Annotated in this window: 51 protein-coding genes and 1 pseudogene (1 of these 52 running past the window's edge); 5 read left to right on the forward strand and 47 right to left on the reverse strand. The window is 41.3% G+C overall.

From position 1 onward, the window contains the following. Both B879_RS00005 and B879_RS00010 read right to left on the reverse strand, forming a co-directional pair. Positions 1-930 (reverse strand): annotated as a pseudogene (locus tag B879_RS00005) (translocation and assembly module lipoprotein TamL); the annotation flags it as partial. Then, positions 930-5,891 carry a translocation/assembly module TamB domain-containing protein gene (locus B879_RS00010; RefSeq protein WP_202949550.1) on the reverse strand — a complete coding sequence of 1,654 codons (4,962 nt, stop codon included), beginning with the start codon at positions 5,889-5,891 and terminating at the stop codon, positions 930-932. The gene B879_RS00010 and the pseudogene B879_RS00005, both read right to left, overlap by 1 nt. A gap of 615 nt (positions 5,892-6,506) precedes the next feature. Here B879_RS00010 and B879_RS00020 point away from each other — a divergent pair. Beyond that, the gene (locus B879_RS00020; RefSeq protein WP_009183059.1) at positions 6,507-6,956 is read left to right on the forward strand and encodes a GNAT family N-acetyltransferase; all 450 of its coding nucleotides are present in this window, start codon (positions 6,507-6,509) and stop codon (positions 6,954-6,956) included. 9 nt (positions 6,957-6,965) lie between these two features. Here the strand turns inward: B879_RS00020 and B879_RS00025 are convergent, their stop codons facing one another. From B879_RS00025 to B879_RS00075, 11 genes are all read right to left on the reverse strand, one after another. After that, positions 6,966-7,736 carry an XRE family transcriptional regulator gene (locus B879_RS00025; protein WP_009183060.1) on the reverse strand — a complete coding sequence of 257 codons (771 nt, stop codon included), beginning with the start codon at positions 7,734-7,736 and terminating at the stop codon, positions 6,966-6,968. Between the two features lie 9 nt (positions 7,737-7,745). Then, positions 7,746-8,003, reverse strand: coding sequence for a hypothetical protein (locus tag B879_RS00030; protein WP_009183061.1), 258 nt, complete (start codon positions 8,001-8,003; stop codon positions 7,746-7,748). Between the two features lie 148 nt (positions 8,004-8,151). Further along, on the reverse strand, positions 8,152-9,132 hold the full coding sequence (locus tag B879_RS00035) for a hypothetical protein (protein WP_009183062.1): 981 nt from the start codon (positions 9,130-9,132) through the stop codon (positions 8,152-8,154). Between the two features lie 60 nt (positions 9,133-9,192). Then, positions 9,193-10,554 carry a hypothetical protein gene (locus B879_RS00040; RefSeq protein WP_193786153.1) on the reverse strand — a complete coding sequence of 454 codons (1,362 nt, stop codon included), beginning with the start codon at positions 10,552-10,554 and terminating at the stop codon, positions 9,193-9,195. A 27-nt stretch (positions 10,555-10,581) separates the two neighbouring features. Then, complete coding sequence (locus B879_RS00045) at positions 10,582-13,368, reverse strand: TonB-dependent receptor domain-containing protein (protein WP_009183064.1); 2,787 nt, start codon at positions 13,366-13,368, stop codon at positions 10,582-10,584. A 143-nt stretch (positions 13,369-13,511) separates the two neighbouring features. Continuing rightward, positions 13,512-14,462 carry a leucine-rich repeat domain-containing protein gene (locus B879_RS00050; RefSeq protein WP_009183065.1) on the reverse strand — a complete coding sequence of 317 codons (951 nt, stop codon included), beginning with the start codon at positions 14,460-14,462 and terminating at the stop codon, positions 13,512-13,514. 289 nt (positions 14,463-14,751) lie between these two features. Next, positions 14,752-15,114: a DUF2200 domain-containing protein gene (locus B879_RS00055; protein WP_009183066.1), complete on the reverse strand. Its 363-nt coding sequence runs from the start codon at positions 15,112-15,114 to the stop codon at positions 14,752-14,754. 85 nt (positions 15,115-15,199) lie between these two features. Then, positions 15,200-15,499, reverse strand: a complete 300-nt coding sequence (locus B879_RS00060) for an AtuA-related protein (RefSeq protein WP_009183067.1) — start codon at positions 15,497-15,499, stop codon at positions 15,200-15,202. A 4-nt stretch (positions 15,500-15,503) separates the two neighbouring features. Further along, the gene (locus B879_RS00065; protein WP_009183068.1) at positions 15,504-16,835 is read right to left on the reverse strand and encodes an acyclic terpene utilization AtuA family protein; all 1,332 of its coding nucleotides are present in this window, start codon (positions 16,833-16,835) and stop codon (positions 15,504-15,506) included. A gap of 3 nt (positions 16,836-16,838) precedes the next feature. After that, positions 16,839-18,119, reverse strand: coding sequence for a CitMHS family transporter (locus tag B879_RS00070; protein ID WP_009183069.1), 1,281 nt, complete (start codon positions 18,117-18,119; stop codon positions 16,839-16,841). 519 nt (positions 18,120-18,638) lie between these two features. Then, on the reverse strand, positions 18,639-18,977 hold the full coding sequence (locus B879_RS00075; RefSeq protein ID WP_009183071.1) for an avidin-fold protein: 339 nt from the start codon (positions 18,975-18,977) through the stop codon (positions 18,639-18,641). Positions 18,978-19,268: 291 nt separating this feature from the next. On the opposite strand from B879_RS00075, the gene B879_RS00080 reads away from it, so the two are divergent. Beyond that, positions 19,269-19,760 carry a DUF4168 domain-containing protein gene (locus B879_RS00080; protein WP_009183072.1) on the forward strand — a complete coding sequence of 164 codons (492 nt, stop codon included), beginning with the start codon at positions 19,269-19,271 and terminating at the stop codon, positions 19,758-19,760. A gap of 60 nt (positions 19,761-19,820) precedes the next feature. Here B879_RS00080 and B879_RS00085 read toward each other — a convergent pair whose 3' ends face one another. From B879_RS00085 to B879_RS00120, 9 genes are all read right to left on the reverse strand, one after another. Further along, positions 19,821-20,204: a hypothetical protein gene (locus B879_RS00085; protein WP_009183073.1), complete on the reverse strand. Its 384-nt coding sequence runs from the start codon at positions 20,202-20,204 to the stop codon at positions 19,821-19,823. A 57-nt stretch (positions 20,205-20,261) separates the two neighbouring features. Next, positions 20,262-20,690 (reverse strand): GNAT family N-acetyltransferase, encoded by a 429-nt coding sequence (locus B879_RS00090; RefSeq protein WP_009183074.1) that lies wholly within the window; start codon positions 20,688-20,690, stop codon positions 20,262-20,264. 186 nt (positions 20,691-20,876) lie between these two features. Beyond that, the gene (locus tag B879_RS00095) at positions 20,877-21,488 is read right to left on the reverse strand and encodes a tetratricopeptide repeat protein (RefSeq protein ID WP_009183075.1); all 612 of its coding nucleotides are present in this window, start codon (positions 21,486-21,488) and stop codon (positions 20,877-20,879) included. A 45-nt stretch (positions 21,489-21,533) separates the two neighbouring features. Continuing rightward, the gene (locus B879_RS00100; RefSeq protein WP_083847911.1) at positions 21,534-21,824 is read right to left on the reverse strand and encodes a tetratricopeptide repeat protein; all 291 of its coding nucleotides are present in this window, start codon (positions 21,822-21,824) and stop codon (positions 21,534-21,536) included. Positions 21,825-22,222: 398 nt separating this feature from the next. Next, positions 22,223-22,450: a hypothetical protein gene (locus tag B879_RS00105; protein WP_202949551.1), complete on the reverse strand. Its 228-nt coding sequence runs from the start codon at positions 22,448-22,450 to the stop codon at positions 22,223-22,225. A gap of 306 nt (positions 22,451-22,756) precedes the next feature. Then, positions 22,757-23,824, reverse strand: a complete 1,068-nt coding sequence (locus B879_RS00110; RefSeq protein WP_238542047.1) for an ATP-binding protein — start codon at positions 23,822-23,824, stop codon at positions 22,757-22,759. Then, on the reverse strand, positions 23,796-24,113 hold the full coding sequence (locus B879_RS23060) for an AlbA family DNA-binding domain-containing protein (RefSeq protein WP_238542048.1): 318 nt from the start codon (positions 24,111-24,113) through the stop codon (positions 23,796-23,798). The genes B879_RS00110 and B879_RS23060 overlap by 29 nt, the downstream gene beginning before the upstream one ends. Positions 24,114-24,362: 249 nt before the next feature. Then, positions 24,363-27,611: a S41 family peptidase gene (locus B879_RS00115; protein WP_009183080.1), complete on the reverse strand. Its 3,249-nt coding sequence runs from the start codon at positions 27,609-27,611 to the stop codon at positions 24,363-24,365. A 179-nt stretch (positions 27,612-27,790) separates the two neighbouring features. Next, a complete protein-coding gene (locus tag B879_RS00120) occupies positions 27,791-29,134 on the reverse strand; it encodes a DUF418 domain-containing protein (RefSeq protein WP_009183081.1) in 1,344 nt (447 codons plus the stop codon). Positions 29,135-29,308: 174 nt separating this feature from the next. Here B879_RS00120 and B879_RS00125 point away from each other — a divergent pair, with 174 nt between their 5' ends. Next, positions 29,309-29,758, forward strand: a complete 450-nt coding sequence (locus tag B879_RS00125) for a nuclear transport factor 2 family protein (RefSeq protein WP_009183082.1) — start codon at positions 29,309-29,311, stop codon at positions 29,756-29,758. 22 nt (positions 29,759-29,780) lie between these two features. On the opposite strand, the gene B879_RS00130 is transcribed toward B879_RS00125, so the two are convergent. The 18 genes from B879_RS00130 to B879_RS22535 form a co-directional block, all read right to left on the reverse strand. Continuing rightward, positions 29,781-30,356: a flavodoxin family protein gene (locus tag B879_RS00130; protein ID WP_009183083.1), complete on the reverse strand. Its 576-nt coding sequence runs from the start codon at positions 30,354-30,356 to the stop codon at positions 29,781-29,783. A 433-nt stretch (positions 30,357-30,789) separates the two neighbouring features. Then, positions 30,790-32,184: a c-type cytochrome domain-containing protein gene (locus B879_RS00135; RefSeq protein ID WP_009183084.1), complete on the reverse strand. Its 1,395-nt coding sequence runs from the start codon at positions 32,182-32,184 to the stop codon at positions 30,790-30,792. Positions 32,185-32,188: 4 nt separating this feature from the next. Then, positions 32,189-33,697, reverse strand: coding sequence for a DUF1501 domain-containing protein (locus tag B879_RS00140; protein WP_009183085.1), 1,509 nt, complete (start codon positions 33,695-33,697; stop codon positions 32,189-32,191). A 1-nt stretch (position 33,698) separates the two neighbouring features. Continuing rightward, positions 33,699-36,425: a DUF1553 domain-containing protein gene (locus B879_RS00145; protein WP_009183086.1), complete on the reverse strand. Its 2,727-nt coding sequence runs from the start codon at positions 36,423-36,425 to the stop codon at positions 33,699-33,701. A gap of 145 nt (positions 36,426-36,570) precedes the next feature. Further along, on the reverse strand, positions 36,571-36,972 hold the full coding sequence (locus tag B879_RS00150) for a type II toxin-antitoxin system VapC family toxin (protein ID WP_009183087.1): 402 nt from the start codon (positions 36,970-36,972) through the stop codon (positions 36,571-36,573). Next, positions 36,969-37,217, reverse strand: a complete 249-nt coding sequence (locus B879_RS00155) for a hypothetical protein (protein WP_051012648.1) — start codon at positions 37,215-37,217, stop codon at positions 36,969-36,971. Before B879_RS00155 ends, B879_RS00150 begins: the two co-directional genes overlap by 4 nt. Before the next feature lie 53 nt (positions 37,218-37,270). After that, positions 37,271-38,506 carry a DUF418 domain-containing protein gene (locus B879_RS00160; protein ID WP_009183089.1) on the reverse strand — a complete coding sequence of 412 codons (1,236 nt, stop codon included), beginning with the start codon at positions 38,504-38,506 and terminating at the stop codon, positions 37,271-37,273. Between the two features lie 63 nt (positions 38,507-38,569). Further along, the gene (locus B879_RS00165; RefSeq protein ID WP_157231466.1) at positions 38,570-40,294 is read right to left on the reverse strand and encodes an amidohydrolase family protein; all 1,725 of its coding nucleotides are present in this window, start codon (positions 40,292-40,294) and stop codon (positions 38,570-38,572) included. 241 nt (positions 40,295-40,535) lie between these two features. Then, positions 40,536-41,267 carry a hypothetical protein gene (locus B879_RS21675; protein WP_009183091.1) on the reverse strand — a complete coding sequence of 244 codons (732 nt, stop codon included), beginning with the start codon at positions 41,265-41,267 and terminating at the stop codon, positions 40,536-40,538. 200 nt (positions 41,268-41,467) lie between these two features. Continuing rightward, on the reverse strand, positions 41,468-42,355 hold the full coding sequence (locus tag B879_RS00175) for a hypothetical protein (protein WP_009183092.1): 888 nt from the start codon (positions 42,353-42,355) through the stop codon (positions 41,468-41,470). Between the two features lie 230 nt (positions 42,356-42,585). Further along, positions 42,586-44,418, reverse strand: coding sequence for an amidohydrolase family protein (locus tag B879_RS00180; protein ID WP_009183093.1), 1,833 nt, complete (start codon positions 44,416-44,418; stop codon positions 42,586-42,588). Between the two features lie 188 nt (positions 44,419-44,606). After that, positions 44,607-45,842 (reverse strand): DUF418 domain-containing protein, encoded by a 1,236-nt coding sequence (locus tag B879_RS00185; protein WP_040400001.1) that lies wholly within the window; start codon positions 45,840-45,842, stop codon positions 44,607-44,609. Between the two features lie 160 nt (positions 45,843-46,002). Next, on the reverse strand, positions 46,003-46,809 hold the full coding sequence (locus B879_RS00190; RefSeq protein ID WP_009183095.1) for an SDR family NAD(P)-dependent oxidoreductase: 807 nt from the start codon (positions 46,807-46,809) through the stop codon (positions 46,003-46,005). A gap of 310 nt (positions 46,810-47,119) precedes the next feature. Beyond that, positions 47,120-48,406: a type II toxin-antitoxin system HipA family toxin gene (locus B879_RS00195; RefSeq protein ID WP_009183096.1), complete on the reverse strand. Its 1,287-nt coding sequence runs from the start codon at positions 48,404-48,406 to the stop codon at positions 47,120-47,122. Then, positions 48,400-48,744, reverse strand: coding sequence for a helix-turn-helix domain-containing protein (locus B879_RS00200; RefSeq protein ID WP_009183097.1), 345 nt, complete (start codon positions 48,742-48,744; stop codon positions 48,400-48,402). The genes B879_RS00195 and B879_RS00200 overlap by 7 nt, the downstream gene beginning before the upstream one ends. Before the next feature lie 183 nt (positions 48,745-48,927). Then, positions 48,928-50,124, reverse strand: coding sequence for an ATP-binding protein (locus B879_RS00205; RefSeq protein WP_238542049.1), 1,197 nt, complete (start codon positions 50,122-50,124; stop codon positions 48,928-48,930). Between the two features lie 86 nt (positions 50,125-50,210). Then, positions 50,211-50,330: an agmatine deiminase family protein gene (locus B879_RS23405; protein WP_262481899.1), complete on the reverse strand. Its 120-nt coding sequence runs from the start codon at positions 50,328-50,330 to the stop codon at positions 50,211-50,213. Positions 50,331-50,407: 77 nt separating this feature from the next. Continuing rightward, complete coding sequence (locus tag B879_RS22535) at positions 50,408-50,548, reverse strand: hypothetical protein (protein WP_009183099.1); 141 nt, start codon at positions 50,546-50,548, stop codon at positions 50,408-50,410. A gap of 179 nt (positions 50,549-50,727) precedes the next feature. On the opposite strand from B879_RS22535, the gene B879_RS00210 reads away from it, so the two are divergent. Both B879_RS00210 and B879_RS00215 read left to right on the forward strand, forming a co-directional pair. After that, complete coding sequence (locus B879_RS00210) at positions 50,728-51,012, forward strand: type II toxin-antitoxin system RelE/ParE family toxin (protein ID WP_009183100.1); 285 nt, start codon at positions 50,728-50,730, stop codon at positions 51,010-51,012. A 1-nt stretch (position 51,013) separates the two neighbouring features. Further along, positions 51,014-51,313 (forward strand): HigA family addiction module antitoxin, encoded by a 300-nt coding sequence (locus B879_RS00215; protein ID WP_009183101.1) that lies wholly within the window; start codon positions 51,014-51,016, stop codon positions 51,311-51,313. Between the two features lie 207 nt (positions 51,314-51,520). Here the strand turns inward: B879_RS00215 and B879_RS00220 are convergent, their stop codons facing one another. The 7 genes from B879_RS00220 to B879_RS00250 form a co-directional block, all read right to left on the reverse strand. Next, positions 51,521-51,898 carry a GxxExxY protein gene (locus B879_RS00220; RefSeq protein WP_009183102.1) on the reverse strand — a complete coding sequence of 126 codons (378 nt, stop codon included), beginning with the start codon at positions 51,896-51,898 and terminating at the stop codon, positions 51,521-51,523. A 175-nt stretch (positions 51,899-52,073) separates the two neighbouring features. Beyond that, positions 52,074-52,568: a YceI family protein gene (locus B879_RS00225; protein ID WP_238542050.1), complete on the reverse strand. Its 495-nt coding sequence runs from the start codon at positions 52,566-52,568 to the stop codon at positions 52,074-52,076. Positions 52,569-52,690: 122 nt separating this feature from the next. After that, on the reverse strand, positions 52,691-54,241 hold the full coding sequence (locus tag B879_RS00230) for a hypothetical protein (protein ID WP_009183104.1): 1,551 nt from the start codon (positions 54,239-54,241) through the stop codon (positions 52,691-52,693). Between the two features lie 172 nt (positions 54,242-54,413). Next, the gene (locus B879_RS00235; protein ID WP_009183105.1) at positions 54,414-55,103 is read right to left on the reverse strand and encodes a hypothetical protein; all 690 of its coding nucleotides are present in this window, start codon (positions 55,101-55,103) and stop codon (positions 54,414-54,416) included. Between the two features lie 191 nt (positions 55,104-55,294). Continuing rightward, positions 55,295-56,125 (reverse strand): helix-turn-helix transcriptional regulator, encoded by an 831-nt coding sequence (locus B879_RS00240; protein ID WP_009183106.1) that lies wholly within the window; start codon positions 56,123-56,125, stop codon positions 55,295-55,297. Positions 56,126-56,417: 292 nt separating this feature from the next. Next, positions 56,418-57,047 (reverse strand): response regulator, encoded by a 630-nt coding sequence (locus tag B879_RS00245; RefSeq protein ID WP_009183107.1) that lies wholly within the window; start codon positions 57,045-57,047, stop codon positions 56,418-56,420. A gap of 327 nt (positions 57,048-57,374) precedes the next feature. After that, positions 57,375-57,671: the 3' end of an ATP-binding protein gene (locus B879_RS00250; RefSeq protein ID WP_009183108.1), read on the reverse strand. 1,719 nt of this gene lie beyond the right edge of the window; the window shows 297 of its 2,016 coding nt (coding positions 1,720-2,016); the start codon falls outside the window, past its right edge — the gene reads right to left on this strand; it ends in the stop codon at positions 57,375-57,377.

Below are 57,671 nucleotides of genomic sequence, written 5' to 3' on the forward strand. Positions count from 1 at the left end.
TCGGTTGGAAGTAAGCCTTGAAACCTGTGGATTGAATTTACTGCCTTCCTGAAACAATATGTACTTCTGTAAAAGCTCTGGTTTGAAAACCTCTGGTCTTTGAATAAAATCAATGTTTTTAACCCTGACCGTGTCCCCATCACCATTATCCAAGTGCAGGTTGAAATTGGGGAAAACTTCAATGTTTTCCACCGTATGTGGGTGCATGGACTTGGTCGGTGTATTGCTCTTTAGCCTAAGATAAAGATCAAATTTCCTTGAGTCATATTGATTGGTATCGGCCTCAAATATTAAAAGGTCTGCATTGAAAAAATAATAGCCTTTGGACTTAAGTGCCTCATCAATTCTTTCCCTTTCCTTTTTCATTAAATCCAAATCCAAACGGCTGCCTTTTACCAAAAGCGTATTTTCCATTTGGTTTTGTATATCCTGCATGACAGGCAAGCTGTCTTCTAGAATCTGATATGTCTCCAAGATATATGGCTCAGAAAAATTCAGGGTGTACTCCAAGGCAGCAAACTTATCCCTATCAATTACCTCATGGGTAGCGCTTGCATAAAAGAAGCCTTTGTTTTCAAGCCTGTTCAGCAGTATTACCGATGTCCTGTCCGGCATCACCTGACTCAGGTAAACCGGTTTTTGCCCAAACCTTTTGTTTAAAAACCGATTGATGAAGCCCGGTTTTTCTTTACTTCCTTTGTAATGGGCCCATAAACCAAACCTCATTCCCAATACCTTGCTGTTTGGGGTTGGCCTCAATAACTTTTCCAGATCATTTTGTAATTCAGAAAGTGTCCTCCTATCCAGGTCGGCATCTAGATTAAGTTCAGCACCTGTATAAAGCTGTTCCCCTTCGGGAATAAATTTCTTAACACTGCAGGAAAAAGACAGTAATGAAGCAATCAGCGCTATGTAAATTTTCTTCAACATCAATTATCCTCTTCTTCAATAAATTCCTCTTCCCAATCCTCCTTTTGTGGTACCGCTTCCAGCCTTTTCAAAGGAATAAAGAGCTCCCTAAAGGCATTGAATTCCTTATTGAAAATCAAACTGATGCCGGTGACAATCAATTGTCCATCAATGACCGATTCAAATTGGTTTCTTCTATAAGCTTTTGCCCGCCATTGTCCCCTTTCGTCCAATAAATACTCCACACTTACATCTCCAAACAAGGCATCACCCTGATTGACATTGCGATCACCCCCATCTACATCCACCTGACCTCCAACGGAAATCACCAAACGGTCATCCATTAAAGATTGTCGGGCAGCCACACTCAGCTGGGTTCTGTCCTGTGGATCTCCTGACTGGTAATCGGTATAAGCATCCAAATCCAAATCCAGGGAAAAGCCTGTGTCTCCGAATAAGCGATCGGACAAGGCGTTCATCTGGGAAGAAAGTACCTGACTCACACTTGATCTGGCTAGGTTAACCGATCCACCGGCCGAACCATCACTGCCCGTCATTGGGAAAAACTGGTTCAAGACCAACAAAGAAAATACCTGCTTGGTCAGTTCATCTTCTTTCTCATTGACCTGTTGGAGCATGCTGTAGACTGAACCTCCAAAAGCACCTCGTTCTTGTTCCGGCATGTCCAATTCAAAAGAAATCTCAGGCCGGATTATCTCTCCACCTACTTTCAGATACACCCTGAATGGAAGCACTTGTCTGAATTGTCCCCTGGTTTCGGTATCTATTCCACTTAATTGGGCCTGCATGAGCTGGGCTGCAGAAGTCCTGACACTGTAAATGGCTTTAAGATTAAGATTGGCATCCAATGGATCCCCATTCCACGATACAAAACTTCCTTCTGCCAGCTCAAAACGTCTGTTGACCAATCCGAAGAGACTGAGCTCATAATGACCGCTATTCACTTCATATCTACCTGACAAGGAAACATCTCCGCTTGGTCCCATCAAAAGATTAAGGTCAGCTTCCCCCTGTAACCTGAGGTTATCATTGGTTCTTTCGTCCACAATCACATTAAAAATAGTTTGGGGGTCTATCTGAAGATTGGCCCTAACATCATATCCAGTCAAGCCTTTGGTAGTTAAATCCATTTCCCTTTGATAAAGCAAATCATAGGGATCCTGATGATTGACAAAAATCACTACTCCTGTTCTTTCAATCAGATCCAATTGACTTTCCGGTACGATAAAGGTCAAATTGGTACCTCTGTTCACTTTCAAACGGACATCTATTTCAGGCAGTTCAAGTGTTCCTTTGACCGTCATATCCAAATCCACATTGGCTCTTCCAAAGAAAAGGTCTGAATCAGCTCTTGTAGAGTTAATCACCTGAAAATCCTTGGTGTTAAGCTTGAGATCAAAACCTATATTGGAGAAATCCGGTGTATTGATCCTGCCATCGACAACAAACCGTTGACCCGTTTCATCTTTGATGGTAAATTCTTCTAAATACAAGCCGGAATTATCCATTTTAAGCGTCTCCTGACTCATCAAAAACCTGTTATTAAGCTCTGAAGCCACGAAGGAGACTTCATTGAACAAAAGACTTCCACTGTAAACAGGTTCTTGGATGGTCCCTTTCAATTTAAACTCTCCGGAAACAAAACCTTGGCCATCCTTGATGAGCCCATCAGCCAACTGCTCCAATAATTCAATTTTCAGCGCATTCAAAGCCAATTGCATGTCCAGCATGGCACTTTCTTCATCCGCAAGGAATGTCCCACTTAAATCCATATCCAATAAGCCTTCCTTCAGACTAAGCAAGAAAGCATAACGCTGTAAAGTTTCTGCTTGCGCATTTAGTTGAAGGTTGCCTAAAGCTAGATTTAAGACTTTTATTCCCTCTACTTTAAAATCTGCCAAAAGGCCTAAAGCACCAAATGGCTGGACCGCAACAATGTCACCGTTTGCCCTTCCCGCCAGCAACATTTCGTCCGGATTTAAAAATCCAAAAAAGGTGGCTAATTCGAAGTTCTTCATTTCAATACCCACATGGTCTGCCTCTATCCCTGCAATTTGATGGCTGAATTGGATACTTTCACCATTTCTGGTAAATGAAAAATCATCAAAAGTCAATAAATCAGGAACATAAACCACTTCGTTTCCGCTAGGAACAATCCAGGATTGTCTATTGAAAATCAGCCCTTCAGGAAAAATGTTATAACTGAGGGTATCCCCATCGATTGCTAATAAAGACTTTACATCTAAAAGCACCCCCTTTTCATCCCGGGAGTAAAAATCCAGGCTTAAATTATTTTCCTGATAGTTTCCAGAAACATAAGTCTCTCCCATATCCAGGGGCGAAAAAGCCAGTCCCTGAAAACCCAGGACAAAAGCCAATTTATTGGCATTGCCTTCTACATTGACAAAAAAACTGTCCAAAGCCGCCTGTCCATATTGTGTCATGGGCAGAAGCAAATCCAAGTCAAGGTCTTTCTTTGCTGCATCAAATGCAAAATCCAATCGCATGGTATCTAGCCGGTTAATCCCTGCCACCAGCAATTGATCAATAAATGGTGTTGGATGAAATTTTATTTGCGCACTGGCTTTGACCCTATGCTCCTCCTGTGGTAATTCGTCCAAGGCTGTAGGAAAATAGTTGCCAAAATAATCCTGAAGGGCAGCAGTAAACCTTTCCACCGAATTATCTGCAGAAAAATTTATTTTCAAGAAATCTGATTGCACTTTTAATTCTGTTGAAAAGTCTGCCAATCGGGCGTCCATTATCATTTCCCCTATTGGATAAGCCCGACGATCTAATAACAGAACACCCTCTTCCAGTTTCACTTTAGCCCGAAGGTCATCCAAAGCACCATCTACCTTGCCCTCCAATTGCATCCTGGCATTGATATCCTGCTTGGTAAGTTTCAGGTCCATGGTCTGAAGATTCCTGAGGTCAAAATTAAAATCAAAGCTTGGATTCAGACTGTCCAAACTCATCACTGCCTGGAGGTTGAAATCTAAAAATTCCTCCTCCAACCCTATCGCCATATTTAACAAAGTATCCTTTGCTGCCAATCCAATTTCAAGGGCAGAAAAATCAAAATCATTCCAGATGAGCTGTTCAAAAGCCAAATCCAAAGAACCTTCCACATCATATAAGCCAGAACCAGTGCCTTCAAGGTTGGTACTTAAACTTAGGGGACTTAAGCCTTCAATTTGAAGGATTTTGCCAAGATCCAAATTGACCAAGGAAATTTTGGAAGCGATTTCATATACTTCACCTTCCTTAAACTTCACATCTATATGTACATCACCATCTGATGTGCTCACATCCAACTTGGCAAGCATATCATCAAGCCTGCCTTTCCCCGAAAAATTTGCCATAAAATCATCCGGGATATCAACATCTACCTCCGCTAAAAAAGGGAGCACATCCGCCTTGGTACTCTTCACCTGGGCTTTGGAAATATCAAACCGGAGTTTTTCCATATCCAAAACCTCCTCCAATTGTACATTTTCCAAAACTAAGGAAGTATGCTTTCCATAATTCAAACTGAATTTGGGAATTTCCAATGCTGGTAAACTACCCTTAAGACTCCCTTGTAATGCTATACCTTTGGCTCGCAATTCCTTGAAATAAATCTCCTTGCTGAGGGTAGGTTGAAAATAAAGCAATTCTGAGGCATCAGTAGAAAACCGTTTCAAGTCCAGGTCTAAGCTCGATTGTTCAGGTGCATTTACCAAAGCATCCAAATTGGCAAAATTCAATTTCAGGCTGGTTTCCAAATTGGTTTTGGCAGTCTGCATTTTGAAATCTTTAAGAGCAAAAGTCTCTTGCTCCAGAGCAAAAGTCCCCCTTGTGTTGATCAGGTTAAGGCCGCTGACTTCTTTGAAATTTAGATCGTCCAATACCAAATACGCCTCTTGCTCAAACAAGGAAATCGCATGGGCTGAAAAGTTAAAGGATTCAAAAAGCATGGCCTCTGCATTAAATATACCAGATTTAGGCTGCTGCCCATCTATTGTAAAGCCAACTTGATTGTTTTCTAAGTCTATATTTCCAACTTCTATCCACCAATCAGGCAAACTAAAAGCCACTGGAGCTAGCTCCTCTTCTATAATCTCAGGTACCCGATCAACAGTCAGCAATGCAAGTTGGACATCTGCATTATTCAGCCTAAGGTACTCCAATAGAATTTTCTGCTCCTCCAGGTCCGCCTCAGGAAGACTTAAGGATAAAGTCTCCCACTTTACTTTGGCATCAATGCCATCCGGGTCCGAACGGTACGACCAATCTGTTTTTTCTATTTTAAGCAAGTCAAGGGCCAGCAAAGGTAAAGGAGCTTCAGTAGTTTCGTCCTCCTTTTCATCCACTGGAAATGCTTTGTATTGGTAGTAATCGATAGCGGAACCATAAATCTCCAAAGTGGTCAAATCAAATTCCATCGCATTGAGATCCAATGAACGGGTAAGCAGCTGTATCCTCTCCCATTTAGCCTGGGCCTGAATACCGATTACCTGGTCATCATACGTCAAATTGAAATTTGTCAGGTTGATTGGCCCCAACTTTATTGAAGGTAATGGTGAGGACTCCACTTCCTCTTGGTCTACTTTTTCCTCCCCAGTGCCAAAGGCCTCTAAAATAAAATCGAAATTGAAAGCTCCGCCGATACTATCCCTTTTGACCTTGGCATGCATTCCTTCCCAATCCAATTTGCTGACTTCTATTCCGTCTCCAAAGATTAGGGTCCTTAATGCCACTCCCGATTCCAACTTATTGGAATAAAGCAAAGTATCTCCCTTTTGGTCTGCTATATACAATCCTTCGAGAAACAGATCGCCTTTAAATGTTATAAAAAGTCTCTCTAAACTTATTTCAGTCTGGATTTTCTTAGATAAAAAACTGATTGCCTTTTGCACAATCAAATCCTGTCCCCAAGGACTTCTGATAAAAAAGAAAAGCCCCACCAATAACAACAACAGGGTTGCTATTGAGATGCCTAAAATCTTGAAAAATTTAATGATAAACTTTTTGATATGCTTAACCCATTGGTACTTTTCAGAATATCAAATATACATTTAATCAGGCTTATGTGCCCATTACTTTTCACATAAACTATGTTAATGAAAAATAAAGTGCAGGTTAATTTTTGATTAACAATGAATTAAGGGCTACTGTTAAATTCTGGAAAATTTTACTTTTAACCGTGACACAAACCAGTATCGATATATTTTTCAGCATCTTGTTTCTCATGATGAGTTATTTCATGACGGTCTTAGGGCTTATTCATGTGTATATTCCGGGTGGCATTCAGAAAATAAAATTAAGAAATGGGAAAATTAGAGAGTTGGTCAATTTACCTAAAATATTTGGCGTAAGTTTTATACTCTCCTCCTTCCTTACGGTTGTGATGTTTTACTTTTTTATCTTTCCTCATTACCGGTAGCACTTCGTTATTCCTCTCATCTGGCTTCAGTAAGGTTCTAAATTCAAAATATGATAAATCCTAATTAAAAGTTTTGTTTAGAATTTAGAGAATTGGGAATTTTTCTTCATTTTGAGATTCATTCTTTTAACCCAAAAGCTTAAACAAGATGGAATACATTATCAGACCCTGTGAAGAAAAAGACTTACCCGAGCTCGTCAATTTATGTGCGGCACATGCAGCCTATGAAAAATCCGACTATTCTCCAGAAGGGAAATTAGCAGGATTGAAGGAGGCCATCTTTGGCTCTCCCAAAAGATTGAATGTTTGGATAGTAGAAGTGGACGGAAAGGCAGAAGGGTTTACCTCCTTTACTTTTGATTTTTCTACCTGGGACGCGGCCCCCTTCCTGTATATGGATTGTCTTTACCTTAATGAATCAGTAAGAAGCATGGGAATAGGGGCTGATATTATGGAAAGAATCAGGGAAGTTGCCAGGGAAAACAAATGCTTCAACATCCAATGGCAAACCCCTGAATTCAATGCCCGCGCGATTAAGTTTTATGTGGGATTAGGTAGTACGGGGAAACAAAAAATGCGGTTTTTCCTTAAGCCATAAGCCTTTATACTAAGATTTCAGCTTTCTTATTTCCTCTTTTAATTCCAAAATCATTTGAGAAATCTCATCCAGCGTAGCTGGTTGGGATTTGTCTTTTGGATGCGGAAAATCCGTACTGATAAACGCTTTGGCTTCCCAAACTTCCAGTACCTCCTCCCCCTTGACCTCATAGGGTTTGTACTGCTCATTGTCAGAAACCAAATAGAGTTTACCGTTTTCCTCTAAATAATTGAAAACCCTTTTGTAAACCACTCCTTCAGTAGCAGTAACGAGCACATAAGTTTTCCCGCTTTTTATTTCGTCCAACTGTTCTACATAGGCCCCTATTACCACCGTACCGGGCACTAAAGGCAGCATACTGTCCCCACTCAGTTCAAAAGCCCTATAGGTAGCCTGTTGTGATAAATTGGGAAGCTGAAATTGGGGCAAAGACTCCATGTATTCCCGATCTGCAAAACCATTGAGGTATCCAGCAGAAGCCTTCTGCCCCACCATGGTGATGTTTTCCCTGTCATCCTTGTCCACTGCAATGGTCAGGATTTTGATATCCTTCTTTTGAGTGGCTTTTCTTCCCAATGCCTCTATGTCATGGTAAAGCAGTTCCTCCAAACTGATCTGAAACAAGTCGCATAACACGGAAAGCCCGGACAACTTGGGCTCCGATCTACCATCTTCATATGCAGAAATCATGGTCCTTTGCAGTCCCAACTTTTCAGCAAGTTCAGCTTGGGTCATTTGTCTTTGGTTCCTCAGAAACCTGATATTTTTAGAAAGTACCATGGCTAAATTTTATGCAGTAAAAAGATAGAAATTATGATCATCTTTTACCGGATTATTCAAGGAAAAAGAATTCAACCCAGATAAAGACATCCTCCTCTGTTGCATTCTTTCCTGAATTTCAGCAATGATCTCCCCTATCGGTTTGGGTTCATTGGTCAGAAGATAACCATACATGGGCTTTTTGACATCTTCTATAAAAAATTTCACCTGAATATTTCCTGAGGGAAGGGCTTTTTGGGTAAGGCTGATTTTGTGTGCTGCTTTCATATCCTAGATGTTTACAGCTACTAATATAAAAAGTTATTTTAAATAACACTAACGTGTTAATAAAATTAACCTTATTGTGTCACAAAATGTCTCATTTTAGCTATCAACCTAAGTAGAGATTTGATTTTTTAAAGTTAAAGGGTTTATATCAGGGCCTTTCCCGATGGTAATAATATAACACTGGAACTATGGCATTACTGAACTCACTTAGGGTATAATACCCTTTGTTGTGATCGAAACAAATGGCTTCTCCTTGAGGCTCAGTGGGGTTGTAAGGCGCCAATTTGGGGACTTTCTTAAACATATCCACCATATTTTCACCCTCCAATCTCTCCCAGTGCATGATAAAGTCGTAGGTTTTTATCAACATCTCTTTTCCATCCAAAGAAATATTACCACCCACGGCTCTGGTAAATGGAAATTCGCCAACCCTTATGGCTTCCATGGGCGTCTCAGTATCCTGAGGGTAAGGCAATACATAAATGATAGAGAAAAAGTCTCTCTTGGTTACCAAAAATAAATCCTTGGTCCAAGGGTCTAATAATAATGTTTCTACATCATGTCTTAAACCATCTGGATATCTAAATGTGATGGTTTCAATATCTTGGTTATTGATGGGTGTCTTTTTCCCCCTATGGTCTTCATTGAAAACAGGTTCTTTGAATCTATAAATTTTATAGTCTCTGTATACGCGGTTATTGTCACCCACTTCTCCTAGATAAATATAATTGGCCCCTGCTTCAGGACCTGGACCGATTTCTATATCCTCCCAGTCCCTATTAAAGATGCCCGTTAACTCATAACTTGCAACCGTTTCCCCAGTAGCAACATCCAAAAGAAAGATCTCATTGGAATTTCCTCTGTCTTCATGGGACCAAAGATGACCTGGATTTGCTGTACTAATTACTATACCAGAAGCTTCAATTAAATCGGATTCCCCTCTGGCTTCAGCCATTTCAAGAAAATTGTCAGACCGGTTCAAACCCACTGGCACATTGTACTCTAATTCAAATGGCTCATGAGTTTCCCAAAAATCTGCAATAGGTTCAACATTATCATTACCCTCATTACATCCAAGTAGGAGTAAGATTATTAATAAAGTACAGCAAGTTTTAAAGACGTTCATCATTAGTATAAAAATACAATAAGTCGGTCACAATGACCGACTTATTGCTGAATTTAAATTTGATTAATTTGCTCCCAATGCTCCAATAAAGGTAGAAGGAAGCGGTGTAACATAAGTTTTTCCATTGACTACATATTCACTGAAAATCGGGCTAAAATCAGTGGTTCCTCCTGTAAGTGCCGGACTATTGGACTGTAACTTGAACATGTCAAACATATTAGTCACAAATTTTAAATCCCTATTTGCCCTAAAATCAGCAGGACTATAGTTTCCAACTGTGTATCCAACAAATAAAGGATCATTTTCACCAACTCCTCCAAACACATCTGTTTCAGGAACTGTGATATGTTCCCATCCGGGGATGTTCTGGCCAATAATTCCATTGTTAGGATGGAAACCTTCGACCATTTCCTCATCACTTCCAAAATAAAAATGATTTCCCCATTTCATGTTGGCCATATCAGGCTCATCATCTGGTGGGAATAACCTAAGACCGTAACGAGAATCTACCACAAGGTTATTAAATGCTTCGCCTCTAGCTCCATTTTCATAGTTTAAAGAACCACCTCTTCCAGCTTGTGCACGTCTCCAGCCTGAATTGACAATGGTATTGTTGTAATAATTGTTGTTACATTGTGGTTGACGTCCTTTTGAATTAGCTGCTTTCAAACCATTGGTAGCAATTCCATAGAAAACATTGTAGCAAAAATCTCCTACTACACCACTCTTTGTATTGACAGATTCACCACCAGTCTCTCCATTAAAGGCAAATTCACTGTAGGCTATCAATGTCTTAGCGCCGTTTAACCGGATCGCATCATCCTTAGTGTAAGCAATTCTGGAATGCCACATGATAAAATTGCCTTCTGGATTTACCATATACACCGCATACCTTGGCTCACCTTCATCAATTTCACCTTCAGCCACAATGGAGGAACCTCCTTCTGCAGGTGCACCAGCGAATTCGATAGTTGTGTACTCAAATACCATATCCTGGGCCTTATCCGTACCAATTATTCCTCCCCAAAATCCCCTGAAGATATTGGCTACGGTTCTCTTCTCCTCTTCTACACCAATGTAAATCGGTGCTGCTTCTGTACCATAACAGTAAAGGCTTCCAGAAACATTGATCTCAGGACTTCTACCAGGTCTTCCTGTACCGTCCATGATGATAGTCGTACCCTCCAGTATAGTAAGGGACTCTCCTTCAGGAATAAAAACATCTGCGGTCACCCAATAGGTCTCATTAGGACCTAATGTCCCCGTTACCACCCCTGAGAGTCTTTCAAACTCTGAATCGTTATCATCCTCCTCATCAATGATATTGATATCATCATCATCAATAAACGAATTGTCGCATGCCGCAAAAGCAAATAACAATGCGAATAAGAAAGGCAAACTGTAGTTGAATTTCATTTTTCTCATCCTTTTACTATTTATTTAATTTAAACTTTAGATACTATTGAATTTAAACCTGACACCTACCCTGAAAGACTGCCAGAATTGCTCCCTTTGAACAATCGTTTCCCCAGGGCTATCCTGTAAGGGAAAGTCCAGCTGCTCAGTTTTTCTTGGTTTTTTCACGAAAAGCTCATAAGGAGAATTCAAAAGGTTATTGACTTTAAGGAATACCACCCAGTTTCCCAACCTTTGCTCATAAGAGAAATCCAATTGGGTAAAGGGCCTGGACCAGATATCCAGATCCAACCAGGGAGATACAATTTCTATGCGCTCCCCTGTGTAGACAGCAGCAAGTTGAATATCTGTTCCCGTAGTTTGGTTTTTGTATAAAAGACTCAGGTTTCCTATATGATCTGCCTGGCCCTGAAGGGGTCTGGTTTGGCTGGCCTCACGAAGAATCAATTGGGAGGATTCATCGTCAGGATTTTCTCTCACCCTTTCACTCTTGATGGTAGTCAAAGATGAGTTTGTAAAGGTGTAATTGGCCCTTATTCCAAATTTGTTGAAGAACTTACTGAAGTCCATTTCAATCCCCCAATTCAAAGCTGTACCAGAGTTTGTAGGGGTCAAATTTCGGGGACCTGTAGTTAGTGAAGTCTGTCTGATCAATAACAATTCGATTGGATCCTCAATCTTTTTGTAGAATGCACCCAATAAAAACTGCTCATTGGCGCGCGGAAAGTATTCATAGCGGATATCGAAATTGTCAGCAATGGCACGGGTCACATCAGGGTTACCTTTGAAAGGAAACTCATCGTCTTCGTCAGAAATACCATCCACAATTTCAAAATACCCGGGTCTGTTGATCGCCTTATAATAAGAACCCCTTAAGTTTACATCACTTTTGGGTTTGTATTTCATGCTGAAATTGGGCAAGAAGTCAGTATAAATCTGATTCAATTCTGGGATTTCAAACTGATTGGTGGTTCTGGATACATAGCCCTGATTGGTATGTTCCACCCTTGCCCCTACGTTGAAATCTACTTTGCCAACTTCCAAATGCGTCATCAGATAATACGCACCAATCTGCTCAAAAGCATTGTAATTGAGCGCATGTCCTAGTGTTCCAGATGGGTTTAACAGTTCCCATCTAACATCAGTAAAATCATCCCAGTCCACCCCCTGAACCTGGAAAGAAGGATTGGGATCAAAACGGTATCTGTTGAACAGAGCTCCTCTTTCCTTATCCCTGAACATCCCACCGAATTTCACATAAGCACTTGGGAGATTTACAAAGTCCAGGTTATACAAGAAATTAAGGTGTAGGGTAAAATCCTGGTCAAAATGCTTTTCCCACCTTCTGGGATTTCTTCTTTCGATATTTTGCGGCATTTCAATTCCATTTTCTACTCCACCATTTCTTGAAAAAATAGCATTATCCGGCCGATCGAAATCTGCTCTGGAAGCCAAAGCCGACCAATCCATCAAAAGTTGGCCTCCCATTAAATTGTGTTTGCCCTGCAGGGTGGCATTACGGATACCGCTGTAGGTAGACCTTACCCTGGTTTGAAATAAATAAGTAGCATTGATATTATCAGGAGAAATATCCCTGTCACTGCTGATCATTTCCCTAACTTCAAAATCATTGAGCGTAAAGTCAGCCAGATACAAACTCAAACTGTGGTTCCTGTTAACTTGGTAATCCACCTTTGAGTGCAATCCCATACGGAATTGCTGAATGGATGTCTGTCTTTCCTGATAACTGGACAATGAAGGCCTCCCTGTTCCTAGGGGATCCACATCGATTTTGTACCAGTCTCTATCTGCACCTCTGAAAGAATTTTGGACAGAAGCCCCGAACATTACGCCTAGCTTCCCACCCATAAAGCGGTCTCCAATGGTCAGACCTCCAAAAATATCCGGTAAAGGGTTGATGGGATTGATCAATAAATTTCTGGTGGAAAAATCATCCATTGTCGCCTCATACCTTCTACCAAAACGCTCTCCAGGAGACAGTCTGTTTTCTGTACTTCTGTCGTAACTGTAAAAAGGGCGGTTAAAGTGGATGGCATTGTATCCCAATTGGAAATCTGCATTGATCTCAAACTCATCGGGTGCACTTTTCATGACCAAATTGACAGAACCCCCGATAGCGTCACCCTCCATGTCCGGTGTCAAACTTTTGGCTACTTCCAAACGCTCCAGCATTTGGGCAGGGAAAATATCCAAAGGAACATACCGGTTCCTGTTGTCAGGGGAAGGGATTTTCACCCCATTGACCAAAGTGTAATTGTATCTTTTGTCCATCCCCCTTACAATCGCGTATTGAGGATCTCCACTGGCATTTCTTTCGATGGAAAGTCCGGACACCCGCTGCACCACATTGGCCACCGTGATATCAGGGGATAATTCTATGGATTTGGCGGAAACCACATTGATGGTGTTTTTGGCCATCTGCTCCAATTTTCTGGCCTCAGCGTCTGAACCTCGATTGGCAGCTCCCATAATTACTACCTCACCAAGTACCTGACTATCTTCCTCCATCACCACATTGATTCTTGCCGGGGTATTGGAGACTTCTATGGACTCCAAATAGGGTTTAAAGCCAATGAAATTGATTTCCAGACTGTAGGTCCCAGAAGGAACATTTTGCCAGGAAAAGGATCCATCTAATCCTGCTACAGCATTGTAATTGTTGGCGGCACTTTTTAATAGCACCACCGCCCCAATTAAAGGCTCTTTGTTGTCATCAAAGACAGTTCCTCTCACTTGCACCTGAGCAAAGGCAAAGGGGCCAGCAAGTGAGGATAGGATTATTAGAAATATTATTCTTTTCACCGTTGAAATGAATTATTTTGATAGCCATTGCGGCCACCTTGTAATACAGCAATTGAAATGGAAGTGTGCATTTATTTGAAACCAAGCCTGATAAATGGATGCACACTTTTATCGCATCCATTTATCAGCTTGGCCAAAGGATTTTAGTCACAGTTATCAAAATCACCTGCTACAGCAGACCACTCCAATTCACCTTCAGGAAAATTGTCTACCCAAGGAGCAATTACGCAGAGATTTGTAATGGCATTATTTTGAAGATCCAAAGAAATCTTATTTCCGTATTGATCTGAAAGTGCCTGTGTAAATGCACCCGCTTCAAAAACAGGAACAAGGAAAGAGATGTCAGTAATACCAGTATTTCTTAAATTGGATTCAACCATTTGGGTCTTATTGGCAAAAATCTCTGCCATCAATTCATCCCCTACTTCCGTATTTCTCAAACTCAGGTAATACAACTTATCCATAGGAATCGTAATCTCTGGATTGGTAATACCATTTCCTCCGCCTGCACGGTTAAGGTTTAAGAAAAGCAATTGAGTCATTCCTTCCAGAGCAGAAATATCGGTTACATCTGTTTCCCTTAGGTTGATATGGGTCAAGGTAGTTTTTCCCTGTAAAGCAGATATGTCAGCGACTGCCGTATTTTGGAAGTCGATATTTTCTAGTTTTTCAAGTGGTGCCAGAAAAGACAAGGTAGTAGGCATAAGCGCATCCCTCATGTCTATCTGCACCAGGTTTTCCAAACTTGAAATTGGGCTAAGGTCTGAAACTTCCACACTTCTGGCCAAAAGTACTTCTAGGTTTTCGGCCTCTTCCAACCCACTAAAAGAACTCACGACTGAATTACTGATATTCAGTTCTGTTAACTGCATCATTCTTCCTTTTGTCAGGTTCTCGGGATTGTTGATGTTCAATTCCTCCATAATAATTTCCAGTAATTCGGAATCTTCAATCGCTATAACCTCATCGGCCGGATCAGTTACAGGAGGTGTGGGATCGTCATCATCCTGGCAGGCAGTAAAGACAAATAATACCAATCCCAGCGTCAAAAATGACTTTGTTAGTTTTTCCATGAAAGTAAAATGCTTCATCATGCTTTTAAAGTTTAGGCAGTGTTGATTTAATTTTTTGATGTGGCGAACCTATTCCTTGAGGATAAAAAATGCCAATTAGAAGATGGATAATAACAGAATGATAACCGGTAGGTAAGGTTAAGGTAACCCAGAGTCGAGATCTGTTAACCTTTAGTTAACAGTAGTGAAAAAACAAGTCTATAATTTAAGCCCGTCTTTAAAGGAAAAAGGAGGGATTAATTAAGCTAAAAAAACAGCAGGAATGGCACTGAAAAAAATCAATAACTTTGGGGTTAAATTGAGTGAAATATCAGGCTCTTAAAATTTTTTCCATCTTTCTCCCTTTGGCCAATTCATCTACCAATTTGTCCAAATACCTTACTTTCTGGGTCAATGGATTACTTATTTCTTCAATCCGATAACCACAGATGACTCCTGTTATCAAATGGGCATTGGCGTTCAGGTTGGACTGATCAAAAAAATCCTGGAAAGTTGCCTTTTCATCAATTAGCCTTTGTAATGCTTGGTCATCAAAACCCGTCAACCAGAAAATCACAGCATGCAATTCTTCTTTTGTCCTGCCTTTTCTTTCCACTTTGCTGACATAATGGGGATATACGGAAGCAAAAGTCATTTTGGCCATTCGCTCGTCGTGTTCAGGTGTGGTTTGCATTGGTTCCTGCTTTTTGTATAGTCTAAAGGTCGATATTTTCACATTGGTCTGCAAATTCCATGAAAACAAAGACCTGCGACAAAATTCAGATTGGCATTTCCAACAAAAAGGCACTTAAGGATTTTCCATGTTTATCAATTTGGGTTGAACTGGTCACCCCTCCTCCTAATGCCTCATATAACACAAAATTCAAAGCGCCCAGCTGGGGAAGTTCATAGCGCTTAACTTCTCCCTTCACTACCTTTCCCAACCAATCTTTTACCCGATCAGCAGTCACCTTTTCCTGAATGAGTGAATAGTTGCTTTTTTCAAATACGATCAAAGAAATATTACTGATATTTCCTTTGTCTCCGGTTCGGGCATGTGCAATTTCGTGAAGTTTCATCCCTTTAAGTATTTAAGTATTCCACATGGATATTGACAGCTGACTTGGGTAACAGCACAGAAGCTACCGAGATAATCTCCTCCACATGCTGGCTTACCCCACCTCCCCCATAAGGCCCATTGGTATAAAGCGTTTCCACTTCCTGACCAATATGCCTGGCCTTTTCAAAATTATCCGCTTTTGCACAAACCCTTAACCTTACTTCCTGCAAATCTTTAGGTTCTGTTTCCATTGGACTAATGGAATTCAAACCTATGATATCCAGCCTTACGTCTTGAAGAGATAGTTTTTCCAGTCTTTTTTTGACTATTTCGGCTGCCAGCCTGGCCCTCGCTATACAATCATGCCCCCCATAACTGATCTGCCCTTCTCCCGCATAACCATTGCTATACCCGACGCTTACTTTATAAGTATCCGTAGCTTCTTTACCAGTGGCTTTACTAAAGCGCACACAGTTATCTGCTATTGCTTCAAATTCTACTTTTGAAAAATCTGCAATACAATCCGGTGTCAGGTATTGAGCAGGGTCATGTATTTCATAAAGCAATTGCTCGGTACAAGTCGCTGTATTGATCAGTCCTCCCGTGCCTGTCACTTTGGATATCAATCCATCTCCACTCTCTTCTAATTCTGCAAAGGGAAATCCCAAATCCCAAAGGTCTGGGACAGCTTTTCTGTTCAAATCAGCAAAATAGCCTCCTGATACCTGACCGGCACATTCCAATAAATGACCGATCATGGTGCCCTTGCCGAGTTTTTCAAAATCATCCATTTTCCAGCCAAATTCATAGATCATAGGTGCCAGAAATAAAGAAGGATCTGAGACCCTACCAGTAAGTATAATATCAGCGCCATTTTTCAAAGCCTCCACAATTCCCCCTACACCAATGTAGGCATTGGCTGAAATGATCTGAGGCTCAATAGTAGACAAGGGTTTACCCGTTTCCAGTATAGGCAGATACAAGGACTGTCTAATGGTATCCAAGACATCATCCCCTAGTACAGCCGCTATTTTCAGTCCTTTAATTCCCATTTTCCGGGCAATTTCCTGGGTGACTTTCATCGCTTGAAATGGATTGGCTGCCCCCATATTGCTGATGACTTTGGTCTTCTTTCCCTTTAAGATGGGAAGGATTGCCCCCATCCTATATTCCAACAGGTGATTGTACCCTTTCTTCGGGTCGCTTTTCTTTTCTTTTTGGGCAAGGGCTATGGTACGTTCGGCCAAACATTCAAAACATATATAGTCTAAGTTTCCTTCCTCCAGCAATTTTAAAGCAGGTTCAAGACGGTCTCCCCCATAGCCCGCACCACCTCCGATTCTGATTTTTTTCATGAATTACAATGTTATTGCCCCTACGATAAAAGAAAATATAAGGATTATTAGGCTGACCAAAAAAGCATAGGGAATGGTTTTCCGCTGATGGCTTCCTAAATCAACCCCCGTCAAACCGATCAACAGGAAGGTCGCTCCAGTAAGTGGACTTACCGGAAACCCAGTGGTCATCTGGCCTACGATGGCTGCCCTTCCTATTTCGATAGGGTCACCTCCAAACTGGGCTGAGGTACTGGAAAGAACGGGTAAAATTCCAAAATAAAAGGAATCAGGATCAAACAACAGACTTGCCGGCATGGCTGCCAAGCCAACCAAAGCGGGCAGATGATTCCCGAGCCAATCAGGGATATGCAAAACCGCTGCTGCTGCCATGGCGGCTATCATTCCTGAACCTTTCATAATACCAATAAAACATCCAGCTGCAAAAAGAATACTGACCATCAGGACTACTGCTTTGGCGTGGGCATTGATATGCTCCGCCTGTTCTTTGATATTAGGGTAGTTAATAGTGATCGCCAGGGCAAAAGCAATCATGAAAATTATATGCGGGGCTGCGAGGCCAGAGACTAAGGTGACAATGGCCAGCAGGATCATTGATATATTGATCCAAAACAATTTTGGCCTTTCCCAGTCATGTCTGGTTTCAGTATGCATTTCAGTGCCAGCAATGGGCTGTTCTTGTTGCCTCTCTTTTTTGCCCAAAAAAAAGGCGATCAATAAAACCGAAATCAGGCCCATGATCACCGGAAATAACATAGGGTTAAATAAAGTCGTCACAGGAACCTCCAAGGCAGATGCTGCCCTTATGGTAGGTCCACCCCAGGGCAAAATATTCATGGTCCCGGCTGCTAAGGCCACAATGCAGGCCAAGGTGGACCTTTTCATTTTCAACTGATCATAGACGGGCAAAAATGCCGGTACAGCAATCAGGAAAGTACTGGCCCCAGATCCGTCCAATTGGGCTGTCATGGCCAAAACACCCGAACCTACTGCCACTCTTGCCGGGTCATTGCCCGCAATTCTCAAAATCCCTGTGATGATAGGCCTGAATGTGCCCGCATTTGCCAGAATCCCAAAAAAGAGAATGGCGAAAATAAACATCACCCCTATCGGGGCAATTGAAAGGATTCCATCGGTGATAAAGTCAAAAATATCCAGGCGAAATCCCGCCAAAATAGCAGTAAGGATGGGGACAAGAATCATCGCTACAATAGGTGAGGCTTTTTTGGCCATCACCAAAAAAAGCAATGCTCCTATTGTTATCAATCCCAGGAATGCCAACATATTTTTTGAATTTTAAAATTTTATATCTCGTGAATGGCCATGACATCTCATTTTTCGCGTCATTTTGAGTTTTTAAAATTTGGCATTTACAGAAAGGTAATGACATTCTCCACCGTCATCCTGAATCCGAGGAACAGCCTGTCCCGCTAAGCGGGAAGGATGAAAGCCTGCCCCGTAGTATTACGGGGGATTCCCCATATTTTGGGAGACCCTTCCTTCGTCAGGGTGACGGGCGTGAAGTTCTGTCAATGGTAGACTGAGCCTGCGGAGTCGAAGTGTCTCCCAAAATTGGGGAGATGCTTCACTACGTTCAGCATGACGCGTAATTCTATCATTACCCTTTCTGTACATTTTCCCAAATGTTAAAATCTCTAGGTGTCTGGATCAATTACCTATTATCATGTATTCCATTAGCAAACTACCCCATAGTGTACTTTTAACATAATGGTAAATGTAGCAATCCATTGCCAGAAATTGCAAGTTCTGGTTATAAAAAAAATCTTAAGCGAATTTAGTTTTTCATTGTTCTTCAATAATTGAATTTCCTGAAGAAGAGTCCCCAGATGTCCATGTCCATTCCTCATGTAATCTAATTTTTCCGTTGGGCAATACTTCAGGTGTAGAAATACAGGTACCTGTCATTATTTCTCCATTTTTATTTACCTGGTGGTAGCGCATATCGATCATTCCTTCAGCGTTGACTATACCTATTAGATGCCCTTTGATGATGTTACCTCCTGAATATTCTGAAGTCAGAATATTCCCATCTTGCCTGTAAACAAACAAGGTTTCGCTGGATGTTTCACCATTCTCCGAATTTTGAATCGGTCTAAAGGTTTTGTTATTATAACTGATCATTGAATTTTTTTTTCTATTTGTTTCCCTGAAAGTCTCTTCGCCTTTCGAACAGTCAATCCTGATCAAATTTAAACCAAAAAAGATTTAAATGCTTTTGACTACAACCAACCGTTTTTTTTGAGAAAAATCTTTAAAATGCCCTAAGCTTATATAATATTTAACTTTATCGATAATAAGTATAACAAAAAATTAAATATTTGTTAATAAACTTTAAATTACTATCCAAAAACATGTTAATGGATTGATTTTTGTATTTTTACTATCTTATAATTAAAACTAACCAATAAAATTATGATTTATCCTAAATTAATTTCGAAATTTTTTCTTCTATTATTGACGATATCTTTTTCTCTTAGCAGTGCTTTTGCGCAACAATTGCCCGGACAAATGGAAGTGAAAGAAGATTTCTCAGAAGAAGAATTAAAGGAATTTGTAAGAGTAAATGTAGCATTGATTCCCGTTCAAGAAAATGCCCAGGAAAAAATGGTAGAAGCCATCCAAAGTAGCGGTTTGACAATCGATAGATTCCAACAACTGGCCCAAGCACAGCAGGCAGGTAATTTAAGGGATGCTGCTGAAACTCCCGAAGAAGTGGCCCAATTCAATGATGCTGGACAAAAAGTAATGGCGACCCAAGAAAATATGCAGGAGGAAATCCAAAAAGTAATCTCAGACAGCAAATTGTCGGAGCAGGAATTCCAACAGATTTATGTGGCCTACACCCAAAGTGCCAAAGTAAAAGAAAAAGTAGATGAAATGATGGATAAGGAATTTAACCCTTAATCCATTAAAACTCACCTGCCAAACATTCAATTTGGCAGGTATTTTTTTTAATGTTCAATATCAAAAATGGGACTGACCCTCTAAGCTATTGTTGCCCAGGTCAGCATCATGAAATTTGATTTCCAGTGAATAATCAAGGGTGTCTTTTTTCTTTTTGTAAAAAACCTTTTGTGATTCATAGCTGATCACCTGGCCTGGTTGGATTTCTGGAGTCGCTTTGTCGAAACTCACCACTTTCCCATCCACTTTAAAGAAAACCTTGTAGCTATTGGCAGGAATAGAAGTTTCACCCACATTCTTGATTTCATAGCTGTAGTAGATCCCATTGAAGAGGGTTCTCTTTTCCACTACCCTGAAGGCTTCCAAATCTGTTTTTTTTGATTCAGATCCATCATTCAGGATTGATAAAGTGATGCCAATAAAAATTGTCGCAAAAAGTTTCATATGCTTTATTGTTTAAAGTAGTATAATACTTTCAAAACGTAGTAAATATAGGATTTCTCAAGGCATCTTCAAGGTATAAATCCGGCTTTCTTTCAGTTTGAAACCCAGGTCAGCATACAGATTGATGGCAGGAATTCTATGCGCTTCGGTAAAGAGCAGTATTTCGGTAAGCTTTTTCTTTTTCCCCTTCTCCAGGAGTTTTTCCATCAGCTTTCTCCCTATCCCCTGACCTCTATATTGAGTATCGACCACCACATCTTCAATCCATCCTTTTTTCCCGGAGATGACATGATAGGTACACATGGAGGCTATGCCGATGATTTGGTCATTGTGCTCACAATAGGCCAAGATAATGGCATTATCCTCTGCCAACACTTCTTTCAGAGGGACCTGCTTCTTCTCCCCTCCCAATTGTTTGTATAATTGGGATATTTGAGCTTCAATGGTAGGGTTAAGGTTATTAATGGTTAGAATGGATATTTTCATTTGCTCTTTTTCGGAATCAAAAGGAAGAGTGTAAAATTAAATACCATTGTCTATTTTCAATAATAGACTTAGCAAACTTTTTAAGCATCATTTAGAAAAGAAGGTTTTTTTTCATTCAATTCAGAAATGCTTCCTTGATCACTACTTTGATTTTGTTGCAAATAACTCCTTGTGGTTATTGATTTATTACTGATCGCAATACTGTTTTAAGAGATCAGGACCTGCTGGATCACCTAATTCTAAGGCTTTCATAAAATCGAGACAAGCTTCCTCCCTTTGATTAAGTTGAATTCTAGATTTACTCCTATTTCGATAGGAAAAACCATAATTAGGATCGAGTTCGATTGCTTTCTCAAAATCCTTTAGGGAACCCAGAAAGTCTCCTGAATTAGCCTTAGAGAGATCTCTATTGTTATATGGAATAGCTTCAGTTGGCTTTAATTCAATTGCTTTTGTAAAATCCTTGATTGAACCTTTATAATCTTTTCGTTGACTCCTTACCCTGGCCACACCTCTGTTGGAATATGCTTCAAAATGTGAGGGGTCCAGTTTTATTACCTTCGAGTAGTTCTTTATTGCCTCCTCAAAGTGGCCTTGGCTCTTAAATATATTGCCCCTCAAATGAAAAGCATCGGCATATTTTCGATCTAATATTATAGCTCTATTTACATTTGTCATCGCTCCTTGAAAATCCTCAGATTTTTCCTTAAGTAGTGCCAAATTGTAATAAACTATTGGATGATCAGGGTTTAAAACAAGTACTTTCTGATAATCGGCATTAGCACCTTCATAATCCATTAACTTAAATTTTGCAAACCCTCGGTTATTAATCGCCTTAAAATCTTAGGAATCTAAATTAGTGGCATGATTTAAGTCATTAATTGCTTTTTCAAATTCATTTAAATTTATCCAAGTTCCTCCCCTGTTGTTATACGCTGGACCAAAATCAGGTTCTAAGTCAATTGTTCGTGTAAAATCCTCAATAGCCCTTTCCCAATTTGTTAAGCCAATGTTGGCAAGTCCTCGATTGTAAAATGCCATAACTAGAGTGGAATCAAGATTAATAGCCGCTGTAAAATCCTTAACTGCCTCTTCATCCTTACCAAGTTGGAGTAATACTATTCCCCTATCAATGTATGCATTAGGTTGTTTTGGATCAGCAGTTAACCCTTATTTGAAACCCTTAAGTAGGTGCTTATTTTTATTTTTTTTCTCAGACAAGACTACCTCGTGGAACTGCATGTCTCCACTTTGACTATTGGCAGTATACCATAGTGTTTGGAAAAGAAATATAAATATCAAAATTTTCATTGGCTTAAATTTTATTGATCTAAATAGTCTTGCTTAAAAAATTCCAAAATGCTTTTACTTGGTTAATTTTCCATTAAAATATATCAAAAAAAGCAAATCCTAACATAGCTAATGTCTTTCTGAGGCTTCTAAGATCGGTTTATGTGGATGGGTGCAGAAAGTTTCATTTTAAAGTATGGCATGTCGCTCGAGATCTTTGATCAGCTTAAGCCACGTTTTTTCTATAATTCTTCCAATTCCTTGTTCTTATTTGGCTTTTTAAGCATTCTATGGATAAAAAATACGGGAATCAACATTGGAATTAAAAAACCAAAGTTTTGCTCAGAAGACAAAGCCCAAGCAATAAGACCGAAAACTAAGATCCCTGCCAGAAAACCAATAGCCAATGCATGAAGAATTTTAGATTTCTTCAGGTTTTGTCCTTCGATTGCCAGCTCTTCATCAGTCATGGTATAAATGTCCTTTTTATTCACCTTTTTCGGTTTTATTAATTTCTATTTTAGATTGAGGTCAATAAGGGTTCAGTGTGCATTAACTATGGGATTCAGCTAGGAGACGGCGGGCAGGCACTCTGTGCCGTACCCTTCCAACCTTGTCCTATCTTCTTAAATATACTAAACTTTTAATTTACTATGAACCGCCCTCTGTATCCAAGGTGATGTTATCGCCTCGGTGTTCTTCTTTGCTCATTTGATTCTTCCATTTATTTAATCCTTTGAGCCAATCTTGAGCCCATTGTGAGCCAACTGAGCCAACTATGAGCCAACTCCTAGTTTGTAAACAGCACTCGATCCCTTTGTTCCAATATTTTTCAATAGCCCCTTATCTTCTAACTCCTTAATGTCTCTTGTAGCCGTTGCTTTTGAAACATTAGCTATCTCCTGATACTTCGAATTAGTAATTTCCCCATATTTTTTGGTGTAAAGGATTGCTTCAACCTGTCTTTTCTGAAGCCCACTTATTTTCAATTGATCTTCGGTAAACCGGTCTTTGAATATCTTGCTCAGGAATCCTCCTTGTTCTTCTTTCAATACCGGTTCCGGCAAACCTGCATCTTTACAAGCTTCAATAATTTTGATTGTTCCCCTTCCCCAAGAATCAATATATCCAGCCTTGAAACAAACATCTGCAATTAGTGGATTTCGTGGTTTGGAGCGATGCGCTTTCTTCAAATCTTCTTCGGAAATTCCTTCAGGTAAACCACCATCATTCCAAATACTGAAATTATCCTTATATAAACGAATTTGTGTTGGTGCTCCCATATAATTGCGGTGCACCAAAGCATTGAGGAGCATCTCCCGGACAGCAGCAACCGGATATTCATCCAGTTCCACTCGTTGCATTCCCATAAAATCAATCGGGTGAATGAAGAACTTGGCGTTAAGCAATTCTCCTATCCCATCTTTAAGTTGTATCAGATTGCCTTCTAATACCTCATGAAATTTCAGGTCGGCATCCGTTTCCCCGAATTTTCCGACCTTAACCGCCATGTTCGGGTAGAATTTCCCAGGCTCTTTTCCAAATAAGACAATGGCTGCTCTTTTCAAATATCCATTTTCAAGCAAACGCAATTTATCAAGCAAGTTAGATATGCTGATATCGTCTTCAACATTTATCCGTTTAGCAATCTTTGAATCTCTCAAAAATTGCTTAATGCTCAATTCATCAATGTCACTGATGGAAGCCCTTTGTTCAAGAATATCATCCCACGTCTTTCCTGTTCTTCTTAATATAAATTCGTTCAAAGCCAATCCAGTTATTTCCTGAAGAGTGCTTCCTGTACGCACATAATATTTACCTCTTACAGAAAATCGGCACATCATACCGTGGAACAATAATTTCAAGATAGTAATTGTCCATTTCTTCTTGCAAATTCACTTCCGCATATACGCCCAAAATATCCCGAAACTTATTGGGCAAATCTTCCAATAGTTTCTTGTGGTTGTCAACACCTATAACCTTGCCTTTATCGTCACTCCCAATATACAGCTTACCACCATTGGCATTAGCAAAACCACAAATCCATTTTAGGTATTCGTCTCTCCAGGATACTTTGAACTCAATATTTTGCGATTCTGATGTCACTTCTATTTCAAATATTTTAAGGGACACAAATGTACTCTTTTCCCATTGTCGTTTTGCAGTTTTGGTTTTTCTACACTGAGCGATAACTCGTATATACCCCTGATATTTATCAGACTTAACCAACCAAAAATGGTAAGCTAAGTATGGTTTTTCCTTACCTTTTATCAGGGCTTATTAAAACTAACTAATTTACTACAAAACGACAAGTCTCTTTTATAAACCAAAAAAAGCAAGCCCCTTTCGAAGCTTGCCTTATCTTATTTTCCTAAATTCATCCTAATTCCCCGGCCTTACTGCTGGTCTGGGGTAAGGTGGGGCATTGACTTCCTGGCTGCCCGCTTTCTCCAGCAACTTCAGGGCTTCTTCCACGCCCCGTTCCAACTGCACATCCCTGCCTTCTGCAAATGATTTGGCATCGATCGAAACTTCTATATCCGGCGCAATGCCCACATTCTCCCCTATCCATTCGTTTCTGATCGGATCAAAGACCGCATTGTCAGGAGAGGTCATGGCACCTCCATCAATAAAGGAATAATGCACTGATGACTTCACCAATCCTCCCCAGGTCCGCTTCCCGATCAAAGGCCCCGCATTCTGGTTGCGGAATACCCAAGGGAAGAAATCCCCTCCAGACCCCGCCAGTTCATTGGTCAAAAGCACTTTTGGCCCTAAGATACCGGCCGGTAACCTGAAATGTCTCGGATTGGGCACTTCATTGGTGATGGCTGCCCGCAAGGTTCTGGTCATCAGGTCCACCATATAATCATCCAACAGCCCTCCCCCATTGAAGCGCTCATCAATAACCGCCCCCAATTTGTCCTGCTGGGCAAAAAAGTACCGATTAAAAGATTCAAATCCTGCTCCGGAGGTATTCGGCACCCACACATAGGCGAGTTTGCCCTCCGACAGCTCCTCCACCTTTCTTCTGTTGTCTTCCACCCATGCCCGCTGCCTTAATCCACTTTCGGACCCTATGGGCTCTACAGTGAGTTTTCTTGCCCCCTGCATAGTCGGCTGACTGTTTACATGCAATAGGGTCTGTTCGCCGGAAGTACCTTTAAAGGCTTCATAAATATCCATGCTTGCATCTACTTCCTGCCCATTCACCGCAAGCAGATAATCTCCAACTTTCACATCCAGGCCAGGCTCGGACAGGGGTGCTTTCAGGCTTGGGTTCCAACTCTCAGCCGTGTAAATCCGAGTGATCCTCCACTTGCCATTGGCCATTTCATAATCTGCTCCCAATAGTCCGGTAGCCAAGGTATCCACTGCCGGGAAATCCCCTCCAAACACAAAACTATGGCCCACAGACAATTCTCCATTCAGTTGGTCCAATAAATAGGTCAAGTCCTGACGGTGTTGGATATAAGGGATCAACGGGCTGTAGCGCTCCCAGACATCGTCCCAAACCCTGCCATGAGTGGCTGGATCATAGAAATAATCCCTTTCATAGCGCCAGGCTTCCGTGAAGATCTGCTCCCATTCTTTTTTGCGGTCCAGCTCCATGCGCAATTCCATCTTGACCAGGCCATCTGAGGGACTTGGATTCTTGTCCACCGTGACTACCTTCCAATTTCCTGCTGAAAAATAAAGCAGCTTTTCCCTGTTTTGGGCGATCTTGACCCGGCTTACTCCTTTGGTAAATTCTTCGAATTTCTTGCCCTCAATGGTAAATTTATGCAAGGTCAAGCCCGGGCCTCCCGCACCTGATTCTGCAATAAATGCTGTACCCTTTTTCCCTGCCAAAACAAAACTGTAGGATTTTACAGGTACCGGAAGGGCCAAGGTCCTTTCTTCCAAACCTTCCCAATCAATTTTGACGGCAACTTCACCATTTTCCTTTTTCTCCTCTTCTTTTTTCACCTCCTCTTCATCACTTTTCAGTGGAAAAGGGTTTTTCTCTTCCTTGGAAAGGACGATCATGTAAGCCCCATGCTTGGGCTCGGCCGTGATGGCGGAAGTATTGGCCCAACCCGAACCGAGCGCCAAATTGGTACTGGCCAAAAAATACAGGTATTTGCCAGAGGCATCCCAACTCGCTGAAAAGGAATCTGCCAATGGATTGGTGACAGGTTGGGTTTGATTTTTTTCCACCGACCAGACATAAATCCTCCGGAACATATTGGGGCCGGTTTTGCTATAGGACAACCACTTGGAATCCGGTGACCATTCCAGGCGCATATTGCCTCTTTCGATATTGATTCCTCCGGAATCTATGGTCCTGATGTTGCCATTGGCCACTTCCAATATTTTCAAATAAACTTTATTGTCGATAAAAGCGATAAACTTGCCATCAGGGGACCAAGTAGGTTCCCAAGCCAATTTGGATTCACCCAAACTAATCTTCCTTATCTCGCCCAGGCCATCCTGTGATGCCAAGAAAAGTTGATAACTTTTGCCACCCTCATCTGAAAACCAGGCCACTTGATCTCCTTTTGGTGACCATAAGGGCAACCTGTCCGCTGCATCACTGGTCCTGCTGAGATTGCGAGGGCTGCCATCTTCTACCGGAACGGTAAAAATCTCCCCTCTGGCTTCCAGAATAATCCTTTTGGCATTGGGGGAAAGACTGGCATTGGTGGCACGGGAGGTTACATTTTCCAAGCGGGCCTCTGCCCAAGGGAAATCTCCTTTGACATGAATCTCTAATGCTTTGGAAGTTTTTGCCTGAGGATCAAAAAGGTGCAATAAGCCATCTTTTTCATAAATCAACTGCTTGCCATTTCCGGAAAGCCACATGATGTCCGAACCTTCAAATTTTGTCTCTTGGACCAATTGCCCACTACTTGGATCAAAAGACCAGATATTGCTTATCCAGTCCCTATCAGATAGAAAATATACCTTTCCACCAATCACCACGGGATGGATGTCTGTTGTCCGCTCATTGGGAATCTTGGTTTCTGACAAATCCTTGAGATTGGTAATGAGCAAAGGGGTATTCTGTCCACCCCGATAAGCCCTCCAGGTGACATCCCAACGGGAAATGGGTTCGACCACTAATTGCTCCTCTCCCAAATAAGCCGCTCTGATGCCCCTTGGCAAATTAAAGGCTTCTGAAGGCCCTCCATCTACAGGAACTTTCCAAAGTCTGCTATAGCCAACCGGAGCAGTGTCTCTGTTGGATTCGTAAATCACATGTTTACCATCAGGCGTCCATCCCACCACATTTGCCGCCGCCGGATGCCAGGTTAGTTGTCTGGGAGTCCCTCCTTCTACCCCTACCACATACACTGCATAAGCACCGGTGCGGTTAGAAGAAAAGGCAATGTGCTTTCCATCGGGAGAAAACTTGGGATTCCGCTCAATCGCCGAGGTACTCGTCAGCCGCTTGGCCTCGCCTCCTTCGAAATTGCTCAACCAAAGATCAGCTCCGTAAACAAAAACCACTTGACTTTCACTGATATCCGGCTGTTGAAGCAAGCGTGTACCTTGGGAAAAGCCTAAAAAAGGAATGAGTAAGAAAGCAATAATACCTAGCAAAAGGTATTTACTTCCATGGGATAATCGCAGTAAACTTGGTTTCATCTTATTGTTTTTTGATTCGTTTCGTTAATTATGTTTAATCACTGGACTTTGGTTTCGTGACTTTAAAGCATTGTTAGAAGAACTGAAGCTAATCATTTCGCCATTCCAAGATTGGATTAATAAAGCCAACACAAGCTAATCAATAAAAATAAAGGGGGCAAATCCCCCCTTTTATCCCCTCACTTTCTAACAAAAGGCTGTATCCTTCCATACGTCAGACATCGCCATAGCCATTCAAGCGGTCCAAAGAGAAAGTACTTTAACCATATGGGACTGATGACCAATTGGAAAATCCAGATTCCGATCACCAGGTAATAGAGTTGATAATACTCCCATTCGGCATATTGATTGAGTCCATAACCAAAAAAGACCAATGTACAGATGATCGAATGCATGACGTAATTGGTAAAAGCCAATTGTCCTACAGCCCTTAATCCATTCATCAATCTGGTAAAATAGCCTTTTTGATACAGCACAATCACCAAAGCCACATGTGCCATCATGATGAGGATCCTTTGGAAATCATAGATCAAATTTACCCACATGATGGAATGTTCTTCAATGTATTTCAGTCCTGCTTCCACATTGGGAAAGTGGATGGTATTATACACAAAGGAAAATATCACTAAGGGCAAGCCTAATCCATATCCTATCCAGATGGTTTTGATGTATTGGGCAGTGGTCCATTTCATGGTCAGAAAGCCCCATTTATATAGAGCAATACCCAAAAGCATCAAGGCCAACATGTCCCAAATGGAGAATATCAGGTACTTGGTCTGCCCATCAAAAGCTTTAGGGCGGATATGTCCGGCTACGTCGGAATAGCTTCCTTTCATCAGGGCTGTGTTTTCCACCACTTCTTCTTTGTCGGGAATCATTTCTTTTCTTGTTTCCTCCCAGGCTGCGATAGCCTCCAATTCCTCCTCACTAAGCTCAGCTCCAGCTTCCTGCTTCTCCATGGCTGCTTTGGCCTCCAGGTATTCTCCCCTGATGTTTTGCATAAATAATGTACTTGCTACAAAGCCAATGATCGCCACAATGGGCACCCCCAAGGCCAGGTATTTGGGCTTCATTTTTCTGAAAAGAAAAGCAAGCATCCCAATCAGTCCATAGAAATAAAGGATATCCCCCATCCATAAAATCAAATGGGCATGGGCAAGTCCAAATAGGGTTAACCAAATCATGCGCTTGTAAAAAAGCCAAGTGGCAGATTTTCCCACCTTTTCTTTATTGGTGGTAAAGAGGACAATTCCTGCCCCAAATACCATGGAAAACAGTGCCCGCATTTTACCCTCAAAGAAAATGACATTGACCGCATGTACCCAAAAATTGGTATTAGCGGTATCTTGTGACCATGGCTCTGTGAAGTATTCTTCCATGGAAAAATAGGGAATATTCAATATCAAAATACCCAAAAGTGCTACTCCTCGGATGATATCAATGATGTCAATCCGCTCGGTAAGTACAGCAGGTTTTGGAGCTTGTTCCATTTGCTCCATCTCAGTCGTGGTTTTTAAAGTCATAAAGTGCAGGGTTACAATAAAAATTTTCTTTAAATCTAACCATTAATCCCGCAATTACATATCACATAATAATGTGATAATCAATCCTTTTTCCAGTATTACACATCCTGATTATGCTAATTTTTATGTAGATTTATACAATAACCCTTCGCTCCTCCTAAACCCCTAGATGCTATGAAATCTTCTATCCTATTGACCTCTTTGGTGTTGGTTTTTCTTGGAAATGCTTTTTCCCAAACTGACGCAGAATCACAAATAAAATTGTTGGAAAACGAGGAAATCACTGCGATTTTAAAGCATGACTATCCCACTTTGGAAAAAATTTGGGCAGAGGACTTTATGGTCAATAACCCTTTCAATATGGTGATTACGGGAAGATCTATCGTGATAGACCGGATGAAAGAAGGCATTATCAACTACAGTGGCTTTGAGCGGGAGATCGAAAAGATGATGGACTTAGGAAATACGGTGATAGTCATGGGACTGGAAACGGTTTATCCAAAAGAAGGTGCCCCTTTGGCCGGTCAGAAAGTACAGCGGCGATATACCAATATCTGGATCTTGGAAGATGAAAAATGGCATATTAAGGCACGTCATGCCAATGTGATTTGTAGAGGGGATTGAATTTGGATTAAACACTTCAACTTCACCTCCCCACTATTTCCCCTATCCTTCTTCCCAATCCCCTTGCCTTTTCCAAGAAGATTTCCTGAACTTCTTTTCCATCGAATTCTCCTTCACCTGTGATGGCAGAAGCTCCAAAAGCAGCTTCCACCTTATCCCCACCTACGATGAGCATACCATGAATCATCATGGCCCGTATCATACTGAACATCACCGCTTCTTCACCAATGGAAAACCCTCCACCGGTGACGAATACCGCTCCGATTTTATCCTTTAATGGCCTGCCTTCAAAAGGCCAGGAATTGATAAACTCCTGAATTTGGGGGGCCATGTTGGCATTATAAACTGGAGAACCCAAAATTATGGCCGAGGTATTGAGAATCTCCTGTTGCTGTACTTCGCTGGTGGGTTTAAGAATATAGCTTACACCCTGAACCTGTGATACTCCCTCTGCAACAGCTTCTGCCATGGCTTGTGTTTTTCCGGATTCAGAATGGTAAGTGATCAGGATACTGGGGAGGGACTGGGCATTTGACACTTCTAGGGAACTCCATAATAGGATAAGAAAAACAATCGCCTTTATATTAATATTTTTCATCTTTAATAAGTAATCTTATCTCAAAGTGATTCTTGTCCATTTTCATAGATAGAACCTTTTATTCCTTTCCAAAACAAAATCATAAACTTTTATTCCTAACTTAAATATACGACTCAATAAGCAAAAATTGATAACAAGTAAAAACATGAGTCAATATTTGGTTTTTATGGGATCAAGTGAAATTAATATGATTATCTACAATTATACAACTTGCAAAATTTTATTCTAAGATCACCTCGGCTTCGCTCGGTGTCCGGGAACATTAAGATTTGAGAGGGGGTGAGGGAGTGCGGCGAAGCCGCACTCCCTCACCCCCTCTCTATAAAAATCTTTTCTCCGTTGGCCGAGCGAAGCCGAGGCCATTCCGTAAATTTTTGAATACTGGCAAAGAAGCGGATATAAAAAAAAATTAAATCAAATTTTAAAACTTCCCCTAATACACCACAGTATCCGAAGACAGCACAGGCAATTCATACACCCCATATTCCAATCTGGCCAAAAACCTCACAATTTCATTAGAGGTAATCGCTTTGGAGGCCGGAGTAGCATAAAAATATATACCTTCCAGGGTAGGATGATCTTCCAATGCCAACAGATTAGAAAGTTGAAGACTAGAATAATTCAGGTAAAGTCTTTTGAGATTTTTCAATTGATCTAAAGCATCTATTCCCTGCCCTTCAATATCAACCCGGTTTATCTTTAATATCGTCAGATTTTCAAATACCAACAAATCATTCCAAACAGCGTCATCCAGATCGGTGCCGCTGATATCCAAGTGGGCGATATATGAAGCAATGCCTTGGAAATCCTTAAGATTTAACTTTTGATTTTGGGGTAAGTTGATGGCACTGATTTTTAACAAAGGGGATTCCTGACTGATGGGCTCTATCAAAAGACCTGATCCCCTAAAACCTAGCAATGCATCTTCAGCCAATTGTTTTAGCTCAGTTTCAGGATAGAAAAATTCCCTTTCTTCCGGGAAATACATGTTGATCATTTCCTCCTCTACTCCAGCCTTTGCCAAACTCACCTCAAAGGAAGCCCCACTTGCTATCCATTTTTGGATCAATGCAATTTCTTGCTTGGAAGGCTGTCTTTTATCTTTGGGCGGCATATGCTTTTTGTCATCAAGAGGCAATAACATTCTGGCTAAAAGCGTGCTATTGATAAGTTCTTTTTGATCTAAGACCAGACCATTCTTTCCGCCCTTTGCCATCCATTCAGGACTACTGAGAACCAACTCTCCTTTCCTGTTTTTTTCATTATGACAGGAATTACAATTTTGGAAAAGAATAGGACGGATGACATCTTGGTAAAAAATGGCCTCTCCCCAGTGCTCCTCATCCAACCTGATCATTGCCACCTCTGAAGCGTTTGAAATACCTAAAAATTCCTGAAACTTCTCAGGTAGCACCTCGGTAAAGTAGTCCGATCCATGGGTCAATTCCCCTCCAAAATGTCCCGTGAGCATCAACAAGATCATTAGACCTACAGACATCCCCCTCACTTTTGAATCAATGAAATCGACCTTGTTCTTCAGATAAAGATAAAAACCAAAGGAAAACAAGGTGGTCAATACACCCAAAATCAGGTGTTTGCTCACCGTATCAAAGCTGTATCCTTCTCTGAGGTAAAGTAATAATCCTGATACTAAAGAAAATAGCGCCGCTATAGTCCCCCAGAAGAAAGAAATCCTGATTGCAGGAAGAAATTCCTTGCTCTCCTTTTTGGCATAAAAAACCAAAATACTTCCAAGAATCAAAAAACCAATGGGCAAATGAACCAATACAGGGTGAAAACGACCAAAAAGGGAGAAAATAAAATCCATAAACTCAGGCCAAAATTTCTTTGATGATTTCTCCTTCCACATCGGTCAACCTGAAAGGTCTTCCCTGGAAATCATAGGTGAACTTTTCATGATCAAATCCCAATAGATGAAGAATAGTAGCATGGATATCATGGACTGAAACCCTCCCTTCAATACCCGAAAAACCCAAATCATCTGTCTTACCAAATGATGCTCCTTTTTTAATACCTCCACCAGCCATCCACATGGTAAAGGCCTCCACGTGGTGATCTCTTCCTTTAAAGCCCATGGTTTTTCCTTCCCTGTTTTCCTGCATCGGGGTTCGTCCAAACTCCCCTCCCCAAATGACCAATGTATCCTCTAAAAGCCCCCTTTGCTTCAAATCTAAAAGCAAAGCACTCATGGGACGGTCAATTTCCCTGCATTTATTTCTAAATCCCAAATCAAGGGCGGTATCCTTTTCAGTTCCATGACTGTCCCAGCCCCAATCGTACAACTGCACAAAACGGACTCCCTTTTCTACCAACTTTCTGGCCAAAAGGCAATTATTGGCAAAAGCCTCTTCTCCGGGACGGGTTCCGTATAGTTCATGGATATATTCCGGCTCATCGTTGATATTCATGATTTCAGGAACATCAATCTGCATCCGATAAGCCATTTCGTATTGATTGATCCTGGCCAAAATTTCGGGGTCACCTACTTTTTCAAACTCCTCTTTGTTGATCACATTGATGGTTGCGATTATCTTTTTCTTTAAATCCCTATTGATGCCCTCCGGATCCTGGAGGTAGAGCACTGGATCTCCCTTTGACCTGCATTGAACACCCTGATAAACCGAGGGCAAAAACCCGCTTCCCCAGACACTTTTTCCTGCATCAGGCGTTTTTCCGCCTGAAGTCAAGACCACAAATCCGGGCAGATTTTGGTTTTCCGTCCCCAACCCATAAGTCACCCAGCTCCCCAAACTTGGTCTTCCCAATCTTGGGCTCCCAGTATGCATAAAGAGTTGGGCAGGTCCGTGATTGAACTGATCGGTATGAACAGCTTTCAAAAAGGCTACTTCATCCACCACCTTGGAAAAATGTGGAAGAAAGTCCGAAACCCAGGCACCGGATTGACCATGCTGGCTGAATTTGGCCACTGGCCCAAGCAAATTGGGAACACCCCGAATAAAAGCGAATTTCCTGCCCTCCAACATGGATTCGGGACAGGGCTGGTTGTCATATTTGGCAAGCTCTGGTTTGTAATCAAACAATTCCAATTGGGAAGGCGCTCCCGCCATGTGCAGGTAAATGACTGACTTCACTTTTGGGATAAATGGAGGCGCAAGAGAAGCCAAAGGATTTAAATCCCTTTCGGATAAATTTAGCCCTTGAACCCCCTCTTTTCCAGAACCTATTTGACAGGCATTCAATAGAGGAAAGAGTGCCAAACCACCCATCTTACTCACACAATCCATCAGGAAATGTCTTCTGGTCTGTTTTTGGAGTCTTTGTAACTCCAGCTCACCCAATAATCTCTCTATCCCCTTCATATCATGGTTTGGTTAAGAATTCATCCAGGTTCAACAATGCATTGGCCACTACCGTATAAGCACCCCATTTTTTCCTTTGGGAATCGGGTAAATCTGCTGCCATAAAAGCAGATTTTTCATAGGCAAAATCCGCAAGAGCAGCATGGTAAAGTTGCATCAAAGCTTTTAGCTTTTCCTCAGAAGGTTTTTGGAACAAAACTGCCGCATATACTTCTTCTATGGCTTTGGCCGGCTCTTTGGAATCAAGGTCCAGCATCTGCTTACCCAAAGCGGCAGCAGCTTCAAAAAATACAGGATCATTCAAAGTCACCAAAGCCTGCAGCGGGGTATTGGTGACAATCCTTTTGCTCAAACAGACTTCCCGGCTTCCTGCATCAAAACTGATAAAAGAGGGATAGGGACTGGTCCTTTTCAAAAAGGTATAGATACCTCTGCGATATTTGTCTTCCCCTTCACTTCCTGTCCATGATTCTCCACTATACACCGTCTGCCAAATTCCATCCGGCTGAGGAGGCATGACACTTTTTCCATACCTCTTGTCACTCAATAAGCCGGCAACAAACAGTGCCTGGTCCCGCACAGTTTCTGCACCCAACCTGAACCTAGGTCCTCTGGCCAACCATTGGTTTTCCGGGTCCTTGGCCATTTGTTGTGGACTGATGGAGGAGGCCTGTCTGTAGGTATGGGAAAGCACTATTTCCTTGATCAAGGCTTTGAGGCTCCATTGATGGGTATGCATCAGTTCCCATGCTAAATAGTCCAGCAATTCCTTTTGGACTGGTGGATCAGATTGGGTTCCCATATCCTCCAAGGTACTGACCAGTCCTCTTCCAAACAATTGGTCCCATACCCTGTTGACCGCTGTCCTTGCTGTCAGCGGGTTGTTCTTATCTGTCAGCCACAATGCAAAACCCATCCTGTTTTGAGGCCACTCCTCTTTCCAGGGATTCAGAGATTCAGGTGTAATGGCTTGCACCTCTTCTCCATGCAACATCCAATTTCCCCTTTCGAAAACATGGGTTTGCCTTTGCATGAAAGAGGGGTTTTCTATCATGATCGGAACAGTTAGAGGCCTTTTGTTAAGCAAGTCATGGAAACTGTCCTTGACCTTTTGATGTGCTTCGCTTTGGTCTCCTGGAATTTCAGATATAAAAGCAAACCAACTGATCGCCGCTGTGGACTGTTGGGCGGCAAGTCCAGGATTTTCTGCATGGATATACAGGTCGACTTTTTCAAAAATGGGTTTGAATGGAATGCTTCTCGTGATAGCCCCTGTCCGGTCAATGGTAAATTCGCTCAACACCTCACCATGGGGACCTCCCTTTCTAATGGTCATTTTGGTGCCATCATGCGATGACCAATAATTCAAAAGCATCCGGTCTGCTCCCCCTGTAAAGACATTCTTGAGGTAAGCAGAACCTTGTGGCCATAAGCCCAACCATTTGGTATCGATCAACTCTCCATTGACAAAGTCAGTGCACAGATGGGCGTGGTATTTTGGTTCTTGAAAACTCAAAAATTCCGTATAAGCCTTGGCTTGCTCAGGTACCGCATTTTCTTGCAACCAAGACCTGATCTGATGGAGCTTTAACTCATCCTCGGCTTCATAAAGTCGGATTTTGGGCTCCTCATCGGTGGTGTCTTCATCCCTACTGTTATTGAAAAAAGCCATTGAACGGAAAAAATCTTCATGTACAAAAGGGTCGTAAGGATGACTGTGGCATTGCACGCAGGCCATCGTAGTACTTTGCCAGACTTCATAGGTGGTATTGACCCTATCCAATACTGCTGCAACCCTGAATTCCTCATCCTCCGTACCACCCTCATCATTGTTCATGGTATTTCGGTGAAAAGCTGTGGCTATGAATTGGTCATGCGTAGGGTTTGGTAAAAGATCTCCTGCCAATTGCTCAATGGTAAATTGGTCAAACGGCATGTCCTGATTGAAGGCCTTGATGACCCAATCCCGGTATGGCCAGATAGTTCTGGATTGGTCCCGTTCATAGCCTTTGGTGTCTGCATACCGGGCCAAGTCCAACCACCATGAGGCCCATTTTTCGCCGTAGGTTGGCGAGGCAAGCAAATGATCCACCATTTGCTCATAGGTAATCTGACCAGCTTTCCATTGATCTGCCAAATCTTTGGATGGTGGAAGCCCTGTAATATCCAGCGAAAGCCTCCGTAACAATTGCATGGGATCCGCTTCCTGGGAAGGTTGAAGCCTCTGGGCCTTCAAGTTTTGAAATACAAATCTGTCAATATTGTGTACTGCTGATGACTCGATCTGTTTTTCAAAACCTTTGACAGTTTGGGGAATCTTATTAGCCTGAACGGGTACATATGCCCAATGCTCCCCCCATTTGGCACCTTGCTTGATCCACTTTTTTAAAACATCGATTTCCTCTTGGGACAATGCCGGCCTATTGTAAGGCATTCTCAATTCGGGATCATGTTCCAACACCCTTTTGATCAACTCGCTTTGATTGGGTTTTCCTTTGATAATGGCTGGAATGCCAGAATCCGTTACAGCGAAAGCTTCATGCTCAAAAAGTAAGCTAAAGCCCCCATTTTTCTTCACACCTCCATGACAGGAAATACAGTGTTTGTTCAGGATGGGTTTAACATCTGTACTGAAAGCCACCTGCTCTTCCCTCCCTATGGCTAGAAAAACCAGGAGCAGCAAGGCAATGGAAGAAACAAGAATCCATATTTTCTGTTTGGATAACATATTCTTAGAAATCTGCTCAAAATTTCCCTGAAAATCAACCCCTTGAAAAGATTAATGTCACAAAGCAAAAATAATACAGGGATTAGAAAAAAATTCAGCCATCAAGAAGAAATTGGTTGACGGCCTTTATGGTAGGGAATAAGTTTTACCATAAAATCTTTACCCCTGTGTCTTCATAAAGTTTGATAGAATTGTCCTCGGAAATAATTATCAATTCATTTTTAATCGCTTGCCAGACCAACATCCTGTCAAAAGGATCCTTATGATGAACCTTATCAAGGTTGAAAAAAGTAACGGCTTCCTCAACTGATAATGGTAAAAAATCGCAAGGGAAATTTGCCTTAAAACCTTTATATAAAGTTTCGGGAGAATGCGATTTGAGGTCCAATTTACCCATACTAGATTTGATACTGATTTCCCAAAAACTAACTGCGCTTATATAAAAAGCTGCACTTTCAGACAATAATATTTTTTTGATTTTTGAACTTATTTTATGTTCCTCATATGCAATCCAAAGCAACGCGTGAGTATCGAGTAAATACTTCATAACCCCATGTTTGTGAGTTCTTCATCAGTCCATTGAAGGTCTTCTTGAGAAATGGTAACCTTTTGGTCAGCAAAAAAACCAAGCTTACTTTTAGGCCTTTTTTTATCCGGATATTCTTTCCCAAAATATCCCACAAGCTCCCCTGATTTTCCTTTGATAACTTTAATTATCACTCCCTTTTTTGTCAACTCAATCAACTCTGAAAACCGTGCCTTAAATTCTCCTATATGAAGGGTTACTATCATAATTTTGATTTTCAGCAAAATACACTTTTCTTGACAAGTTGTCAAGAAAAAATTTACAATTTAAATGCTGGTATCTTACCATAAGTCAGCGTTCTCCACAACCATTCCAATGGACCAAACCTATACTTGCTTAGCCAAAATTTGCTAAAGGAAATTTGGAAGCTGAAAATAGCCAAGACCAATAAGATACCTTGCCAGACTTCGATTTCTCCAAACAAACCAAAAAAGCCTAACCTAAACAAGAATAATGCTAAAACTGAATTTGAAATATAATTGGTAAGGGCCATTCTTCCTACTGCTGAAAAGCCCGAAAACTGTCCTACAAACTTCCCTTGATTGTACAGCAGGATAAAACCTGAAACATAGGTACACATCATCACTATCCCTCCTAAAATCCCTGTGGCCCTTCCGATAAATGCCCAATAATCCAACGAAGCCGGATTGGCATTGGCAAGGGAAAATAATAGCCCTATGTTTAACAAAACCCCAAAAGGCAAGGATATCCAAAAGACTTTCTTGATTTGCTGTTCATACTCCTTGGTTTGGATAAAAAAGCCACTTCTTCCTATCAATAAGCCCATCAAGAACATGACCATACAGGTGGGATAGAAAATAATAATCCCAGATATAAGGAAAAGCCATTGTTCAATATTCATCTGAATAACTTCGCTATAAGATCCTGAATTATACGCTTGATAAGCTCTTTGGACTAAATCTTGGGTAGCTGCCAATTGCTCCTGACTACCTTTCTCCATCGCCTGTAATGCTTCTGGATTGGAAGCCAAAAATTGAGGCAGCATGCTAATCAATCCAACAAATACAATGGGGATTAATAAAAATACGAGCATCCAAATGATGATTTTCTTGGTAGAGGACTTTCTGAACAGGATCAATAAGAATCCAAACAGAGCATAGTAAAAAAGGATATCCGCTTCCCATAGCAATGCAATATGTGTAATGGCAATAATCAAGAGCCAGAATAGCCTCTTCTGAAATACGCTGATATTCTGCTTGCTAACTTCTCCATCTTTATGAAGGAAGATATAGAAACCAAAACCAAATAAGAGGGAAAACAAGACAAAGAATTTTCCAGTGAAAAAGAAGTAAATAAAACCATTGGAAAGTATTTCTACCATACTATCTCCAAAGGACGGTAACATGATCAACTCCACAGCTGGTTTGAAAAAACCTGGCATGTTGACCATCAGAATTCCGAAAATGGCAAATCCTCTCAGGGAATCTACCAGGTCGATTCTTTTGGATTGGGACAAAGGGGCAAGTGTTTCCATAGTGCTTTTTTTGGTTAGTGGTTAAACTTTTCCAAAGTTCAAAACTTTGGAAATTTGTTGAACTTAAGGCTTCAATGCCAGCAATCGCTTTTCAATTACATGATTACAGGGATACATATCCAATGCTTTTTGGTAGTATTGGATAGCATTCACAGTGTCTCCTTGCATCAAAAAGCTTTCTGCATAGCTATCCCATACATTTTGGCTATGTGGATGCATGCGCGTATTTAAAGCAAAAATTTCCATTGCTTGATCCAAAGCATTTTCCCCTAAAAGATTATAGCCAACGTAATTGATCAAAAATTCCAAACCAGACAAATGATATTTTGTTGACATGCTATCTAATTTGTTTTCCAAAGCCATCAGTTCTTTTGGCATATCTTGAACGGTTTGGAACCATTCCATCAAAGATGGCAAAGCTGCTTTATTTTTAGCCTCTTGAAGCATTTCATCCAATGCGATGCGATCAAACACTTTCCCTCTAAGTACTACACTTTCAATTTCCCGAATAGCATTGATATCATCCAAAGGATTACTATTCAAAAGGACCAAACTTGCCAATTTCCCTTTTTCAACACTTCCAATTCGATCATTTTTCATCACTTTGGCTGGATTGAGCGTAGCTGTTTGTAGAGCCTGTAAAGGCGTCATACCTGCCTGCACGTAGATTTCCAATTCATCATGCATACTAAACCCAGGGAATGCCCAAGGATTGGGATAATCTGTACCTGCTATGATTTGGGCTTTACTTTCAATCAGGTTAGTTAAAATCTGAAAGTCATTTTGATACAATTGCTGCATTAACTCTAAGCTTGGCATCATCCGTTGGCTTCCCATGGTCCTTCTTGGTTTCCAGTCCTCTGTCATATAATTAGGCAAATATGAAATCCTAGGGTCTGATGTGAAAACACTATCCTGCATAGACCTAACCCCCCTCAAGGTAACCATGGTTGGAGAAAACCAATGTTTTGATAAGTCCAATTTTTGAAGCTTTTCTTTCATCGCTGATGAATCAAAAAATTTCAAGCCCTTCTGTAATGCTTCAATCCGATTACCAACCTCAAACAAACTATCTACTTCCTTCAATTCAAGTTCAGAATAACCCAACTCCTGCAAGCCATACAGGTGCTCAGAGGTTAGCATTCCCGCCGCTAGGGCGTCAATAATAGAAACTGAATCAGGAACATGGCCTGAAAATGGAACGCCTAATTCTATGGCTGTTTTTCCAATAGTAAAAAAGCAAGCACTGTCCAACCTAGAATAAACCTTGATAAAATCTGCTCCCTGAGCAACCTGACAGCGGACTAAAGCTTCCGCTTCTTCCGGAGTGGTTACCTCAGCGGAACTTGGCCAAATTTTAGGTGCTCCATCTGTTAATACTCCCGCAGAATAGATGTCGATAATAGGTTTACCGGAGGCTCGCTCTTCATCCATTTTCCTCCTGATTTTCATATCCCCCCACATTTCTCTTGCTCCTACTATACCATTGGCTACTAAGAGGTCATTGGTATCTTCATAGTTCCAGTTATTATGCACATGCATATCCCACAGCCCTGGGATCAGGTATTTCCCTGTTACATCCACCACCTCAGTTCCTGCTTGGGGCTTGATGGTTTTGGTATAAATGGCTGTGATTTCATCACCGTCAATGGCGACTGTTCGGTTAAGAAGCACTTCTCCCGTGACTATATCTATGACATTGACATTGGTGATCAAAAGATCATGAGAAGGACTGGAACAAGCAAAAATGATCCATCCTAAGAGTGTGAAAAGTGAGAGTTTTTTCATGTGTTTTTGGTTTTGGGGTTCACGCAACGAGCCCAGCGGGATACGCAACGAGCGCAAAGGAAAGCGCGGCGAGCACATCGATTTATTTTATCATCGCGCTGCGCCCGTTGCGTAATATCCGTTGCATTCGTTGCGTGAAACAATTTTCCTAAATTTCCCTGAAATTCATCAAGCCTACAATACCCTAATTATGTGATTAGTAGAGGGGATTGCTCTGTTCATCACCTTTAAAAACTAGATACTAACCCAAATGCTTTAAAAACACTTGCGACCAAAATTCAGTAGATGGTAAGAAAAAGGTCAAAAACATAAGTACCAACAAAGTAAGAAGTCCATAGAAAGGATATTTTGGGAATTTTTTAGCCACTATCCAATCATGGAGTAAAACAGCTAAAGGAAAGGAAAAATAAATAATTACTGTCCCTGTGATGATCGAAGACGGGGCCAACCATTCCAGTAATCGGGCAGTAGCAGGTCCGGTAAAAGCCATGGAAGCAAACAACATCATGGTTCGATGCAAGGCTTTATTATTTCGGTTGATTAAGCCAATACAAACCATAGAAGAAAAAGTAACCAAAGCAAAAATATCATTGGTCCATTGAACATTCTGAAACCAGAACCTATCGGAATTAGTCACATCCAGAAATCCCAATGCTAACATTCTTGGTGCAAACCCCATCATGACAGGAATAGCAGAAATCACGGCTAAGAAAGCAATGACCCCTAAGCCCCAACCCAAACGCATATGCCATTTGATCTTATTGGAATTTATCAAAGCAGATTGCACCACCAATAGCACATACCATGCGGTCATCAAAACCCCATGCAGGACAAAAAGTATCGGCAAGCTATCCATTTGCATATGTCTAGGCTGATCGAAAAAAGGTCTTAGATAAAACCTTGGCCCAAAGCCCAGTAAAACCAGCAACAAAAGTAGGATGGTGATGAGTAAGTAAAAGCGAGAGTTTTTCATAGTGTTTTGGTTTTTGGGGTTCACGCGGAACTTGTCCTGAGTATCGGGACAAGGTTTGCGTTTATTCCGTAGCGAACGCCGCGTGAAACTTTTCACCTAAATTTCCCTGAAATTCATCACGCCCACAATACCCTAATGATGTGAGTCGATCTTTTAAGCATATACTAACATTAGCTACTAATTAATAGAGTCAACTATTATCACCACTCTTCCATCAAAACTTTGAAATAGGGATGAACTTCTGAGGCAAGTTTATTTTTCAGTTCATCCTCAGATAGCTTATCTTGGTATTCCCCAAGAAAATCCCAAAGTTTCTTCATAACCTCTACCCCAGCTTCATCATATAGCTGACTAGCCGCCTGAATGAATCGGAATTGGTACCAACCGTAATTTTGGGGAGCCTCAATGACAATTTTCATTCTATTCTCTTCAAAAGTCTCCAAACTCCTATATTGATGGGGGGCTTTATCATTTGCAACTTGGTAATCGGCCAATACTTTTAAACCACTTACCCATTCGGGTCTTTCTGTTTGTGTGTATGCGAAAGCAGCAAGGTTACAAAATATCTCTTCCAGCCATATCCGCTGCGATTCTCTTTGACCATTAAAAAGCCATAGATGAAACAATTCATGGATAGTGCCCAGATCGAAAAAAAACCTGGCACTCATTCCTCCATTTTCTATTCCATAGGTTTCTTGAAATAACTCTCTGTCAGGAGATTGTAGTGCATTAGGATTTGGCAAATGGGCCGCCCAAAAAAAGTTATCATCAGAAGCCACGATGATAGCATTGTCTGTACGACGCCAATGGGGCATTCCATAAATCAACTGCTTATTGGTATAAATACCCCAATCGTCCTTGTTTAGGACAAGCAGATTTACTTCCAACTCCTTTTCTCCCAGAGTTTTAGAATAGAACCTATTTGCGTCATTGGTCAATACACCTAAAAACAAAGGATTATCCTCTGTCTCATGGGAATAGAAAAGATTGATATTACCGGCTTCATAATATCTCAGATCGGAAAAATCCTGAGAAAAACTTTGAAGGCTGCATATTACAAGCAAAAGAATAGAATGGAGTGTCTTCATGGCTATGGTTTGTTCTTTAGGTTTATTTAGAATTGAACTCTTTTGTGATCATGATTTCCAAATAGTTGGATTCACACAGCGAACTCTATGAATTTAATAACATCCCGTAGTGCCCGTAGCGTTTTTTCGCTGCATGCGTAGCGTGAAACCATTCCCCTAAATTTCTCTCTATTTCAAGTTGCCTACAATACCTTAATGATGTGATAAGGGGTTCATCTAGAAACATGATACTAGTGATTATGGAACATACAGGGAATCCTGGCAGCCAAATAGATCGGTTCCTTTTGTTTGTATTTTTGTCCAAAGGCCAAAGGTTCATCAAGTTCTTTGATCCAGCGTTCAATAATATTCAAGCAAGGGTAAACTTCAAGGGCTCTTTGGTAGGTGGCTTTAGCCATTTCTTTATTTTTGGTATACTTATAAATTGCCCCTGCTCCTTCTATTGCATACACAAAATCGGGATATAACTCAGTAGTGAGTTTTGCTATGGCTTCTGCTTCTGCTTTTTTATCTTCCATGAAAAATTTCCACCCCGTAGAAAGCAACATATTCCATCTCACAGGAAATTCATCATCAATACTTTCTCTATTGTTCAGAAATGTCTGAATGGCACTTTCTATGCCATCTGCTTCCATCCGTGGTGCAAACCATTCATGAATATGTTTGGCATTCGCCAGTTTTTTGGCCTTCTGAAGCATACCATCCAAGTGATCCCGATCTAAATGCCTGCCTCTCAGGACTAATGCATAAATGTCCTGCGCATGATGGATATCTTCCAATGGATTGGCATTGAGTAAAACCAAATTCGCTAATTTCCCTGCTTTCACCTCCCCTATTTTGTCATTTTTCATAAACTGGGCAGGATTGATAGTGGCTGTTTGTAAAGCTTGAAGAGGCGTCATTCCTAACCTTACAAAAATTTGCAACTCTTCCTGCAAACTGAATCCAGCATAGATGTAGGGAATGATGTAGTCAGTTCCAGCAAGTATCTTGGCTTTGGACTCAATCAACATTTTAATATAAGCCTCCTGTTCAACGACATACAGGCTATCATCGACAAACTGTATACTATCAGGTTTAGTTGAACCATACAAAGGACTATCCAACCAAATATCTTCTGAACTTCCACCTTGAAACTTTTCAATGATAGTCACATATTCATTTCTTGGGTCAGATTCCATTTTCTCTTTAAACACCTTTAATACGCCAAAAAGCGCAACATACGTTGGGCAGAACCAAATGTCCTCAGCACTCAACTTCTCCAGTCGGGTTTGAGCTATTGTTGTGTTTTTGTTGTTTCGGATGTAACCATAGGACTCTCCCCAATTCCTTTGTTCGCGCATTTGCCTGACCGTATCCAATTGCTCTGTAGTAATAAAAAGCGTCTCCAGTCCGAACAAATGATCATCAATTCTATGGCCTGCTGCTACGGCCTCCTCTAATGTGACCGCGGTGGGAACATGGCCGGCAGCCATAACACCACGCCTATTGGCTTCATCCATCAAAGCAAAATACACCTCCTTTTTCAACCCACTGTAAGGCTTTAAAAAATCAACTCCTTGATCTACCTGGCAATTCACCAAAGCTCTTGCTTGTTCCTCGGTCTCCGCCTCAGAAGAACCCCACATGCTTGGGGCGCTATCAATCAAACTTCCCGAAGTAAAAACCTCAACCCCATGATACATACCTTTTTGATTCTCTACCCTTAGTCGTTTGGCTTGCTGCGGGTCTCCCCAAGGATCTCTCACACCAAGTACCCCATTAGGGATCAAAAGCAAGTCATTATCTCTAGGGTACCAATGGTAGTGCGCATGCATATCCCACAACCCCGGGATTAGAAATTTCCCTGTTCCATCTACCTCTACAGTGTTTTTTACAGCTTTAATGTTTTTGGTGTAGATGGCGGTTATTTCATCTCCGTCAATGGCAACAGTTCGGTTGGGGAGTACCTCACCGGTGACTACGTCTATGACATTGACATTGGTGATGAGGAGTTCGTGAGAGGGATTGGAGCAGGCGATAAAGAAAATGGTGGCCAGGCTTAAAACACTTAATTTTATCATGATTATTAAGGCTATATTCAATTGTTAAGGGCAATTTTTAAGTTGGTCAAAGGAAAATGGTTTGAGACTTTTCTCTTTGACCAACTATCTAAAGGGTGGTCCTTGGTTCTCCGGAGCAGGTGGATACGATTGTTCCGTGAGGGAGGGACTCTAGGAAGTCGCTTGTGTGGCCTAACCAAGTTGCCACATTAAGGAGCGCTATGGCTTTCACGACGCCATTGGGGCCGAAGGCCTTCGATTGCCCAGCGCCACAACCACTCCAGCGGACCAGAACGGTAACGCTTAAGCCACCAGATGGACAACAGGACTTGAAAGGTAGCGAGCAATAGTCCGATCGGTACGGCCAGTGCCGGACCGATGCGACCGTACAGCCCCAGCCCCACACCATAGAAGATGACCCATGCGAACACAGACTGCATGATATAGTGGGTCAGGGTCATGCGGCCGGCTGGGGCCAGCCATCGAAGCACCCGAATCCATAATGGGTGAGTGCACAGCAGCGTGATGGTGCCGACATAACCGAGCATCAACATCGGAGCGGCGGCTAAGAAGGCGATGCCGAGTAAAAGAAATAACCAGACCGGCGAAGCGGGATCAAGCTGTGGCATGATGAGCGAGCTACTTTGGAGCAACAACCCGAACACCAGACCAACCACCATGAGCCGCTTTAGTGCTTTGCGATGAACCATGGGATCCTGCAGCCAGCCCTTGCGCGCCAGCCATAACCCGAGCAAAAAGTTGCCGAGTATGGGCATACCGAATCCTATCAAAAATCCCGGCAAGTAGGTGCTCGTGGCCAGGCGATGGTTGATGCTCAGGATTTCGCGAGGCGAATCCGATGTGAATGCCACGAAAATCTCAGACTGAGGTGGACGTCCGGCCATGAAATCAAGGCCTAAGGCTTGGAGGAGGCCGTAGCCCACTATAGGGGCGAGTACGGTAAGAAATCCGACTAAGGGCAGAAGCGCTTTGTTCGGCAGGCGCCATAATAGCAGCATCAGCAAGCCGGCCATCGCGTACAAACGCAGAATCTCGAAGTAGTAAATCAAGTGGCCATGCACCAATCCAATCATGGCAAGCAGAACCATGCGCTTTATGAACATGCGCTCGAAGGATCTGCCGCTCTGCTCAGATCGGGCAAGCTGCAGGGCAAAAGACACTCCGAACATCAGCGCGAACAGGGCCCTTGCCTTATCCCGCAGGAAGAAGTCAACTAGGCCACCGACCGTGGGGTTAAGCGCCGCCATTGGTAGTTCAGGAACATGCTCCTCGGGAATGGTCCAGTCCCAGCCGGTGAAATCAAATGAGCAATGTACAATCAGGATCAAGACAAGTGCCATACCGCGCAGGATATCGATGGTCTGGTTGCGGCCTGTGGGTACGGGTCCGGATGAGGGAGTAATAGCGTTCATGTTGAAATCCATTTACATGTTTTAAAAATATTGATATCCAGACCTTTGTTTCTAAAAACACTAGAATGGCTAATGCGTATAACAATACCGAAGAAGGTAGAGCCAGATGCTTCAGAACGTAGTTTATGTTTACTTGATCCTATGTTCACTATTTTTCGTCAATATAGAATGATCACAATGACTTAGAAATTTCTTTGATCTGCTTAGCCATCATTACCCTTGCCAGTCTAGGAAAAAAGCGACCCAAAAAAACAAAGACTTTTCCATGGCCTGTGATGACTGCTAGCTTTTTCCGTTTGTCAATGGCCCGGATCATATCTTTAACTGCTTTGTCTGTTGGCCACATAAGATTGGAAGGGCGTGGATCCTTGGCATTGGGGTTAAAATGGCCTTTATTGTCCACTCTCGTGATATTACTGTCAACAAAACCAGGATGAATTGTCGTGCAAGTTACTCCTGTACCCAAAAGTTCTACCTGAAGAGACTCACCGATATTATGCACTGCAGCTTTACTTGCGCCATAGGCGCTGAGGTATGGATTGGGAATATACGCAGCAATACTACCAATCAATACCAACCTTCCTTTGGTCTTCTTTAGCTCTGGCAATACATACTTCACCGTCATCGCAAGTCCGATTACATTAATAGCCAGTTGCCTAGTCCACTCCTCCCGACTGAGGTTCTCCAAAAACTCGATCACCCCGCCCCCTGCATTGGCCACAGCAATATCAATTTTACCATATTGATCCACAATTTGACTGATTGCACGTTGAATGGAAGATTCGTCTGTCACATCACAGAAAACGGCAAATGCATCTCCGCCTTGTTTTACTATTTCTTTGACGAGCGCATCTAACAAATCCATACGCCGTGCGGATACCGCCACAGCATAATTTTTAGCCCCATATTGCAGTGCCATTTCCCTTCCTATTCCGGAGGAAGCACCGGTAATCCAAACTACTTGTTTTGATGTTTTCATCTATCTTATATATAGGATTATCTAATGTGAAATACGCGCTATTTAAAGAGTTTACACGCTGAAAATGCATGATAGTCAGGCATAAGCAGGAGTGAAATATTTAAAGATTTTTCGTTATGGGGTTCTCGCGGTGCGCGCCACGGAATACGCAAAGACCGCAGCTATTTCTTTGCGATTGTTGCGTTTTTCCGCTGCGTGCGTAGCGTGAAACCATTCCCCTAAATTTCCCTGAATTTCAAGTTGCCCACAATACCCTAATGATGTGATAGGTGAAATTTTGAGAAATTGAAAAATCAATACAACCTAGTCTCTAAACCAATTTCACCAAAGTAGCAGCTATTGCTTCCGCAAGTTTTGCATTCACTTTATACTTTCCAGCATAGTCCATCCAATTGGAAACAACTTCCTGTACTTCCTGGATAATGCCTTGCGGTTTTCGGATGGAATTTTGCTTGGCAATGGCCAAAAAATCGTCTAGTACAAAATCCTTCCTTTTGCCATTGATGCTCAGGCAATGCTGACTGACCCAAACACTGTCAGGCCTGTAAGCATGGCAAATATCATAGGCCGGAGAAAGACTCCATCTCCCCTCCTGACCCATCAGGAAAGCAAAGTTCTTGGTATGGTCATCACAGTTCCTCGCAAGGACATTGAACACCATCCTCCGATACAACTGCTCCGCCTCTGCATAGGTAAGGCGCAGTTGACGCATGGTCTGAAATAGCTGTTCGTAGCTATAGCTAGTAACATTGTTGAAATCAAAATGCTGCAAAGCACAAAAAGTCTGCATGTGTAGCTTATCCGTTCCATTCACCCTATCAAAGCGCTTGGTCATAAAATGCGCCCTACCCTCTTCTTCAATCAGCCTGCTTTTAGCCATTTCAATTCCAGCGTCTATCGCCATGGCATAATAAGCCATCTCCACCCGTCCATAACCAAAGGTCTCACCAAATTGTGTGTCATTGACCCCGTCAAACTTGATTAACCAATGTTCAAATCCAGCCTCTTGCAAGGTCTGTCCCGATCGGATCATTCCTGTGGATTCATTGTATGCGATAATGGCTTTGGGTCTTGCCCCTCCAGCAGAGGTCCCCATCTTCAATACATTCAGCATGACATCGCGCATGGCTTTGTCTGTCTGCGTTTCAAACTGCTCCCTACTCTTCAACAACTTTTTTGTTGTCTCAATAAGACTTGAGAGTTCCAATAATTGTCCTTGCTCTTGGGCCGGCAGTGTGGAAGGCTCAAACTCCAAAGCTCCCATCCCCCTATTCCCTATGAAGCAAAGCAGTTCAACGGGATTCAGGGAGTTTTCCGGTCGTCCATGACGCGCAAGCCAGCCATTGATCAATTCATTTCCATAGCGATCAGGCAGAGAGTCCGCCAACAAGCCTGGAAATCCTTTGAATGTTGCATTGCCTCTCAATTCAGGAAAGCCATAAACACGATTCCCAAGCGGCATCCGGATTGGTGAAATATCCAGCTTACCAGAGGCAAATCTTCTGTCATATTCAAAAAAAGCCAATTCCTGACGTTCATCCCATACCACCGCTCCTATCCGCTGTCCCCAGAGCTTGACAAATGCCGTCCTTACCATCCCAGATCATCTTTAGGAGGAGATTTTTTGCTTTTGGATGCCCTTTTCCATTTGGCCTCATCTTCTTTGGCCAGCTGCATGGGACTGATAGGCTTTACTTCTTGAAAATGCTCCAACACATACAGCGCATCTAAAACACGAAGAATTTTTAATAGATTGGTCAGCGCAATATTCTCTCCCCTCTCCAATAAACTGAGGGTAGATCGACTGATCGCAGCCCGCTCCGCCACTTCATCTTGCGTAAGGTTCTGCTCAATCCTGCGGGACTTGATAAAGCCTCCTATTTTTTTGAGAAGCGCTCCATCACTTATACACGATATGTATGAAAAATCATTCATTACATTACAAATTAAGCTATTATGACTTATTTTTCATACAAATGAACAAATATTCCTCAATAAAAAAACACAATATGAATGATTTTTCATTCATTAATAGTACTTTGGGTAATTATTGAGTAATATTTCATTCATAATATAAAATTTCAAATTACTATATTTATGTATATTTACTACAAACAATCAGTATAACATGCCAAATAGCCACAAAGGGATTCTTTTACCATTCCCGCTATCGATATCAAGGGCAAGGTAAGCATTAGGAATTCCTTGAATTTGATCGGTGGTTTTGCTAGCTCCCCCTACCTCAAAGACATAAGCGTCATCCACCATAAAGTCTCCAAATTTTGGACTGGAAACATGATGGACAGCACTGAGTTGGTTGATGAAAAAAGTTTCCCGTAGATTTCCCACATTGGCCATAGTTGGCGAAAAGAGGTAAATAAAATTGGGGTTTTGAAGGTATATTTTATCAGGCTTCTGAAGATAGCTGATTCCTTTTGTAGCAGACCTAAGCAGTTTAAGGATTTGCGCTTGATCCAAAATATCCAACAATCTCAAGACCGTATTTCTAGGTGTCTCTAATTTTTCTGCCAACTTGTTGATATTGGGCGTAAACGGCACACTTTCACTCAGTACAAATAGTAGTTTTTTTAAAGTCCGAACTGTGCTATGCTGCAATTCTTCAAATGGAGCGATATCCGTATCAATCGCCAGTTGGATTGTCTCCAGCAGTTTTTGTGAATAGCCGATTTTGGATTCGAGAAAAAAAGGAAAATAACCAAATTTCAAATAATCCTGAAAATAAGACTGGACAGGAATACTATCCAACAGTTCAGGAGCCAGAGCATGGTGCTTTGTCAAAATATCATTCAAAGTAAAACTTGAAAGGTCTGTTCGGTACTGAAAATTCAGGTACTCCCGAAAAGAAAGACCATGTAAATGATAAACAGATGCCCTTCTTGAAAGATCGGCATTACCTCTGGAAATATCAAGGATAGAGGATCCAGTTGCAATGACTTGAATATCATCATAATCATCGTAAAGCTGTTTGAGATCTTTTGACCAAAACGCATACCTATGGACTTCATCCAAAAGAAAAAGCCGATATCCTAATTCATACAGTTCATTCACAAACGCTACCAACCTATGCGTTTCGAAATAAAAGTCATCCAGACTTAGATAGATGCCTTTTTTATCAGAAGTTGACAAATACTGCAATAGAAGGGTTGTCTTCCCCGAACCCCGGTAACCCAATATCAAAATCAGCTTTTGGGTCCAGTCTATTTGATGGTACAAATACCTCTTTTGCTTTTCCTTGACAGACTTTGCTTTCCTTTCAGACTTTTTGATCAGCACTTCCATAAAATAGTTTTTCAAGAAAGCAAAATTACAAAATAGTTTTTACAAAAAGCATTTTTGAAAAATAGTTTTTCAATAAAGCATTTTAAAAAATTCAGTTTATTTCATCTACCCCTCCTTTTAGGTTCCTGCTGTGTACTGCAATGTATACCTCCACCATGCCAATTCAGCGACAAAGCATCTACGAAAACAATTTCACGGCCAGGAAATGCTTGTTTGTACAAGAAATCAAAACAATAAAGAACAAGCCATATGCTTTCATGGGCAAAAATTGATCATAATTAAAACATAGATTGTTACCTTAACCTAATGAAGCTACAGATAAAAAGCCCTTTAAATAATCCGATAGCATCATGAATAGGAAAAGGACTGTACCAATCAAGGCAGCACAGCCCCCTATCACACAGGTATGGGCCAGAATGTTTTCAGTTTGAACTTTCATAGTGTTGGTGGTTTGGTAAAACATTGAAAATGAATATTCTATAAATGTACGAAAATGAAACAGTGCGGACAATACCCTAATTATGTGATATCAAGGCAAAACGTTTAAAAATAAAACAGTGTGTTGATAATTAAAGACAAAATACTAACTTTATACGTTAGTAACGCAAGGCAAGACTGATGATAAAAGATTTTGGTGATAAAGAAACTGAAAAAACTTGGAACGGTATCGTTTCAAGAAAATTACCAAATGAAATTCAGCATACTGCAAGGAGAAAATTAAGAATGCTTCATAATGCCCAAAATCTTCAAGATTTGAGGATTCCACCAGCTAATAGGCTTGAAAAACTCAAAGGAAATTTATCTGCATTTTATAGCATCAGAATCAATGATCAGTGGAGGATCATATTTGTATGGGACAATAATGATGCTTACCAAGTTCAAATATTAGATTATCATTCATAAAATGGAAAAGCTTAAAAACATTCATCCAGGTGAAATTTTATTAGAGGAGTTTTTAATTCCTATGGAAATTTCTGCTTACAGATTGGCTAAGGAAACATTTATCCCTCAAACGAGAGTTTCTGAAATCATCAAGGGCAATAGAAGAATTACTGCTGATACTGCACTTCGATTAAGCAAGTTCTTCGGAACTAACCCTAAATTTTGGTTAGGGTTACAAGATGACTATGACCTAGAAGCCGAAAAACTTCAAAAATGTAATGAACTGGATAAAATCATTCCTGTTGAAGATTCAACTCTTTGATTTTTTTCACGCAGACGCTTTTCCCTAAGGGGATTGCTGTAGAGAGAGAGATTTATCGGGTAGAGAATGGAAATATGGTGGAAACAAATTGAAATACAAGATAGATGCGAAGCTAGTCCCATATCGGGAGCCCACAAAAATAAAACGCAACGAATTCTTGCCGTTTTTTCGCTGCATTCGCCGCGTGAACCACCAAAAACGTCATGATTACAGTTTATTGGCTATCCTATGAATTCCATCTTTGAGGTATTTTACATTAAAATTTAATAGTAAGCCCAACTTCTTTTCAGAGAGTTTCAAATAAGTCAAAGTTTGGGCAAAGTGCACTGGGGCTAAGCCATCATTTGCTTTGATTTCTACAATGACTTTATTCTCTACCAGCAAATTCAACCGAAAGCCTGCTTCAAATTTTATTTCTTTGTAAACCAGAGGGACCGGCACTTGGGATACAACAAAAATACCGGCCTGAATCAATTCATACTCCAAGGCTTTTTCATAAACAGACTCCAGTAATCCCGGGCCCAAGTTTCTATGAATTTCAAAAGCCTTATCCAGAATTATAGTTTCAATTTCATTTTCCTTCATGACTTAAAAATTGGTTTTTATCAAATTTCCAATCAAAGAATTTTTCTGCCAAGCCTGAGGTAAGAGATAATCGATTAATTATCCGTTTAATCATTTTCATTTAAAAATTTCAAGCAGCGACCGCAGAGATAAAACGCAGCGACCGCAGCGTAAACAAAAAACCTAAAATCTTAGTTTAAAACTCAATAATAACCCTAACTTCATCCGAAAGCACCAAACTCTTCTCTCCTAGCCCGAAATCCAATCGATCAATTACAAACTCTCCCTTAAACTTCTGCTGCTTTCCTGTTTGGGACAAAGTAAATGGGATTTCAACTTCCCTTTTCACATCCCGGATCTGTAGCTCAAAAATCCCTACAAAAGTGTTTTTGCCCTTTGACTGAAAAGACTTGGATTCCAAAGTAATGAAAGGGAATTTTTGGATATGGAAGTACTCCCGCCCATGTAAATGTTTATCTCTTAATTTGATTCCGGTTTGGATACTTTCCGGGTTAGCTTTGCCTCGGATACTCGATTGATCCAATTTCTTTGAATCAAAATCCACCTCCACTTCCCAATCCGGGATCGTTCCGTCCACAGTTATTCCCGCATTTTTGATTTTGAATTGGATAGGGCTTTCAGGTTTAACCGATTGAGCTAAAAGCAAAAACGGAACTAATGCAAAAACCAAAAACAATCTATTTTTCTTATTAATTAAAACAAGATTCACGCAGCGGACGCAAAGAATACGCAATGATCGCAACGGGGCTAAAACAATATCTAAATATCCAGTATCCATCAATGTCTAAATGTTTAAAGTGTCAACAAATACGCAACCAAAGCCTCCCTATCCCCTTCATTCAACTCCATTCCAAATTCATGACCTTTAACTGCCTTGGTTTTGACATCATGTGGCTTGAATCCTGTAGGCACATAATCTTCTCTCAGTCTCGCTGGATCAAATAGATCCTCCAGCTTAGCTAATGAAGCATCATGCAAAAACGGCCCTCTATACCACAGCCCCAACAAAGAAGGAACTTTGTAATATCCTGTCCCCCTTCGGGTATTCAGGGTATAGCCTGGATCTGTTCCGACAGAAATACCAAAGATGTCATATTTATCAAAGTGTTCATCAGGAACCTCAAACCCATCAGCAGGAGTCAGTTTATTGTTTGTAAATAGCGGCGGGGTATGACAGGTTACGCAACCTTGGTCCGCAAAAATGATCTTCCCCCGCTCGCTGACAACTGATGGTTTATAAGGGTTTTCCGGTGCTGTCAATGAATAAACATATTTTGCAATCGCATAGAGCTGTGCCTCTGAGTGCCGATCGTAAGTTCCAGGGAAAAAAATGGGCTGACCATCGTACAAACGTTCTTTGGTCAAGCCCAGTGAATTATAGTCCCCATAAAAATTCAAGAAATCCAGCGCTTGATTCATGGCAATGTAGCGCATCATATCTTCTATATTCCTGTGTTGCCCCAATCCACCATGATCCAAATACTTTCTATCCTTCACTCCAATCAGGTTTGGCGCTTGGGGAGGATACAAAATACTCGTACCCTGCCTACCAAAAGCTCCCTCTGGAACTGCCTTATACGCTTCCAAGATACTTTCTCTTCCGCTAGCTATTAATTCCCCATGCGTATCACCTTCTACAAAAGCACTTCCGAAAAGGATAATTGTAATCCCTTGTACACCCCTTTCAGAAACTCCATCGGATTCTAATGCAAATGCAAAAGCCTTATCCCCAGGCCAGTTTCCTTGGGCTCCTTTCAATAAGGCACCATCTTCCATTACCCTTGTATGGCACATGGCGCAGGAAAGATTGCCCAAATACACCTTGCCTTTCCCAGCTACTATCCACTGCGCAAAAGGCATGATTCCTTCAGGTGTCAAGGGCATGCCTGTACTGGAATAAAAATCCGGATTGCGTACATGTTGGGTATTGATCACAGCCCCTAGGGTATCTATGGGATAATCAAAGAGCAATTCACCGGCTTTGATCCAATCTTCCTCAGTAATCAGCTTACTTTCATCAAATACAATTTCCGCTTCCAGGCCATGGAGCCATTCCCAATACCCCTCAGGCTCGTGGTCTGGATGGTACACAGGATACGTTTTATAAATAACTCTTTCTGGGAGGTTATAATAGAATTCTTCCGAAACAGGCTTCGCTGAAAATGCTGGATTGGAATTAGGCAACTCCCAATCCTTCATAGCTTCATCCGTCCAGATGCGGGGAATATCCAGAACAGAAAAGTAAGAAGTACCCTGCTTACTCAATCCAAAAGCAAGTAGGGGCAATAGCATACAGCCATAGAGCCACATGGGAAGATTAGAAAGCCATTCTTTGATTTTCATTTGGATGCTTGATTATGAATTACTTAGACAAGTTACCGCTTTCGGATACCTAGCACAATACCCTAATCATGGGATATACTTTCGGAAAAACTTTTCCAAAGTTTAAAACTTTGGAAAAGTTGTAGTGCACCTATAAAGACCTGGCAGGTTTTGAAAACCTGCCAGGTCTCTGTTACCAAATCCTCAATTCAACATCCTGTCTTGCCTTAGTTCTGGAAATCACTTTATACTCAAATCGCTGATTGGTACCGGGTATGGTTCCTTCAGACTCTATGACTAACAGATAACCTTCCTCAGTTCTAGGTTTATTGAATTCTTCGTAGCGGGAAGCTACTCCTTTTTTTGGATTAAGTGCCTCCAATTCCGGAAGGGTAAGCACGCCATCTACCATGGCATTTGCCAATGGACCACTGTCCACAAACCAAACAGGCATATTTGTGCCTTCTCCGTAAGCGATGGCCGGAAATGTGCCTAAAGGTGCATTGGGTTCGATTAAACCTCGTCCGACTAGTGTCAGCGGGCAAAAGAATCCATTGGGAACATGATACAAGTCTAACAAGTTGAATTCAGGGTCTATACATTCTACCTGCCGCATCATAGGAATCACTACTGTTCCATTAGACTCCATCAACAAGATATCAGGTCCTAACACAGCAATTCTAGCATAAAATGGTGGTCCGGGATCATCCTCAGGAAAGGCCAACTCAATGAATGAAGGATTGGCTTTCAGTTTCTCGTATTCCATCCGTGCTTTTTCAAGCTCAGACAACATTGGCTCAGCATCATCATTGGCGCATGCCATCAGCAAAATAATTGAAACGAGTAAAGCTTTGCTGAAAATATATTTCCGTTCTCTTTTCATGACTTTGAAAGTAGGTTTTAAAATAATTACCCTACAAACCTAGCCTCAAAGCCAAAAAATGGATAGTAAGAAAACGACATGTTTATTGAGAAGCGAGAGACGAGAAGCGAGATATTAGAATCAAGAGGCATGAATTAAGAAAAAAAGAGAATTGGAAAAAGATGGAGTGTCTCGTCTCTAATCTCTCGCTTCTAGAATCTAATTGCCTTCTGAAATCTCAGCGGTTTCCTTTTCAACTCCTCCTCCATCATCGTAGGTGTGATTCCGGCAAATTCCTTGAAGTCTTTGATAAAGTGCATCTGATCGTAATAACCGGAGAGATAGGCTATTTCTGACCAATTAGGGGTTTCGGATCTCTCAAAAAGTCTGTAGGCATTGGAAAACCTGATCAGTCGGGAATAAACCTTCGGAGAAAGCCCCAACCTTTCCTTACATTTTCTTTCAAATTGCCTCACACTCAAACAGGCCAAATCAGCCACTTGAGTGATTGGCATTTGACCTTGGTATTTGAGCATTTGGAATAATGCTTGGTCTACTGGCAATAGCTCCTTGATCTTGGTTAATTTGCCAAGCAAATAATGCTCTATGCATTCATGGATTTTATCCAATGACTCCATTTCCGCACACCTTTCCACTATGTCATTGATATCCGACCCCATCAATTCAAACCCGTCAAAACCATCATCAAAAATCTCTTCCATAGGAATGCCCAGTAACCTAAAAAGACCGCCTGGTCGGAAGCCTATTACTGCAACTGTATAATCATGGCTAACCGTCAACTCCATTCGGGTTATCTGCGGTCCCACTACGACAGCCTTGGGCCTTTCCTTAAATTCAGACTCATTGACTTTCTTGGCTTTGAACTTTTCTTTGATATATAAAAAAATACAATGCTGGGAGGTTGGGGGATATTGACCGACAATTGCCCTTTCCCCTGGCTCAAGAACATGATCCACCAAGAAAATACTTTGGACAAAACTTGCCAAAAGCGGATGAGGATCGAAAAATTTGAATCGAATCATATTTGTAACTTCATTTTAGCATCAAGACGTCTACTAATTAAAAGATATTCATGGATATTGGGATATTGATAGATATTGAACCTAATACAACCCTCCAAGCTATATCAATCGAGTATCAACAAATATCGATAAATATCCATTTTAAGAAGATCCAGACCTGCAAGGTTTTGAAAACCTGGCAAGTCTCCACCAATATCCTAATATCTAAAAATATCCACTAATATCTTTCTATTCACCCCAACCACATTCAATTCTTCAAAACCTTCGAGGTCTGAAAAAGACCTCAAAGGTTTTAGACCAACCCTTCATTAATCGCCTTGGATACCGCTTCTGTTTGGGAATGGACCTGAAGTTTTTCATAAATATGTTTGATGTGCGTTCTTACCGTATCGATGCTGATTTTGCAATCGGCTGCTATCAATTTGAAACTATTGCCTTTACTCAGAGAGACTAATACATCCTTTTCCCGCTCAGTCAGACCGTAATTGACAGATAACTGTGGCTTTTGCATAGACTGAATCACTAACTTCGCTACGGCTGGAGACATCGGCGCACCGCCTTCCAATATTTCCTCGACAGCAGAAAACAAACGGTTGGCAATGTATTTTTTGAGCAAATATCCGGAAGCCCCTGCTTTGATCGCATTCAGTACATTTTCGGAATCATCAAAAACCGTCAAAATCAGCACATAAGTCTCAGGGGATAATTTTTTCACCAAAGTCGTCGCCTCTATCCCTGTCCTTCCAGGCATCTCAATATCCATCAAAATCAGATCAGGCCTTAAGCTTTTCACCTGTTCTTCCACCTCATTGGCATGTGCAAAAGCCCCCAACAATTCCATGCCATCATTCAAGGTAACCATACTGCTGATGCTTTCGCGCAGGAGGTCATTGTCTTCATATAATAAAACCTTAATGGACATATTCTTGGTATTCAATGGAACTTTGTGTTATGGCAAACTCCTCTTATTGAAATAAATAGAAATATGCTTTTGTCGAAATATTTTGAAATAAGCTTTCGGAGAAATATCCTTTAGCCTTCCGCAGTCAAGTGTAATTAATTACATTGATAAATAACTTTGGTGAAATTTATTTCAACCTTATTACGCTAAACTGTCTATCGAAAAGAAGAGCTTATTTCCACTTTATTTCAATCAACATATTTCAACGTTATTTCTACCTTATTTCGCAGAGTATATTTCTTACACACTTAAATATCCGATTTTACTTTCAAAAAATAAATCCCCTAATCATGTGATAGGCGCACTGAGTTGAATGGAGGTGCCCTTCTGCGGGAGGCTCTCAATGGTCATGCTGCCTCCCATCATACTGGCTCTTTGTTGCATGTTAAATAATCCATTGCCTTTTTTGATTTGCTGTGGATCAAAACCCTTACCATCGTCTTTGATCAAAAGGCCAAGCATATTTCCCTCAATGCTTAATTTGATTTCCAAATGCTTGCTTTCGGCATATTTGGCGGTATTGTTCAAGGCCTCTTTAAAAATTAAAAACAGATTTCTTCTTTTTTCCAAATCGAGTTTGACATA

The organism is Cecembia lonarensis LW9 (assembly GCF_000298295.1).
Taxonomy (GTDB): domain Bacteria; phylum Bacteroidota; class Bacteroidia; order Cytophagales; family Cyclobacteriaceae; genus Cecembia; species Cecembia lonarensis.

Bases quoted from the DNA above. Each gene is read 5' to 3' on its own strand.
- B879_RS00020 (WP_009183059.1), top strand. From the start codon at position 6,507: ATGGAATACATTATCAGACCCTGTGAAGAAAAAGACTTACCCGAGCTC.
- B879_RS00025 (WP_009183060.1), bottom strand. From the start codon at position 7,736: ATGGTACTTTCTAAAAATATCAGGTTTCTGAGGAACCAAAGACAAATG.
- B879_RS00030 (WP_009183061.1), bottom strand. From the start codon at position 8,003: ATGAAAGCAGCACACAAAATCAGCCTTACCCAAAAAGCCCTTCCCTCA.
- B879_RS00035 (WP_009183062.1), bottom strand. From the start codon at position 9,132: ATGATGAACGTCTTTAAAACTTGCTGTACTTTATTAATAATCTTACTC.
- B879_RS00040 (WP_193786153.1), bottom strand. From the start codon at position 10,554: ATGAGAAAAATGAAATTCAACTACAGTTTGCCTTTCTTATTCGCATTG.
- B879_RS00050 (WP_009183065.1), bottom strand. From the start codon at position 14,462: ATGATGAAGCATTTTACTTTCATGGAAAAACTAACAAAGTCATTTTTG.
- B879_RS00055 (WP_009183066.1), bottom strand. From the start codon at position 15,114: ATGCAAACCACACCTGAACACGACGAGCGAATGGCCAAAATGACTTTT.
- B879_RS00060 (WP_009183067.1), bottom strand. From the start codon at position 15,499: ATGAAACTTCACGAAATTGCACATGCCCGAACCGGAGACAAAGGAAAT.
- B879_RS00065 (WP_009183068.1), bottom strand. From the start codon at position 16,835: ATGAAAAAAATCAGAATCGGAGGTGGTGCGGGCTATGGGGGAGACCGT.
- B879_RS00070 (WP_009183069.1), bottom strand. From the start codon at position 18,119: ATGTTGGCATTCCTGGGATTGATAACAATAGGAGCATTGCTTTTTTTG.
- B879_RS00075 (WP_009183071.1), bottom strand. From the start codon at position 18,977: ATGATCAGTTATAATAACAAAACCTTTAGACCGATTCAAAATTCGGAG.
- B879_RS00080 (WP_009183072.1), top strand. From the start codon at position 19,269: ATGATTTATCCTAAATTAATTTCGAAATTTTTTCTTCTATTATTGACG.
- B879_RS00085 (WP_009183073.1), bottom strand. From the start codon at position 20,204: ATGAAACTTTTTGCGACAATTTTTATTGGCATCACTTTATCAATCCTG.
- B879_RS00090 (WP_009183074.1), bottom strand. From the start codon at position 20,690: ATGAAAATATCCATTCTAACCATTAATAACCTTAACCCTACCATTGAA.
- B879_RS00095 (WP_009183075.1), bottom strand. From the start codon at position 21,488: ATGGATTATGAAGGTGCTAATGCCGATTATCAGAAAGTACTTGTTTTA.
- B879_RS00105 (WP_202949551.1), bottom strand. From the start codon at position 22,450: ATGACTGATGAAGAGCTGGCAATCGAAGGACAAAACCTGAAGAAATCT.
- B879_RS00110 (WP_238542047.1), bottom strand. From the start codon at position 23,824: ATGATGTGCCGATTTTCTGTAAGAGGTAAATATTATGTGCGTACAGGA.
- B879_RS00115 (WP_009183080.1), bottom strand. From the start codon at position 27,611: ATGAAACCAAGTTTACTGCGATTATCCCATGGAAGTAAATACCTTTTG.
- B879_RS00120 (WP_009183081.1), bottom strand. From the start codon at position 29,134: ATGACTTTAAAAACCACGACTGAGATGGAGCAAATGGAACAAGCTCCA.
- B879_RS00125 (WP_009183082.1), top strand. From the start codon at position 29,309: ATGAAATCTTCTATCCTATTGACCTCTTTGGTGTTGGTTTTTCTTGGA.
- B879_RS00130 (WP_009183083.1), bottom strand. From the start codon at position 30,356: ATGAAAAATATTAATATAAAGGCGATTGTTTTTCTTATCCTATTATGG.
- B879_RS00135 (WP_009183084.1), bottom strand. From the start codon at position 32,184: ATGGATTTTATTTTCTCCCTTTTTGGTCGTTTTCACCCTGTATTGGTT.
- B879_RS00140 (WP_009183085.1), bottom strand. From the start codon at position 33,697: ATGAAGGGGATAGAGAGATTATTGGGTGAGCTGGAGTTACAAAGACTC.
- B879_RS00145 (WP_009183086.1), bottom strand. From the start codon at position 36,425: ATGTTATCCAAACAGAAAATATGGATTCTTGTTTCTTCCATTGCCTTG.
- B879_RS00150 (WP_009183087.1), bottom strand. From the start codon at position 36,972: ATGAAGTATTTACTCGATACTCACGCGTTGCTTTGGATTGCATATGAG.
- B879_RS00155 (WP_051012648.1), bottom strand. From the start codon at position 37,217: ATGATAGTAACCCTTCATATAGGAGAATTTAAGGCACGGTTTTCAGAG.
- B879_RS00160 (WP_009183089.1), bottom strand. From the start codon at position 38,506: ATGGAAACACTTGCCCCTTTGTCCCAATCCAAAAGAATCGACCTGGTA.
- B879_RS00165 (WP_157231466.1), bottom strand. From the start codon at position 40,294: ATGAAAAAACTCTCACTTTTCACACTCTTAGGATGGATCATTTTTGCT.
- B879_RS21675 (WP_009183091.1), bottom strand. From the start codon at position 41,267: ATGAAAAACTCTCGCTTTTACTTACTCATCACCATCCTACTTTTGTTG.
- B879_RS00175 (WP_009183092.1), bottom strand. From the start codon at position 42,355: ATGAAGACACTCCATTCTATTCTTTTGCTTGTAATATGCAGCCTTCAA.
- B879_RS00180 (WP_009183093.1), bottom strand. From the start codon at position 44,418: ATGATAAAATTAAGTGTTTTAAGCCTGGCCACCATTTTCTTTATCGCC.
- B879_RS00185 (WP_040400001.1), bottom strand. From the start codon at position 45,842: ATGGATTTCAACATGAACGCTATTACTCCCTCATCCGGACCCGTACCC.
- B879_RS00190 (WP_009183095.1), bottom strand. From the start codon at position 46,809: ATGAAAACATCAAAACAAGTAGTTTGGATTACCGGTGCTTCCTCCGGA.
- B879_RS00195 (WP_009183096.1), bottom strand. From the start codon at position 48,406: ATGGTAAGGACGGCATTTGTCAAGCTCTGGGGACAGCGGATAGGAGCG.
- B879_RS00200 (WP_009183097.1), bottom strand. From the start codon at position 48,744: ATGAATGATTTTTCATACATATCGTGTATAAGTGATGGAGCGCTTCTC.
- B879_RS22535 (WP_009183099.1), bottom strand. From the start codon at position 50,548: ATGAAAGTTCAAACTGAAAACATTCTGGCCCATACCTGTGTGATAGGG.
- B879_RS00210 (WP_009183100.1), top strand. From the start codon at position 50,728: ATGATAAAAGATTTTGGTGATAAAGAAACTGAAAAAACTTGGAACGGT.
- B879_RS00215 (WP_009183101.1), top strand. From the start codon at position 51,014: ATGGAAAAGCTTAAAAACATTCATCCAGGTGAAATTTTATTAGAGGAG.
- B879_RS00220 (WP_009183102.1), bottom strand. From the start codon at position 51,898: ATGAAGGAAAATGAAATTGAAACTATAATTCTGGATAAGGCTTTTGAA.
- B879_RS00230 (WP_009183104.1), bottom strand. From the start codon at position 54,241: ATGAAAATCAAAGAATGGCTTTCTAATCTTCCCATGTGGCTCTATGGC.
- B879_RS00235 (WP_009183105.1), bottom strand. From the start codon at position 55,103: ATGAAAAGAGAACGGAAATATATTTTCAGCAAAGCTTTACTCGTTTCA.
- B879_RS00240 (WP_009183106.1), bottom strand. From the start codon at position 56,125: ATGATTCGATTCAAATTTTTCGATCCTCATCCGCTTTTGGCAAGTTTT.
- B879_RS00245 (WP_009183107.1), bottom strand. From the start codon at position 57,047: ATGTCCATTAAGGTTTTATTATATGAAGACAATGACCTCCTGCGCGAA.